The organism is Bradyrhizobium sp. BR 10261, from assembly GCF_019455395.1.
Lineage (GTDB): Bacteria > Pseudomonadota > Alphaproteobacteria > Rhizobiales > Xanthobacteraceae > Bradyrhizobium > Bradyrhizobium manausense.
On record NZ_JACOFQ010000003.1, the window covers coordinates 1 to 56,736 of the forward strand.

Genomic DNA, 56,736 nt, shown 5'->3' on the forward strand with positions numbered 1-56,736 from the left:
GAAAGTGTAACCCATGTGTCCGGTACATTTTGTCACCTATGTCTCGGGCCGCTCACAGCTCGCCTCTGTGTCTGATTGCTCGAATCCATCGCAAAACCATCGAAGAATTCCGCGATTTTTCGCTAATGCTTCGCGCAGCCGTGGTTTTTCCGCCAATGCACTGTTCTCCTCCGCGTCATATCGACCGGCAGGGAGATGAGCCGCTGAAATCGTCATTCGGGCGTCTCCCGCTGCGCAGCGCCTTCACCGATGATGGAGAACGGTCCCCAGAACGCCGGATAGGCATTCTCCGGGTTTGCCGTATCGCCGAGATAGGCCAGCATGGCGCGGCGCAGGGCCTCGGCACGACCGATACCGGGTTCTGACTTGATGACGTCGAAGGTCGCGGTCGTGAGCCGGGTCGCGGCATCGGAAGCGACCGCCCAGTGCGACACCAACAGGGCGCGCGCTCCGGCATAGAAGAAGGCGCGCGCCAGCCCAGACAGGGCCTCGGCACCGGGCCTGTCACCCGCCACGGTGTTGCAGGCCGACAGCACCACCCAATCTGCGTTCAGCTTGAGCTGGGCCACCTCGCTCGCGGTCAGCAGTCCGTCATCGAGATCGCTCGCCCGTTGCGGAATGCTCAGCGCCAGCGACGGTTCGGCCACGCCCTTGATGTCGCCGGCAACGAGACCGTGGGTCGCGAAATAGACGATCCGATAGTCGGCGAGAGGCAGCCGTTTCACGTTGGCCTCGCTCGCGTCGGCTTCAAGATGAAGGTCGCTCGCGGCCGCACCGACCTTCCGGGCAATCGCGCGAAGCTCGGTGGCAGTCTCTGGCAGGGGCGGCAGTGCCTTGCCGAGCATGGCGCGATCGACGCCTGCGCCCTGCCAATAGTCGGTGTAGGCGCGCGTGTGTGCCGCTGTCCGCGGGGCGGCCGCTGGGACGCCGGCCGGGGCGGCACCCGCGCCGCGCGCGTCCGGCATGCCGAACACCGGATCGCCGAAGCCGATCATCGGCTGCGCCGCCGGCCGCTGGCGCGCATAGGCGCGCAATGCCTTCAGGCTCGCGACCGACGGCAGGACGCTGACGGCTTGCCGCTTGATCAGCCAGGCGGCGTCGCGATAGCCCGCGATGTCGGTGGGATTCGGCGCAGCGGGTTGCTGCGTCAGCAGCAGATGAAACGGCAGGGCAGTGAGCGCGCCGGTCGGTACCACCAGCAAATGGCGCTTGTCCTTGATCAAGTCGTCGACAGGGTCGAGCAGGGCGACGTAGAGGTCGCGCGCCAGGCCGAGGTCGAACATTCCCGCCGCGCCGGCGCTGCGCGCCGCCACCCATTCGCCGACATCGAGGCCGCGGCGGAAGGCCTTGACCTTGCCGGCCAAGGCGTCGGCGCCGAGCGCGATGTCGTGCCAGGCAAAGCCGTCGCGCGTCACCGCAAAGACGCGGCTCTCCTTGTCATCAGGCAGAAAGAAGACCAGCGCTTCGTCGCTGCCGAGCAGGTTCTGGACTGCCTTCACCTCCAGCGGCTGCGGCCTTGTGAGTGCGGCAAACTCCGGAAACTCCCGCGTCAACCTTCTGTCGCTCTCGGTGAGCCGTGTCTCGGCCTCGCCGCTCGCCCGGCGCAAGGCATCGATCGCCTTGCGATCGCGATCGCCCTCGGGCTTCGACAAGGCCTCGACGAGCTTGCGGTCAGCGTCGCGCCACGAGCCAGCGAGGTCCTGGTTCTCGCGCACCAGGGCGGAAAGTGCTCCGCCGCCGGAGGCGAAGCGCGCTGCAAACTGCTGCACGGCAACCGCCGCGGACGACTGGTCGGCCCACTGCGCGATCTCGAAGGCTTCGCGGGCGAGCGTCGGTTCGGGCGCGATCTGTTGACGCGCGGCAAGGGCAAGATTGGCGACGTGGCGGCGAAAGAACAGTGCGCGCTGCGCGACGAGGCCGCCGGATCGCTGCTTCTGCCGGGCGCCGTCGGCCTCTCGGGCGGCATGGGCCAGCACCGCGGCGGTGGCTTTGCGTGAATAGGTGAGGGCGTTGGCACCGTCGCCAGCCTCGGCATATTCGCGCGCAAGATTGTGAAGGGCGTTGGCGGTGTCGGGGTGGTTCGCGCCAAGGGCCTTCTCGTAGATCGCCAGCGCGCGCGCAGTGAGTTCCTCGGCATCGGCGTACTTGCCGCGCGCCTCGAATTCGAGAGCGAGATTGTTGAGGATGTGCGCGACGTCGGGATGATCCTTACCCAGCGCCCGCTCCTGGATCGCCAGCGCACGCCGGTACAGTGCCTCCGCCTCGTCGCTGCGGTTCTCGCCGCCGTACAGCACGGCCAGATTGTCGAGGGTGTCGGCAAGATCGGGGTGGTTCGGCCCCAGCATCTTTTCCTTGATCGCCAGCGCCCGCTTGTAGAGCGCTTCAGCCTCGGCCGTGCGGCCCTGGTCCTCGGCGGTCGAGGCAAGGTTGTGCAGGATGTTGGCCACGATCGGATGAACGGGGCCGGTGGCCTTCTCCTGGATCGCCAGCGCCCGCCGGAACAGACCTTCGGCGTCGCCATAGCGCGCCTGGTCTTGATAGAGAAGAGCCAGATTGACAAGCGCCGCCGCGACCTGGGTGTGGTTCGGGCCGAGCGCTTTTTCCGTGATCGCCAGCCCGCGCTTCAACATCGGCTCCGCTTCGCCAAAGCGCCCCTGGCGTTGATATACGACGGCCAGGTTGTTCAACGTCGCGGCGAGGTCCGGATGTTCAGGTCCGAGCGCCTGTTCGCGGATCGCCAATGCGCGCTTGAACAGCGCCTCGGCCTCGCCGTAACGCGCTTCGTAGAGGTACACGGCGGCCATGTCGTCGAGCGCCGTCGCGACCAGCGGATGATTTGGCCCGAGCACCTTTTCCAGGATCGCGGCAGCGCGCTTGTAGGCCGCTTCGGCGTCGTCGTAGCGGCCCTGGTTCTGGTAGGTCACGGCCACCTTGAGCAGAATAAGGGCATAGTTCGGATGCTCGGTCCCGAATCGGGCCTTTACGGCCGCCTCGAGCTTCTGCCATTCGACGAGTGCGTCTTCATATTTGCCCGCGGCCAGCAACGCATTGAAGTGCTTCTGCACCGTTTCGATATCGGCGCGCTGTGCCGCCGCCGGCGCCACCGCAAGCACCGCGACAGTTGCGAGCCCGGCCGCCAGCGCTGCGGCTTTCCGTCGCCATTCGAGGATCATCTCACGCCTCCTGATCCGCACCGCGATTGCATCGAGGTTGTGCTGTGCCCGAACGAACAAGGCTGGTCGATGACGCGCTTTGCTTCGTCCAGATCCAAGAAGGTTGGTGTTCTGTCAGCGCCAAAGGGTTCGACGTGCCGCGCGCAAAGATGACCGCGCCGACATTTTGAGCACGTGGCGGGTTCGGAATACCGGTTTGTGAGAGTACGCTTCCTGGTATGCTCTACCGCTGCTCGGTGGCGATGCGCAAACCCAGAGCAATCAGGACCGCTCCGGTCGCGCCCTGCACAAGGCGACGCACGGTGGGGCGTTGAAGTGCACTCCGCACCTTGTGAACGGCCGCGGCATAAAATGCGAGCCAGAGAAAGGTCATGACTGCAAAGACAATTCCAAGAGCGAGCAGTGTCGCAAAGGTCGAACCGCCCATCGGTGCAAACTGGGGAAGCAGGCTGGTGAAGAAAACGGCCATCTTGGGATTGCCGAGATCGCTGATGAGGCCCTGCCTGAAAGCCGTCCAGGGGCTTACGCGGCCATGCGGGTGGTTTTCCACCGCCATCCTCGAATCTTGCTCCGGCGGCCGAAGGGCTTCGTACAACGCGACGAGACCCAGATAGATAAGATAGGCGGCCCCCAAATATTTGATCGTGAGAAACAGTGGCGCCGAGGCCACCAGGAGAGCAGCAAGGCCGACGCTGGTTGCCAGCGCCCAGACTGTCTGTCCAACTGCTATGCCAGCCGCCGTGCAAATCCCGCCAGTCCGCCCGGCCAAAAGGGTGCTGCGGATTGTCGTCGCCGTATCGGGCCCCGGCGTGACGATGACGATGATCGACGTTCCGATGAATGCAAGAAAAGTTAGCATGCTCCGCTGCTCCGCCACATTGCCGGCGACTATAATACACACTGCCGAGGTCTTTGGCTCGGCTCGGCGTACCCGATGACGATCATGAGGGTAGATGTGCTCGCCGGCTATACGTTGTGGCAGGCGAGTGCTCTGTCGTCCACGGACCGAAGTTCGGGAACGTCGACCAGGCAGCGTTGGCTGGCCAGCGGACAACGTGGCGCGTAGGCGCAGCCGCTTGGCCGCTTGAAGAGGCTTGGCGGCTCGCCCGTTTCGATGGCACCGAGAATTCGCCTGGATGGGTCCGGCTTCGGAATGGCCGCCACCAGCGATCGCGTATAGGGATGGCGCGGATCATCCAGAACTGTCCGCGTTGCGGCCTGCTCCACGATCCGGCCCATATACATTACGGCAACACGATTGCTGATTTGCCCGATGACGCCGAGGTCGTGGGAGATGAACAGCATCGACAGTCCGAGCTGCTCCCGCAGGTCCATCATCAGGTTGAGCACCTGGGCCTGCACCGACACGTCGAGGGCCGAGACCGGCTCGTCGGCAATCACGATGGATGGCGAGGGAAGAATTGTTCGCGCGATTCCGGCGCGTTGTCGCTGTCCGCCACTGAGTTCGTACGGATAGCGAGCGGCGAAGGACGGATCCAGGCCGACCGCCGTCAGCGCGGCGGCGATCGCGGCGCTGCGCTCGGCGCGACTGGTGAAGAAGCCGTTGATATCGCCAGCCTCCGCGACCGAGTCTCCGATCGCGCGCCGCGGGTTGAGCGATGCATAGGGATCCTGGAACACCATCCGGATATTCAGGCGCATGTCGCGAAGGCCGGCGCCCGTCACGTCCCTTCCCTTGAAGCGGATGCTGCCGCTGTCGGGCCGGACCAGCCCGACGATGGACCGGCCCACCGTGGTCTTGCCGCAGCCTGACTCGCCGACGATTCCGAGCACCTCGCCCTCTGCCAGCGACAGCGACACGCCATCCACAGCTCGCACCTGATATTTTCGGCCGGCGCGCCTGACCTTGAAGGAGACCTTCAGGTCCTTGATGTCGAGGACAGCGTTTCCGTTCATCACGGTCCCCCATCGTCCAAGGGGAAAGCGCAGAGCACTTCATGTCCTCGCGAAACTTCGGCGCGCGGTGGATCCGCCGTACGGCAGGGCTCGCGCACCGCCGGGCATCGTGAGGCAAAGACGCAGCCGACAGCAACCGTCCCGGGTGCCGGCGGCTGGCCCGCGATGGTTGGCAGGCGGCGCGCGCCGGAATTCCGCGACGGCATGCAATCCATCAGTCCGCGCGTGTAATGATGGCGCGGCCTGCCGAACAACGCCGCGACATCAGCGGTCTCCACGATCCGGCCCGCATACATGACCGAAACGCGATCCGCCAGCTGTGCGATCACCCCCATGTCGTGGGTGATGAACAACATCGCCATGTCCAGGCGGTTGCAGAGCTCGCGCAGCAGGCCGAGAACCTGCACCTGGATCGTGACATCCAGGGCCGTGGTCGGTTCATCGGCAATCAGAACCTGGGGCCTGCAGGCCAGCGCGATCGCGATCATGATCCGCTGGCGCTGGCCGCCGGACAATTGATGCGGATACGCGGACAGCTGCATTGCGGGATCCGGCATGCGGACCAGCTCGAGCAGCTCACGTGCCCGGGCGATCGCCGGAGCGTCGGACACGCGATCATGCACGCGCACGGCTTCGGCAATCTGATCGCCGATCCGACGAACCGGGTTCAGCGAGGTCATCGGCTCCTGAAAGATCATGGCCATGCGGCCGTGGCCCGCTTCGACGCGCTGCCAGGGTTGCAGCAGTGTCACGTCGCTGCCCTCCAACAGGACGCGGCCGGTGCGGATCCGCGGGCCGGGCTGCGGCAGCAATCCCATCACCGCGAGCGAGGTCATGCTCTTGCCGCAGCCGGATTCGCCGACGAGGCCGAGGATTTCGCCTTTGGCAAGTTCGAAGGACACACCGGCGACGATATCGACCGGCGCAGTCGCCGGCCCCAATGACACCGTAAGGTCGCGAACGGACAGCACGATCTAGCCCTTCTCGCCAAGGAGCTGACGGAACCGGGGATCGAGGCGATCGCGCAGGGCATCGCCGACCAGGTTGAGCGAAAACGCAGTCGCCACGATCATCATGCCCGGAAAGAACAGCAGCCACGGCGCGCGGGTGATGAAGGTGCGCGATTCCGCCAGCATGTTGCCCCAGCTCGGAATCTCCGGCGGCGCGCCGAGGCCGAGGAAATCCAGCGATGCCGCGCCAAGCTGCGCGAACGCGAAGACAAAGCTGGCCTGCACAAGAAGCGGTGAGACCAGGTTCGGCAAGATATGCTTGCCGATGAGCCAAGCCGTTCCGGCGCCCATGCTGCGGGACGCCTCGACATAGGTCTCCGTGCGCAAGCGCAGCGTCAGGCCGTAAACGATCCGCGTCGTCGTGGTCATGTAGCCGAGCCCGATCGCCAGAATGGCGTTCACCACGCTCGGACCGAGGACGACGATCAGCCCAAGCGCGAGCAGCAGGCTCGGAAATGCCATGAGCACGTCGACCATGCGCATCAGCACATGGCCGAGCCGGGGGAACAGGGCGGACAGCACGCCGATCGGCACGCCGGTCGCGAGCGCGAACATGACCACGCCCGAACCGATCAGCAGCGCCATGCGCGCCGACTGGATGGCGCGTGACAAGGTGTCCCGGCCGAATTGGTCGGTGCCGAACCAATGAAGCGCGTTCGGAGGTGTCAGGCGGATCGACGGATCGATGGCGTAGGGATCGTAAGGTGCGAGCCAGGGCGCGAAGGTCGCGGCGAGTACGGTCGCGAGCAGGATGCCGAGCCCCATCAGTGCGATCGGTCGCGCGATGAACGGCTTCAGCCAGAAGATTGCGCCGTCACGGCTCATTGCAGTTCGACCCTGGGGTCGAGCAGGCGATAGCTCAGATCGACGATCAGGTTGATCAGGAGATACACGACGACGATGACCAGAATGACGCCCTGGATCACCGGATAGTCCCGGCGGAGGATGGACTGAACGACGAGGCGGCCGATACCCGGCAGGGCAAACACGGTTTCTGTCACCACGGCTTCGGACAGCAGCGCCGCGAAAGTGAAGCCGAATGCCGAGACCACCGCCAGGAGCGCGTTGCGCAGAATGTGCCGGGTCACGACCTGCCAGGGACGGATGCCCTTTGCACGTGCCGTGCGCACGTAGTCCTCGCGGGAGACGTCGAGCATGCTGGCGCGCGTCAGCCGCAGAATCAACGCGGCATTCGGCGCCGCAAGCGCGAGACTCGGCAAGACGAGATAGCGGAGATTGACGATGCCGCCTTCGAAGACCGATGGATAACCGGAGCTCGGAAACCAGCCAAGCCACGCGGCAAAGATCAGGATCAAATAAAGCCCGACCCAGAACGTCGGAATCGAGGCCATCAGCATCGCCGCGCCTGATAGTGCCTGGTCGAGCCAGGTGCCGTGCCGGACCGCCGCGATCACGCCGATCGGCACGCCGATCAGCGTAACCCAGATCATCGTCATGGTGGCGAGCAAGGCGCTGGTCTCGGCACCATCGGCAATGACCGACAGCACCGGCGCCTGGAAGAAGATCGACCGCCCGAGATTGCCCTCTGTCACGTGCCCGATCCAGGTCAGATATTGCAGGACGATCGGTTGGTCGAGGCCGAGCTGGTGTCGCAGAGCGTCGATCTGATCCGGCGTCGCGGTGTCACCGAGCAGAACGTAGATGGGATCGCCCGGGACGATATGGATGAAGGCAAAGATGATGACGGACGCCGCCAGAAGCGTCACCGCCGTCGTTGCCGCGCGCTTGAGTGAGTAAGACCACATGCGATTGTGCGGCCGATCAGCGGCGGTGATGCGCGCTGGCGGCGCTGGACATTCCCGGTGGTCTCATCGCCTGTCCTTATTTCGTGGACACATTCCAGAATGCGGGACCATTCGGGTTCAGTCCCTTCAGCTTGGGAGACGCGATGTCATAGGTGTAGGCATCGCCCACTTTCATCACCGGCACCTGGTCGTAGATCAGCGCTTGGATCTTGTCCCATGTCGCCTTACGTGCGGCCGGATCGGTCGATCTGATCAGCTCGGCCCGCAGCGAGCTGATCTCGGGGCTGTCCCACCATCCGGGATAGCTCGCATTCAGGAAGGTCAGGAGCAGCGGATCGGGCGAGAAGGAATGGTGGGTGACAAAGATGTCCCACTGTTCCGGCTGGCCTCGCATCTTCAGAAGCGTCGCCCAATCGACGACCATCATCTGAACATTGATGCCGGCGTCTGCCAATTGGCGCGTGAAGACGGAGGCTTCATCATAGTGCGCTTGATAATTGGTCGAGACCAACAGACGGATCGGAGTCCCCGTGTAGTCCGCCTCCTTTGCGAGCTCCTTGGCTTTCTTGGGATCGTGGGGGCTGTAGCCGGACACGCCTTCTGCCGAGTACCAGGGCGTGCCCTTGGGAAAGATCGATCCTTCGGCATTCCACAGTTCCTTGGAGCCGAAGGCGACGCGCAGGGCCTGCGACTTGTCCAGCGCGGTCTGGATGGCGCGGCGGAGCTTGTAATTGTCCTTCAGGATTCCCTGCTTCGAATTCATGAAGAACAGGCCGAAGATCGGCGCGTTGGTACGCTGCACCTGAACCGACGGGTCCTTGCTCAGGGATTCGTACAGGTCGCCGGAGATCATTTCCGCATAATCGTAGTCGCCGGCCTGTACGCCGCTGACGCGGGTGCCGACGTCCGGGACCGGAATGAACCGGATCTTGTCCAAGTTGGCGACGCGGGCGCCGGCGAAGCCGTCGCCCTTTTCCTTCACCGGCTTGTAGCCATCGAATTTCTCCACCTCGACATAGCGGTTGGGCCGCCACTCCACGAACTTGTAAGGCCCGGTGCCGATATAGTCCTTCTGCTCGATCGGCTTATTGCCTGCGTTGGCCGCTATCTCTTCTGGATAGATCGCAAGGCCACCATTGACGTCCGCAATGAGAGTCTTCCAGGCGCCGTTGGGCGCCGATAGCTTCAACGTGACCTCATACTTTCCAGTCGCCTCGACCGAACTGGCTGCGGCCATCAGGAGCTTGCCGCGCGCGCCGACACTGCCCCACCGCGTCATCGACGCGACCACATCCTTGGCGGTCATTTCCTTGCCGTTGTGGAAAGGGACGCCCTCGCGGAGCTTGATGACGATGGTCTTGCCGCCGTCTTCCTCGCGATCACTCTCGGCCAGCAGCGGGCGTGGCGTATAGGTCGAGTCCAGCGCATATAATGTTTCGAAGATGTGACGGCCGATGACGGAGGCGACGTCGGCTGTCGTCAGCATGACATCGAGTGGCGGCGGTTCGCCGATGGTGGCTTCGCGAAGCAGGGTGGCCGCGCTGGCCTGCGCATTCAGAAACAGTGCAGTGGCAATCGCGACGGCGCCACGCATCAAGACACTGAGGTCGCATCTCATGATCGCCCCTCCCAGCTTGTTTTCGCCGCCTGCCTCGACGTGCAGGGGATGCGCCCTTCCGGATTTGATCAGGCGGCGCGTTATCGTTTGTTTGAAAGTTACAGGCAGATTATGCTAAGTTTCAAGCGAAAAATTGCCAAGTATGGCCCACCCGCCAAGACCTGACCGGTCGACACTGAAGGTTTCTTACGGAGATCTCCGGGCCAAGGCGCAGGTTAATCCGACCTGAGGAAGGGCGCGCATGCCGCGTGCGAAGCGAATTCAAACGGCGAAAACCGCTGAGACAACCGTCTCGGCGCCATCGCGCCGCGACGCTTTCGTGGCCGGCGACATCGTCTCTGTCATCAGACAAAGTGCTCCTGATCTCAGTCCCTCGGAGCAGCGCGTTGCCATGGCGCTGCTGGCTGACGTCGAGTTTGCCATTCACGCGAGCAATGCGGAGCTGGCCCGCAGCGCTCGCGTCAGTGAACCGACGGTAACCAGATTCAGCCGCTCCGTTGGCTGTCGCGGCGTCCGCGACCTCAAGGTGAGGCTGGCCCAAGCGATGGCGGTTGGGCGGATTTACCTTGAACTGCCTCCGCATGTCGGCACGGATCTGGCGCGCCCTGCGCTCTGGCGGTCGGTGTTCCAGGAAATTCGTCGCGCAATTGCCGCCGCTGAAGAGGGGCTCCAGAGAGAGGACGTCGAGAGGGCTGCCGAAGCCATCTCCCGCTGTTCGAAACTTGCAGCGTTCGGCGTGGGCGGCGGCTCGACCCTTGCGGCGATGGAGGTTCAAAATCGCTTCTTTCGTCTTGGGATCGCCGTCTCGCACAGCTCCGACCCGAGCTTGATGCGCATGATCGCCGCAACCTTCGGCCGGGACGATGTCGTGGTCGCCATCTCGACCACCGGTATGGCGAAGGAGGTGATCGAGGCAGCCGGTATCGCCAAGCAATACGGCGCCCTCATTGTCGCGATCACCAAGCCGAACAGCAGGTTGGCCTCGATCGCCGATATCGCGCTTGGCGTGCACGTGCCCGAAGCGCCCGATGCGCTCAAGCCGACTGCGTCGCGCTATGCCCTTCTTGCGGCCATCGATCTGCTCGCTGCATCGACGGCCTATTGCAAGCCGCTCGAAGCCCAGACACGGATGCGTCGGATCAAATACGAGCTGCTGAAGGGCGCCGACGGGAATTCAAATGGGCCGCTCGGGGACTGAACCGCCGCGGTCGTTAATCCAAATTGACTCGAATTTTAGCCAATTCACCAACAACCATTAGGGTTACTTCCTCGATCTCTAAGCGAATTATTGTCCGCTTTACCACCCGCCTCTAACAGAGAGACGGCGGACAACGCACATGCCTCATACAGGCCCAATAAGTGCGGCCCGCGTCCCACGCGGAGGTGGTACGATGCGCAACGAGACGATCGCTATTCACGCCGGCTACGAGCCCGAAGCCACCACGCATGCGGTCGCCGTGCCGATCTACCAGACCGCAGCCTACGCCTTCGACAGCGCCGATCACGGCGCCGCGCTGTTCAATCTCGAGGCCGAAGGTTTTCGTTACAGCCGCATCGCCAATCCGACCAGCGCCGTGCTGGAGCAGCGCATCGCCCAGCTCGAAGGCGGCGTCGGCGCGCTTGCGGTGGCAACCGGCCAGGCTGCGCTGCATTTCGCTTTCGTCAACGTCGCCGATCACGGCGGCAACATCGTCTCCGTGCCGCAGCTCTATGGCACCACCCACACGCTGCTGTCACACATCCTGCCGCGGCAGGGCATCACCGGCCGCTTCGCCGAGAGTGATGCGCCCGAGGCGATCGCAAGGCTGATCGACGAGAACACCCGCGCCGTGTTTGCCGAGACCATCGGCAATCCCGCCGGCAATGTCTGCGACATCGAGGCCCTCGCAAAAATCGCGCATGCTCATGGCGTGCCGTTGATCGTCGACAACACCGTCGCAACGCCGATCCTGCTCAAGCCGTTCGACTACGGTGCCGACATCGCCGTGCATTCGCTGACTAAGTTCCTGGGCGGCCACGGCACCACGCTGGGCGGCGCCATCGTCGATTCAGGAAATTTCCCCTGGGCCGAGCATGCCGACCGCTTCCCGGCCTACAACAGGCCGGATGCCTCCTATCACGGCCTCGTCTATGCCGAGCGCTTCGGCAAGACCGCCTATATCGAGCGCGCGCGCAGCGTCTATCAGCGCACCATGGGTTCGGTGCTGTCGCCGTTCAACGCCTTCCTGCTTTTGCAGGGCATCGAGACCGTTGCGCTGCGGATGGAGCGCCATTGCGAGAACGCGCGCAAGGTCGCCGAATTCTTGCGCAACGATCCGCGCGTCGCCTGGGTCAATTACACCGGCTTCCCGGATAGCCCCTATTATCCGCTGGTCCAGAAATATCTCGACGGCAACGCTTCCTCCCTGTTCACCTTCGGCATCAAGGGCGGCATGGAGGCCGGCAAGGCCTTCTATGACGCGCTGAAGCTGATCACGCGTCTCGTCAATATCGGCGACGCCAAGTCGCTGGCCTGCCATCCAGCCTCGACCACGCACCGCCAGATGTCGGCGGAGCAACAGCGCGCTGCCGGCGTGCTGCCCGAGACCATCCGTCTCTCGATCGGCATCGAGCACGCCTCTGACATCATCGAGGACATCGATCAGGCCTTGGAAAAGGCCTGTCCGGCCGCGCGTCTTCAGGCCGCGGAGTAAGCAATCGGGCCGATGAGCATCTTGATCGCCAGGGATCAAGGGATCGCAAGCCCGGCGCTGGTTCCGGCCGAGGGCGACCTCGCGCGCGATCATGCGGGTGCTGCGCTCACCATCGGGCTGATCAACAACATGCCGGATGCGGCGCTGAAGGCGACCGAGCGGCAGTTCATGAAGCTGCTGCAGGCCGCCGCGGGGCCGCGCCGCATCCGCTTCCATTGCTTCTCGCTGCCGTCGGTGAAGCGTTCGCCGGAAGCGACGTGGCATGTCGAGAGCGAATATTCCGATCTGGTGGATCTCAAGCACCAGAAATTCGATGGCCTGATCGTGACAGGGGCCGAACCCATCGCTCCCGACCTCGACCAGGAACCGTATTGGCGCGATCTCACCGAGCTGATCGACTGGGCCATGGTCAATACGCGCTCGACGATCTGGTCCTGCCTCGCCGCCCATGCCGCGGTGCTGCATCTTGATCGCATTGAACGGCAGCGGCTGCCGTCGAAATGCCATGGCATCTTCGACTGCGAGGCCGTGACCGACGACCCGCTGACCCGCGATGCGCCGGCGCCGCTCAAGGTCTCGCATTCGCGTCTGAACGAGGTGACCGAGCGGGATCTCGCACAGGCCGGCTATCAGGTGCTGACCCGGTCGGCCCAAGCTGGCGTCGACGTTTTCGTCAGGCAATATGCCAGCCGCTTCGTGTTCTTCCAGGGCCATCCCGAGTATGACGCGCTGTCGCTGCAGCGCGAATATCTGCGCGACATCGGTCGTTATCTCGCGCGCGAACGGGAGGTCTATCCCGCCCTCCCGGTGAGCTATTTCGACGCGGCGACCGAAGAGAAACTCGCGCGCTTCCAGAAGCGCGCGAAGCATCAGCGTCATCCGGCGCTGACCAACGAGTTGCCCGCGCTGAGCTTGCGGACAGATATCGCGGCCGGTAGCGCCGCGGCGGCGTTATTTCGCAATTGGTTGCGATATCTCGGCGCGGAGGCGGATGCTCCACTGCCCGCGCGTTAACCTCGGAGCCTCCGGTTCCGCGTTAGGATTACCCAAGCGTTAAACTTGCGTCACACCCCGCGCAGATGTTTCAGTGCAGAAATACAGAGTCACAGGGAATGCACTCGTGCTGTCGAGCCTCAACGGACGCTTGAGCAATCGGCTGGCCCGGCATTTCCGCGCCACGCCGCATCGCTTGCCGACGCGAGCACCGATGGTGAGCTTCACCTTCGATGACGCGCCCGATAGCGCCGCAGGCGAGGGCGCTGCGCTGCTGGAAGCGCATGGCGGCCGCGGCACGTTCTATATCGCAGGCAGCCTGATCGACCGGCCCGGAGACCATTGGCATGGACTGTCGAACGATGCGATCGTCCGGCTGCATCGTGCCGGCCACGAGATCGGCTGCCACACCTTTTCACACTTGCGCGCGGTGGACCTCGACGAGCGCGCGATGACGCGCGAGATCGAGCGCAACCGCAGCCATTTCCGCGGCATCGATTCCTCGATCCGGCTCGAGAATTTCGCCTATCCGTATGGCCTCGCCTCGGTCTGGCGCAAGCCGCAGCTCGCCAGGATCTTCCGCTCGGCGCGGGGCATCCTTCCCGGCGTCAACAGCGATGTGATCGATCTCCAGCTCCTGCGCGCTTCGCCCCTGGTCAATTGCGAGATCGATAGGGATGGTGTGGACCGTTACTTCGACGACGCCGTTGCGAGCGGTGGCTGGTTGATCTTCTACGGCCACGACGTCGTCGATGCGCCGAGCCCCTATGGCTGCACGCCGGCCCTGCTGCACCACGCGCTGGAGGCGGCCGAGAAGCGCAGCATGCCGATCGTGACGGTCGCCGAGGCCTTGCGGCGAATCGGGGCGTAGCAGGGAAACACGGCGCCTTGCGCCCAAATCGTCTTGCAACGTCCCCGCCGTCATGCGACTTGCGTCGTGACGAATCTCTCAAAACCCCGACGCGCCCATGTCCGTCCCTTCCACCGCTCCACTGCCAGCGTCGGCCGATGGCCGCGATGCGCTGTCGGTGCTGCATTCGGTGTTCGGCCTGCCGGGCTTTCGCGGCGCGCAGGGCGAGATCATCCGTCATGTGACTGACGGCGGCAATTGCCTGGTGCTGATGCCCACCGGCGGCGGCAAGTCGTTGTGCTATCAATTGCCGTCGCTGTTGCGCGAAGGCTGCGGCATCGTGGTCTCGCCGCTGATCGCGCTGATGCGCGACCAGGTCGCGGGCCTGATCGAGGCCGGCGTCAATGCCGCCGCGCTGAACTCGTCGCTGTCGTTCCAGGAGGCCTCCGAGATCGAGCGCCGCCTGATCGCCGGCGATCTCGACCTGCTCTATGTCGCGCCGGAACGGCTGGTCACGCCGCGCTGCCTGTCGATGCTGGCGCAGGCCAAGGTGGCGCTGTTTGCGATCGACGAAGCGCATTGCGTCTCGCAATGGGGCCACGATTTCCGGCCTGAATATGTCGGCCTCTCCGTCATCGCCGAGCGCTTTCCCGATGTGCCGCGCATCGCACTGACAGCGACTGCGGATGAGCTGACGCGGAAAGAGATCGTCCAGCGCCTCCAGCTGACCGACAGCCCGCAATTCGTCTCCAGCTTCGACCGGCCCAACATCCGCTACGAGATCGTCGACAAGCGCAACGCGGTGTCGCAGCTCAAGGATTTCATCCGGGAACGCCATGCCGGCGACGCCGGCGTGGTCTATTGCTTGTCGCGCAACCGTGTCGAGGAGGTCGCAGCTGCGCTGGATGACGCAGGCATTGCGGCGCTGCCTTATCACGCCGGGCTCGACAGCCAAGTGCGCTCGCGCAACCAGGACCGGTTCCTCAACGAGGACGGCATCGTCATCGTCGCGACCATCGCCTTCGGCATGGGCATCGACAAGCCCGATGTGCGCTTCGTCGCCCATCTCGATCTGCCGAAGAGCATCGAGGCCTACTACCAGGAGACCGGGCGCGCCGGTCGTGACGGCAAGCCGTCCGCCGCGTGGATGGCCTATGGGCTTTCCGACATCGTGCAGCAGCGCCGCATGATCGACGAGTCCAGCGGCTCGGACGAGTTCAAGCGCGTGTCGATCGGCAAGCTGGACGCGCTGGTCGGCCTCGCCGAGACCGCGCAGTGCCGGCGCAGGCGGCTGCTCGCCTATTTCGGCGAGACGGTGATGGCCGAGAATTGCGGCAATTGCGACAATTGCCTGACGCCGCCCAAGATGCGCGATGGCAAGGTGCTGGCGCAAAAGCTGCTGTCCTGCGTCTATCGCACCGGGCAACGATTCGGCGCTATGCATCTGATCGACGTGCTGATCGGGCGTCTGACCGACAAGGTGACGCAGTTCGGCCACGACAAATTGTCGGTGTTCGGCATCGGGCGCGAGCTCAACGAGAAGCAGTGGCGCACCGTGCTGCGGCAGCTGGTGGCGATGGGCCATTTGCAGGCCGACAGCGAGGCGTTCGGCGCGCTGAAACTGACCGACTCGGCGCGGGGCGTGCTGCGTGGGGAGACCGAGGTGTGGCTGCGAGAGGAGGCGCCTGGCACGCGCGTCCGCGCCAGCCGCGCAAAGTCCCGCCGCGGCGACCTTGCGCCGGCTGCCGGCGCGCCACAAGGCGATGTCGATCCCGAATTGCGCGCGCGGCTGCGGTCCTGGCGCTCGGATGTGGCGCGCGAGCGCGGCGTGCCCGCCTATGTCGTGCTGCACGATGCCACCATCGACGGCATCGTGCGGGCCTGGCCGACCACGCTCGACGAGCTGCGCGATGTCCCCGGCATCGGCGACAAGAAGCTCGAGCATTACGGCGAGGAGCTGTTGCAGATCGTCAGGACGCGGTAGGCGCGCCCCGATCTCCCCACATCGTCATCCGGGACAAGAGCGCCCAAAGCGCGCGCCACGTGGCATGCTGGTTGCCCCAGCGCGCTTCAACAAATGACGGCTGGGTAACGGGTCCTGGCTTTCGCCAGGACGACGTTGGTGAGGATGCGCGAGTAGAGCCTCTCAGCCGTTCCGGAACGCGTATCCGTAGCCGTTCAACGCAGGCGCGCCGCCGAGATGGGCATAGAGCACCTTCGCGCCCTTCTCGAAATAGCCCTTCTTGGTCAGGTCGATCAGGCCCTGCATCGATTTGCCTTCATAGACAGGGTCGGTGATCATCGCTTCTAACCGCGCGGTGAGGCGGATCGCTTCCTTGGTCTCCTCCGACGGCACGCCATAGGCGGGATAGGCGTAGTCCTCGATCAGAACGACGTCGTCCGCAACGATGTCCTTGCCGAGCTCGACGAGTTTTGCGGTGTTCTGCGCGATCGAGAGTACCTGCGCCTTGGTTTGATCAGGGGTGAACGATCCATCGATGCCGATCACCTTTCGCGCGCGGCCGTCGGCGGCGAAGCCCACCAGCATGCCGGCATGGGTCGAACCGGTGACGGTGCAGACGATGATGTAGTCGAACTTGAAGCCGAGCTCCTTCTCCTGTTTGCGCACCTCTTCGGCGAAGCCGACATAGCCGAGCCCGCCGAATTTGTGCACGGAGGCGCCGGCCGGAATCGCGTAGGGCTTGCCGCCGGCGGCCTTCACTTCCTCGACCGCCTGCTCCCAGCTCTTGCGGATGCCGATGTCGAAGCCGTCGTCGACCAGGCGCACGTCGGCGCCCATGATGCGCGAGAGCATGATGTTGCCGACGCGGTCATAGACGGCGTCCTCGTGCGGCACCCAGGCTTCCTGCACCAGCCGGCACTTCATGCCGATCTTGGCCGCGACGGCTGCGATCATGCGTGTGTGGTTGGACTGCACGCCGCCGATCGAGACCAGCGTGTCGGCATTGGAGGCGATCGCATCGGGAATGATGTATTCGAGCTTGCGCAGCTTGTTGCCGCCATAGGCAAGGCCCGAATTGCAGTCCTCGCGCTTGGCGTAGATCTCGACATTGCCGCCGAGATGTTTCGACAGCCGCTCGAGCTTCTCGATGGGGGTCGGGCCGAAGGTGAGCGGATAGCGCGCGAATTTGTCCAGATTCATGGGATCCTCCCTGATGGCGTTATGGCTGGGATGTGACTAGCACTGCGCCGAAAAAAGGTGCTTTCGAATATTGCGCCGCCAATGCGCGTAATCTTGCTAAAGATACGCTAAAGGCTAAGATTTCTTCCGAGAATGACCCCTAATCCGGAAGTTCCTTCCATGTCCGCGCGGCTCGATCGTATCGACCTCAAGATGTTGAGATTGCTGCAGAATAACGGCCGGCTCAGCAACGCCGAGCTGGCCGAAACTGTCGCGATCAGCCCCGCCACCTGCCATCGCCGCACCCAGCGCCTGTTCGAGGACGGCTTTATCGCCACGGTTCGCGCCATGGTGGCGCCGAAGAAGGTGGCCAAGGGCACGCTGGTGATGGTCGGCGTGGTGCTCGACCGCTCGACCCCGGAGAGCTTTGCGACGTTCGAGCAGGCGATTGCCAAGCTGAAATTCGTGCTCGACTGCCACCTCGTCGCCGGCGATTTCGACTACTTCCTCAAGATCCGCGTCGGCGACATGGAGGATTTCAACCGCATCCATGGCGAGCAGCTGATCGCGCTGCCGGGCGTCCGCCAGACCCGCACCTTCTTCGTGATGAAAGAGGTCGTCGACAACGCGCCGCTGGAGTTCTGAGCGGTGTCGAACGATCACGGACGACTCCTGCTCTGAGCCGGGCGCGGACCACCGAGTCGCCCCACACCACTTGCAAAATCGCACGGTCGTCACGGCAACTTCACTTGCCATGTGAGCGCACGCGGGCGACGGTCGCCGCTTCTCAACGAGGAGATCCGCCGTGCGCCTTCCCATTCTCGATCCGAAAGAGCTGAGCGACGAGCAGAAGCCGCTCTATGCCGACATGCAAGCGGGCATCAAGGACCACTTCAAAGGCTTTGTGAACATGCGCGACGACGGCGCGCTGCTCGGTCCCTGGAATCCCTGGATCCGCGAGCCGCGCTTCGGCAAGCCGGTGTGGGAGCTGGTCAAGGCGATCGCGTCGAACCCGCTGCTGCCCGCGCCGGTGCGTGAGGTCGCGATCCTCGTCACCGGCTCGCATTTCCGCTCCGGCTACGAGCTCTATGCCCATGTGCTGGTCGCCGAACAGCGCGGTCTCTCCGACGAAAAGCTCGCGACCATCGTCGCCGGGCAGCGGCCGGTCGATCTCACCAAGCAGGAAGCGGTCGCCTACGACATGGCGTCCGCGCTCGTCAGCGGCGGCGTTCTGCCGGAGCTGACCTGGCGCGCCGCCGTGAAGGAGTTCGGCGAGCACGGCGCCGCCGAGCTCTCCTACCTCGTCGGGGTCTATTGCATGGTCTCGGTGACGCTGAACACGTTCGACGTGCCGGTGCCGGAATAATCCGGAGTCATAGAGGCTGATTGCGCACGGCGTAAAGAGGCGTGCGCAGCGTCAGCTGATAGGACGGCTTCGGCATCCATGCGATCTGCGCGGTGATGCCGAACAGTCGGTTGTCGTTGTCGTCCATGTGGTCGAGGTCGAGCCGCAGGATCGGCTGGGTGAAGGGCTCCGCCAGGGTCCGGCGCGCAAGCTGCGCGCCGCCGAATGACTGCACGCCGAGGCGGCCCGTGAATTTCCAGTTGCTCGGCCATTGGTAATAGCCGCCGGCATAAAGGATCGTGTTCGGTTTGATCCGGGCGAGCTGGCTGGCGATGTCGGTGTGGGTGTATTGCAGGCCGGCAAGCCAGCCCCGCGTCTCGTCCTCGTCCAGTGCGTAGTCGAATTCCAGCACGTGGTTGAACGAATTCGTCATGCCCTGTTCGTTCGGCACCGACTGCGTCAGGGTGGATTGCAGTGTGATGGTCGGGATCTTGCCGCCGTTCTGCTGATGGAGATCGGCCTGCACGCCGATATTCCAGCTGGTGATGTCGAAGGACGACCAGCCGCCACCGATATCCGTCGACGAGCCTGATACACCGCCATAGAGCGACACGCGATCGCTGACATCCACGGTCAGCGGCAGGTCGACAGCGATCGATCTTGCGGCCGGCAAGCCGCTCGGCAAGGTCACGCCGCGCTGCGCCGCCAGCGCCTCGAATGCGGCCGAGAGTGAGCTGTTGCCGAAGCCGAGCCCGAACGTCCCCGCCGGGATCGTCGCATAAGTGGTGCGGAGATCGAGATAGATATTCGGGACGGCAGGCTTTGCCGGCGTGTCCTCCTCATCAGCGGCGCAGGCGGCGCCTGCCGAGGCCGTCAGACAAAGCAGTCCCATCGCGATCGTGCGCCAGGCGAGACGATCAATTGGGTTGCGATGAGACACGTGACAATCCGGCGCGTGGCACTCTGGACACGGAATTGCTCGCTAGATGGAACGTGATCGTTCGTGGGGTCAAGGTCTATCCGTGGGCCATGGACGATGCGGATGTACGCGGTTACCCTGCCGTGATCGCACCGACACACTCGCCCGCCAGACTGCCAACAGGGCAATTGAAGGACGCCAGCCATGAATCCGTCACGCCGCATCCTGCTCACTGGTCTGGCCGGGCTTGCCGTGGCTCCGACGGCTGTCGCCGCTGCGCCGGTGCCGGCTGCTGGTAACGCGACCGTTGCCGAGGAGCGCTTCGCGCGCATGATTGCCGCAGCCCATGCGTCCGACGTCACCGGCGTGGAGCAGGCCGAACGCTATGCGGATGCGCATTGGCCGGAGTATGTCGCTGCGGCGCGGGCCGTGCTCGACGCCCGCGCGTGATTGGAGCGCTTATTTCTCCACCGCGCGCCGCACCTGCTCGCCGATCTGCGACAGCACCAGCTGCGCTTGCGGCAGGATCATGCCCATGGCATGGAAATTGTGGACCATGCCGTCATGGCAGACGTGCTCGACCGCGACGCCGGCGGCGAGCAGCTTGCGCGCATAGGCATTGCCCTCGTCGCGCATCGGGTCGAATTCAGCGGTGTGGATGATTGCAGTCGGCAGGCCCGCGAGCCGCGTCGCGCGCAGCGGCGAGATACGGGGATCGGCAGCATCCAGGCCCTCGGGCAGATAGTCGGACAGGTCAGCCTCGATGGTGGCGCGGTCGATCAGGTGTCCCTCCGCGAAGGCCTCGCGCGAAGGTGATACCTCCTCGAAATCCAGCACCGGGCAGATCAGGCATTGTGCGGCGATGGAGAGGCCGACGCTCTGCGCCGCCTCCTGGCAGACGATCGCTGCGAGCGTGGCACCAGCAGAATCGCCGCCGACAACCAGCCGTTCGGCATCGATGCCGAGTGTTTCAGCTTCGCGCGCAACCCATTCAGTGGCCGCGACCGCGTCGTCGACGGCGGCGGGATATTTGTGCTCGGGCGCGAGACGGTAGTCGACCGACACGAGACGGCAGCCGGTCGCATGCGCCAGCGCCGCCGCGATCCGGTCATGCGTCGCGATGCTGCCGGCGACGAGCCCGCCGCCATGAAAGAAAACGAAGCCCGGCGCGCGGGAGCCGGCAGACGCCGGCGAATAGAGTCGATAGGGCAGCTCTCCGCCGGGGCCGGGCAGGACGCCGTCGGAGGCGGTCACATCAGGCGCCTCGGCGCGCGCAAATTGCATCAGCTTGGCCAGCGATTGCCGCCGCGCCTCGACGCTCGGCCGGCTCCGCGCCTGCGGCGCAGCTGCGGCCATCATGGTCAACAGGCGCTTCGCGAGTGGATCGAGCGGCATGGGAAACTCCGTGACATCCAGGCATTATAGCCGGTTTGGTGGCGATGTTGTCTCAACCTCCGTCCGGGGCAAGAGTTGATGCTTCGCCGCAGCAAATCGTTTAGAAATTGGGACAATAGTGCCCGGATATTTTTCGAGGGAGGCCTGTCATGGCCGAGATCAAGAAGCCGATCGACTATTCGCCGAGCTGGACCTTCTTCGAAGGCAAATGGCACGACGGCAATGTGCCGATCATGGGGCCGCGTACCCATGGCGCCTGGCTCGGCTCGGTGGTGTTCGACGGGGCGCGTGCGTTCGAGGGCGTTGCGCCCGATCTCGACCGTCACATTGCCCGCGCCAATCAATCCGCGATCAATTTCGGCCTGAAGCCGGTGGTCGATGCCGACACCTGGCTGGCGCTCGCCAATGACGGCATCGCCCGGTTCGCGCCGAATGCCGAGCTGTATATCCGTCCGATGTATTGGGCGCAGAATGGCGTCGGGGGCGGCGTGCTGTTCGACCCCGAGACCACCAATTGGTGCCTGTGCATCTACGAGGCGCCGATGCCGAAACCGACAGGCAGCGCGATCACGCTGTCGCCGTTCCGCAGGCCCACCGCCGAATGCGCGCCGGTCGATGCGAAAGCGGCCTGCCTCTATCCGAACAATTCGCGTGCCCTTGCCGAAGCCGCATCGCGCGGCTTCCAGAACGCGCTGATGCTCGACCTGCTGGGCAACGTCGCCGAGTTCGGCAATTCCAACGTGTTCATGGCCAAGGACGGTGTCGTCTTCACGCCGGCGCCGAACGGCACCTTCCTCAACGGAATCACGCGCCAGCGCGTGATCAGCCTGCTCCGCGCCGACGGCACCACCGTGGTCGAGACGACGCTACGTTATCAGGACTTTCTCGCCGCCGACGAGATTTTCTCGACCGGCAATTTTGCCAAGGTCGCACCCGTGATTCGCATCGACGAGCGGGAGCTGCAGCCGGGTCCGTTCTACACCAAGGCGCGCAAGCTGTATTGGGACTTTGCCCATGCGGTGAAGCTGGCGGCATAGGCGCGCCCGCCAAGGACTCCGCCGTCATCGCCCGCGAAGGCGGGCGATCCAGTATTCCAGAGGCGCCAATGATTCCTCGATGGGCTGCGGCGTACTGGATGCCCCGGTCAAGCCGGGGCATGACACCTGTTTCTAACCGCCTCTCCTGAACCGGCTGAACTGAAACGCCTGTGTCGAATGCCACGGCGTCGGATGCATCTCGCTGCGCGTCTCGACCAGCTCGAACGCGGGCCCGAGCTCGCTTGAAAGGCTGGCGCTGTCATGCCGCTGCACCGGCAGGCCGCTGCATTTCTCCGGGCCGTCAGGCGCGAACGTCGCGATGATCACCTGTCCGCCTGCCGCAACCGCCGATCGCAGGCGCTCGACATAGGCAGCGCGGTCGGCCGGATCGGTCAGGAAGTGAAACGCCGCGCGATCGTGCCAGATATCCCAGGTCCTCGCCGGCTGCCACATCGTGACATCAGCCACGATCCAGTCGACCGCCGAGGCGGCCGCACCGATTCGCTTCTTCGCCGCATCAAGCGCATTTGCGGAAAGATCCAGCACCGCGATGTCGCGATATCCGTCTTGCAGCAGCGCATCGACCAGCCGCGACGCGCCGCCGCCGACGTCGATGATGGCAGCGTTTTGATCGAGACTGGCCGCGCGGATCATCTCGAGCGAGATCGCCGGGCTGGCCTGAAACCAGCTGACCTCGGTCTCGCCCTTGGTGGCGTAGATGTTCTGCCAGTGCGTGGTGCGGTCGGACATGGTGGCTCCGGCCTTGGCCGGCATGGCGGCGCGCTGCTGGCGATGCCGCTATTCATTTGCAGTACGCGCGCCCGCGGCTCGCGGACGCGCCAGTGCGAACGAGAGACTACTCGTCCTTCTTCGACATCCGCTCGAGGCGTTCCTGCATGTCCTTCATCTGCTGGCGCAGGTCGTCGATGTTGGTGTCCTTGGCGGGCTCGGCATTCGCATCGGGCTCCGGTTCCGGAGTGGCCGAGCGCGCAGGCGTCGCAAACGGCTTGAACATCGAGAAAGTCTGCTGGAACAGCTCCATGTTGCGGCGGACCTGCTCTTCCAGCGGCGCGAAGGGCGTGCCGGACAGCGTGTTGGCGATCTGCTTGCGGAACTTCTCCTGCTCCTGGGTCAGCGTCGCGATCGACTGCTCCAGATATTTCGGCACCACCATCTGCATGCTGTCGCCATAGAAGCGGATCAACTGACGCAGGAAGGTGGTCGGCAAGAGGTTCTGGCCGGCCTTGTTCTCCTGCTCGAAGATGATCTGGGCGAGCACGGAGCGGGTGATGTCGTCGCCGGTCTTGGCGTCGTAGACTAGGAAATCTTCGCCATCCTTGACCATGGCGGCGAGATCCTCGAGCGTCACATAGGTGCTCGTTCCGGTGTTATAGAGCCGACGGTTCGCGTATTTCTTGATCGTGGTGGGTTGGTCTGATTTCGCCATGGGCTCTCACTTGCAAGCGCGGAGAACGGGAACCTTGCGGCCATGCCGCAGGGCGGGACGAGTACGCAACGCAACAAAGTAAGCATTTTCAACGGGGGCACGCCACCGTTTTGTGCGGCACGGTTAATTGCGCAGCAAAAACTTGCTTGCGAAAGCACCAAGAACGCTATTTTGAATGCGGTGCGGCATTGACATGCCTCAACGACGTTAACAGGATGCCGGATGAGACTGACGGGCCTTTTCCTGCGCCCGCCCGCCCCCTCGACACAGAACCTCAAGCCCCAGGAGATGCCCATGTCAGACGATGTCGTCATCGTCAGCGCCGCCCGCACCCCGGTCGGAAGCTTCAACGGAGCCTTCGCGACCCTTCCCGCACACGACCTCGGCGCCGTCGCCATCAAGGCGGCGCTGGAGCGCGGTGGCATCGAGCCCGGCCGGGTCTCGGAAGTCATCATGGGCCAGATCCTGACCGCTGCCCAAGGCCAGAACCCCGCCCGCCAAGCCTCGATCATGGCCGGCATCCCCGTCGAGAGCCCGGCCTGGGGCGTGAACCAGCTTTGCGGCTCGGGCCTGCGTACCGTCGCGCTCGGCTACCAGGCGCTCCTCAACGGCGATTCCGAGATCGTCGTCGCCGGCGGCCAGGAGTCCATGAGCATGGCTCCGCATGCTCAGCACCTGCGTGGCGGCGTCAAGATGGGCGGCCTCGAACTGGTCGACACCATGATCAAGGACGGCCTGTGGGACGCCTTCAACGGCTACCACATGGGTAACACCGCCGAGAACGTCGCGCGGCAGTGGCAGATCACCCGCGCCCAGCAGGACGAGTTCGCTGTCGCCTCGCAGCAGAAGGCTGAAGCTGCGCAGAAGGCCGGCAGGTTCAACGACGAGATCGTTCCTGTCACCATCAAGACCCGCAAGGGTGACGTGGTCGTCAGCGCCGACGAATATCCGCGCCATGGTGCCACGCTCGATGCGATGGCCAAGCTCAAGCCAGCCTTCGAGAAGGATGGCACGGTCACCGCTGGCTCCGCCTCCGGCATCAATGACGGCGCCGCCGCCGTGGTGCTGATGACTGCCAAGCAGGCCGCCAAGGAAGGCAAGAAGCCGCTCGCGCGCATCGTGTCGTGGGCGCAGGCCGGCGTCGATCCGAAGATCATGGGCTCGGGCCCGATCCCGGCCTCGCGCGCCGCGCTGAAGAAGGCCGGCTGGAGCGTCGGCGATCTCGACCTGATCGAGGCCAACGAGGCCTTTGCGGCACAGGCTTGCGCCGTCAACAAGGACCTTGGCTGGGACACTTCCAAGGTCAACGTCAACGGCGGTGCGATCGCGATCGGTCACCCGGTCGGTGCGTCCGGCGCGCGCGTGCTGGTGACCCTGCTGCACGAAATGCAGAAGCGTGATTCGAAGAAGGGCCTTGCCACCCTGTGCATCGGCGGTGGCATGGGCATCGCAATGTGTCTCGCGCGCGACTGAAACTGACACTTGACTGACGGGTGCGCTGCACACGCAGGTAGAGTGCGATGCACGCGATTAAAAAGGCGGCGGTTGCAAATCAAATATTCTTCGCAACCGCGCCAGCCTCGACTAAATACAAACGCCCGGCTCAACGCCGGGCGTTTTGTTCTTGATGTCCGTCAAACCAACCGCATAATCCATCGCTAAAAACCATCGCTCAGAAACGTCCGAAGAGTCCAAGGGAAGGAATACGATATGGCAAGAGTTGCATTGGTGACGGGTGGTACGCGGGGCATTGGAGCTGCGATCAGCAAGGCGTTGAAGGCGGCCGGCTACAAGGTCGCGGCGAGCTACGCCGGCAACGACGCGGCGGCGGAGAAGTTCAAGGCCGAGACCGGTATTGCCGTCTACAAATGGGACGTCAGCAGCTTCGATGCCTGCGCCGAGGGCGTAAAGAAGGTCGAGGCCGATCTCGGGCCGGTCGAGGTGCTCGTCAACAATGCCGGCATCACGCGCGACACCGCCTTCCACAAGATGACGCTCGAGCAGTGGAACGCCGTCATCAACACCAATCTCGGCTCGCTGTTCAACATGACGCGGCAGGTGATCGAGGGCATGCGTTCGCGCAAGTTCGGCCGCATCATCTCGATCTCGTCAATCAACGGCCAGAAGGGTCAGTTCGGCCAGGTCAACTATTCCGCAGCGAAGGCCGGCGACATCGGCTTCACCAAGGCGCTCGCGCTCGAGAACGCCAAGGGCGGCATCACCGTGAATGCGATCTGCCCCGGCTACATCAACACCGAGATGGTGCAGGCCGTGCCGAAGGACGTTCTGGAGAAGAACGTGATTCCGCAGATTCCGGTCAACCGGCTCGGCGAACCGGAGGAGATCGCCCGCGCCGTCGTGTTCCTCGCGGCCGACGAAGCCGGCTTCATCACCGGCTCGACGCTGTCCATCAATGGCGGCCAGTATCAGGCCTGATAGGAACATCAAGCCTGTAGCGTTGGGCGCGACAAGGCGATAGTGAAGACGCAAATGCCCGGCCTCGCGCCGGGCATAAGCGTCCTCAGAGCCTTTGATCGATGACCCCGCGTACTGCCACACTGATCGGATTGACCGCGATCCTGATGTGGTCGCTGCTGTCAGTGATGACGGTGGCGACCGGCAAGATTCCGGCCTTTCAGCTCGCCGCCATGACGTTCGCGATCGGCGGCCTCGTTGGGCTGCTCACCTGGATCGGCCGCGGTGATGCTGCAAAGAGTCTGCGGCAGCCAGTGGTGGTGTGGGTCGTCGGCGTCGGCGGCCTGTTCGGCTATCACGCACTGTATTTCCTCGCGCTGCGCTTTGCCCCGCCCGCCGAAGCGGGCCTTCTCAATTACATGTGGCCGCTGCTGATCGTGCTGTTCTCGTCCTTCCTGCCGGGCGAGCGGCTTGCCGTGCATCACATCGTCGGTGCGGTGCTCGGCCTCGTCGGCACGGTGCTGCTGTTTGCCGGCAATACGTCAGGCTTCGCGCCGGGTGCGGTACCGGGATTGATCGCGGCCTTCATCGCCGCCTTCGTCTGGGCGGCCTATTCGGTGCTGTCTCGGCGATTGAAGGCAGTGCCGACCGATGCTGTCGCCGGCTTCTGCCTCGCCACATCGCTGCTCGCCGCGCTGATGCATAGTCTGCTCGAGACCACGGTATGGCCGGAGACCATTTTGCAATGGCTCGCCGTGATCGGGCTCGGCATCGGCCCGGTCGGTGCTGCCTTCTACGCCTGGGACGTCGGCATGAAGTGGGGTGACATCCGCGTGCTTGGCGCCGCGTCCTACGCGACGCCGCTGCTCTCGACCGGCTTCCTCATTGCAGCCGGCTTTGCCAAAGCCAGCGCCAACATCGCGGTCGCCGCCATCCTGATCGCCGGCGGCGGCCTGATCGCCGCGAAGGACATGGTGCTGCGAAAGCGATGATCGTCATTCCGGGGCGCGCGAAGCGCGAGCCCGGAATCCATCTATCCGCGTCGATGATGGTGAAACGGATTCTCAGATGCGCAATTGCGCATCATAGCTCGCCGCTGCGCGGCGTCCCGGAATGACAGTTGGGCGACGGCTCCCAGCCCTTCGGCGCGAGCTCGAACTTTGCGAACTCGAATGCCGGCGCCACGGTGCAGCCGACCAGCGTCCACTCGCCAGTGGTCTCCGCCATTTGCCAGGCGTGCGCCGGCACGATGGCCTGCGGCCGCTCGCCGCTGACGAGGTCGGTGCCGAGCCGCACCTCGTGCTGGGAGCAGCCCTCATGGGCGATGCGCAGCATCAAGGGACTGCCGGCATAATAGTGCCAGGTCTCGACCGCATCGATCCGATGCCAGTGCGAGCGCTCGCCGCACGCCAGCAGGAAGTAGATCAGCGTCGAGCGTGACCGGCCGTTGGCGTCGGTGGTCTGGTCGCGAAAGGTCTCGCGGTAATGGCCGCCCTCGGGATGCGGGCGGAGTTCGAGGCGCGCGATGATCTCGGCTGCGGTCGGCATCGATCCCCGCCAGGTTTTATTGTTCAAGGCTTTGCGTCAGGACTTGTTCTTGCGCTCGCGCAGCTCGCCGAACACTGCGGCGGCATCCGCGCCCTTCATGTGTAGCCTGGCTGCGACCGCCGGTTCGTCAGCGCGCAGGAACACGTTTGCTCGCTTCTCATCGCCAAGCAGTGAGGGAATCGTCGGCTTGTTCTCCGCCCGCAGCTTCGCAACCTCGGCCGCCCTTGCCTGCAGCGCCGCATTGTCGGGCTCCACGGTGAGTGCGAATTTGACGTTGGACGCCGTGTATTCGTGGCCGCAATAGAGCTTGAAGTCGTCGGGGAGCGCCCGCAGCTTCAAGAGCGAGTCCCACATCATCGGATAGTTGCCCTCGAACACCCGGCCGCAGCCGATCGAGAACAGCGTGTCGGCGGCGAACAGCGTCTTCTCGGTATCGAACACGTAGGAGATGTGATCGAGCGTGTGACCGGGCGTCTCCAGCACGCGCCCCAGCAACGAGCCGACCTTGACCACGTCGGCATTGGCAACGCGCAAATCGACATTGGCGATCTTCGTCGTCTTGTCATGCGGCGCGACGACGCGGCAATTGTATTTCTGCTTGAGCTCGGCGACCCCGCCGACATGATCGCCATGATGATGGGTGATCAGGATGTCGGTGAGCTGCCAGCCCTCACGCTCCAGCGCCTTGATGATGGGGCCGGCTTCGGGGGCGTCGATCGACGCGGTTGCCTTGGTTTCCACATCGTGGATCAGATAACCGAAATTGTCGTTTAAACAGGTGAAAGTACGAATTTCGGCGGCCATGACATCTCCATCGCGCTCAGCCCCGCCAGACAAATATGGCGTTAACGTTGCGCAGGCAATGCAATATTGGGCGCGCAGCCGCGCCCCAGCGCATGTTACATTGCCCTCATGACCATCGACGTCGTCGACCTCAGAGAATTCTATTCCCGCCGTCTCGGCATCGTGGCGCGGCAGATGATCAATCGCGGCATCAGGGAACGCTGGCCGGGCGCCGAGGGCCAGCGCGTGCTCGGCATCGGCTACCCGACGCCCTATCTCGGATTGTTCCGCGAGGACGCGGAGCGCTGTATTGCCTTCATGCCGGCAGCGCAGGGCGTGCTCAAATGGCCGACCGGGCGGCCCGCGCTGGCCGCGCTGGTCGATGAGTTCTCGCTGCCGCTTCCCGACGCTGTTGTGGACCGCATCCTGCTGATCCATGCGCTGGAGATGTCGGACGATCCGGCCGCGCTGCTGCGCGAGGTGTGGCGGGTGCTGTCGCCCTCAGGGCGTGTCATCGCGGTGATTCCGAACAGGCGCGGCGTCTGGACGCGGAGCGACAACACGCCGTTCGGCCACGGCCGTCCCTATTCGCGCTCGCAGATCACGGACCTGTTGCGCCAGACCTGGTTCACGCCGACCGGCTGGGGCGAGGCGCTGTTCATGCCGCCTTATGCCGGTCGCTGGGTGCTGAAGTCAGCGCAGATGTGGGAGCGGGCTGGAGCGGCGCTGTCGCTGCCCTTCGCCGGCGTCCACATCGTCGAAGCGACCAAGCAGGTCTATCGCGCGATCCCCGCCAAGCGCGAACGGGCGAGGCTGATTCCCTCGCTGGCGAAACCGGTGCTGGTGCCGTCCTCGACCACGGTGAGGCGGGGCTGAAAACAAATCGTCCCGGCGGCGAGGCCGGGACGACTGCAATCCATCAAGATCGGAAGGGTGGCTTACTCGCCAGGGGCGAGATCGTCGCTTGTCGCGGCCGGAGCGGCCTCGCGCTCGGGACGCGGGCCGCCATGCGGCCGGCGGCGTCGCCGCGGATAACGCTCACCCCCGCCGCCAGTGCCACCTTCGAAGCCGCCGGGCGCACCGTTGGTCTGCGGCTGCGCGCCGGTGATGAAGGACGGCAGGCGATCGACGCTGCCGGCATCGGCGACGACAGGTTGCGGCTGGTTCTGCGGCTGCGGCTGCTGATGATATTGCGGCTGCGGACGATGGTCGCGCTCGCGATGCTCGCGCGGTTGCTGATCGCGCTGATAGGGCTGCTGGTTGTCGCGCTGCTGGTAATCACGCTGGTGATCGCGCTGGCCGTCGCGGTCGCGCATGAAGGGCTGTTGCTGCGGCGGCTGCGGAACGAAACCCGGCTCCTGGCCGAAGGCCGAGAAATTATCGCCGTCGTCCTCGCCGTCATCGCTGCTGGTGCTGATGGGCTCCTCGCCGCGCGGTTGCTGGTTCTGGCGGAACTGCTCCTGGGCCGCCGCGATCAGGCGGAAATAGTGCTCGGCATGCTGGTAGTAGTTTTCGGCGGCAACCGGGTCGCCCGAGGAGCGGGCGTCGCGCGCCAGCTGAAGATATTTTTCGGCGATGTGGGAGGCAGTGCCGCGGATCTTGATGTCGGGGCCGTTCGATTCGTAGACCCGGGTCATCGGGTTCTGGCCGCGTCGGTTGTTGTTATTGTTGTTGTTGCGGTTGCGCATCCGCTGCTTGTTCTGACCGTTTCTCATGTCCTGCCTTTAATTCCAGCCCTAGAGGTTGCACGCATTACTGATTGCTAGGAGTGACCTGATGACAAGGGTTCACAGGCCTCATGCGCACCGCGCGCAAGTGCGGTTTGAACCCTGCCAATGTTCGTCGGCCGTCGCGTTCAACAAAGACGCGTTCCCCACCCGCCAGCATCCATTGCCAGCGAACCCATTCATATCGCCTGCCGAAACAAGCCCAGCTTTGTTGCGTAAGTCTTCAAGCGCAATATCAGGCTTTCGTTCACGTTGCGGTCGGAGAGCAGCGCAGCTCTACTGGCCATCGCGCTCAACAGGACCTGCGGCTTGGAACCTATAATCAGTAAAGCTCTCGCCCGAGAGCCCGGCTTTCGCCCGTAGGTCTACGGGGCCGGCACCGATGTGTTGACCGGAACGTAGTCGTTCCCACGGGATATTCCAAGAGGTTTTTCGAGCCCAATCCGGCTTTTATGGGGGCATTTTTCGGGCCGAGACGGCCCTGGGAATGCCCGCCAGGTCAGCCTTGGGGGGCCGGTCGATCGATAACGCGGCAGCTGCCATTAAGGTTTCAATCATCGGCGCCTGTCCCTGGCCGGCCTCGACGATCAGCGCCCCGCCGGGGGTGAGCAGGCCGGCTGCCTGGGGTATCATGGCACGGTAGGCATCGTATCCGTCATTGCCGCCATCGAGCGCCAGGTGCGGATCGTACTCGCGGACCTCGATGCCCAATTTCGGAATCTCCCCTGCAGGAATATAGGGCGGGTTGGACACGATCAGGTCGAACGGGCCGCGAAGGGCCGCCGCATACGAGCAGGCGACGAAGCCGGCGCGGTGGGCGAGGCCGAGGGCGGCGGCATTGACCCTGGCGGTATCAAGCGCGGTCAGGCTGAGATCGGTGCCGACACCAAAGGCTTCGGGAATCTCGTGCAGCAGCGCAAGCAGGATCGCGCCCGATCCGGTGCCGATATCGGCGATAACAGGCGGATGAGAGCGACCGAGCTCGCGAAAATGCTCGAGTGCACGCTCGACCACCGTCTCGGTATCGGGTCGGGGGACCAGGGTTGCTTCCGACAAACGAAACGGCAGACCCCAGAATTCCCTGATGCCGAGAATGCGGGCGACCGGCTCATGTGCGAGCCTTCGCTGCGCGTACCCTTCGAGCCGCGCAGCCTCCTCTGGCGTGAGCGGTCGCGCCGCCTCCGTGATCAGGCCGGTCAGATCGAGCCCCAGTGCAGCGCCAACAAGCAGGCGCGCATCGAGGGACGGCTCCTCGACGCCGGCCGATTGCAGCAGCGCCGACAGCGCACGTCGCGCGCTCTCGATGCTCTGTCCGGGATCAAAGCCTGTCGCCAAGGGGAACCATCCTGCCTGGCATCGTGGATAGATCGGCTGCCTTGCCAGCGTCAACGGAAACGAGCGCGCTTGATCACCGCGCAGCGCAGGAGGGACATCCATGGCGGCCTATGACGATCAGAATGTCGTCCAGCGTCGAATAGGCCGTCGGATAGCTGTGCATCCGTGACCTCGGCCGGTTGGTCCGGCTGCGGCCGCTTGCTACTTTAGGCTAAGCCTCCGGCGACGGCGGGCGGCATTGTCGAGGCAGGCATGGCTCAAGCCAAGAGGGCGCAGCGGTCGAAGGTGGTGGCATCGGCGAGGCGCAGTACGATGCGTGACTCCGATTACGCAGCGCTGGCGCAGTTTCGCTACCAGATCCGAAGCTTTCTGGCATTCAGCGAGGCGGCCGCCGCCGTACAGGGATTGACGCCGACGCAACATCAGGCGCTGCTCGGCATCAAGGGCTTTGTCCGCCCGGGCCCGGCAACCGTTGGCGACGTCGCGAAATTTCTGCTGATCCGGCATCACTCCGCTGTCGAGCTGATCAATCGCCTCGAAAAGCGGGGCCTTGTCGCTCGCCTCGCCGATCCGGAGGATGCCAGGCGCGTGCATCTCAAGCTGACGAAAAAAGGCGAGCAGAAGCTCCAGGCGCTCTCGCGCAAGAACCTCGAGGAGCTCCGCCGCGCCGCGAGCCCGGCGCTGAGCCGTCTGTTGAAAACCTTCGGAGCGCCCGGCGAGGCCTGAACGCCCCGCGGCCTGTCAGGCCGCTGCGCCCTGTGCGGCGAGCTGCGCGGCCTGGTGCTCCGTGGTCAGCGCATCGGTGAGTTCGCCGAGCGCTTCGCCTGATATCACCTGCGGCAGCTTGTAGAGCGTCAGATTGATGCGGTGGTCGGTGACGCGACCTTGCGGGAAATTATAGGTGCGGATGCGCTCGGAGCGGTCGCCGGAGCCGACCTTCTCCTTACGCTCGGCCGAGCGTGCGGCATCGACGCGCTGCCGCTCGGCATCGTAGATGCGCGAGCGCAGGATGTTCATCGCCGAGGCGCGGTTCTTGTGCTGCGAGCGGCTGTCCTGCATCATCACCACGATCCCGGTCGGGATATGGGTGATGCGGATCGCCGATTCCGTCTTGTTGACGTGCTGGCCGCCGGCGCCTTGCGCGCGCATGGTCTCGATGCGCAGATCCTCGTTCCTGATCTCGACGTCGACATCCTCGACCTCGGGCATCACCGCGACGGTGGCCGCCGAGGTGTGGATGCGCCCCTGCGTCTCGGTGTCGGGCACGCGCTGCACCCGGTGCACGCCGGATTCGAATTTCAGCTTCGAGAACGCGCCGCGGCCCTGCACCTCCGCGATGATTTCCTTGTAGCCGCCGACAGTGCCTTCGCTCGCCGAGATCACCTCGACCTTCCAACCCTGCAAGGCAGCGAAGCGTTCGTACATCCGGAACAGATCGCCGGCGAACAGCGAGGCCTCGTCGCCGCCGGTGCCGGCGCGGATTTCCAGCACGACGTTGCGGTCGTCCATGGCGTCCTTGGGCAGCAGCGCGATGCGGATCTTCTGGACGAGCTCCTCGATCTTCGGATTGAGCTCGTCGCGCTCGGCTTCGGCCATGCTGCGCATCTCGGCATCGGTCGCCGGATCGGCGATCAGCGCCTCGGTGTCGGCGAGCTCCTTGACGGCAGAGCGATACGTCTTCACCGCCTCGATCAGCGGGGTGATCTCGGCGAGCTCGCGCGTGACCTGGACGTAGCGCTCGGAGGAGAGCTGTCCGAGCGACTCGGCCTCGAGGGACGCGTGATGCGCGAGCAGGAGGTCCAATTTGGCTTCGGGGAGTGACGACATGGTTCAGTCTCGAATAGCGGAGGGAAGCGAGGCGGCGACGGCGAGCGGCAGGTCCGCTACAACGCCAGGCCCTCGGCCTCGGCAAATTCCGTCAGCTTCTGCCGGATCGAAACGCTGCCGCTAGGTGCATCCAGCAGGGGTCCAAGCATCGCTGCAGCCTTGTTGACGTCGAGGTCGATCACCATCGCCTTGACCGGGCCGAGCGCGGTCGCCGACAGCGACAGCGAGCGGTAGCCCATCGCCAGCAGCGCCAGCGCGCCGATCGGCTTCGAGGCCATCTCGCCGCAGAGCGACAGCGATTTCTTCGCGGCCAGCGTTTTTTGCGCGATGTCGCGCAGCGCGCGCAGGATCGGCGTCGACATGGTGTCGAAGCGCTCGGAGACCTTGGCATTGCCGCGGTCGACCGCGAACAGGAACTGGAACAGATCGTTGGAGCCGACCGAGATGAAGTCGACCTTCTTCAGGAGTTCGTCGAGCTGGTAGAGCAGGGCGGGCACCTCGACCATGGTGCCGATGTCGATGCGCTCCGGCAGGGTGTGGCCATGCTGGCGCAAATAAGTCAGCTCGCGCTCGACCAGCGCCTTCGCCGAATCGAATTCGGCGACCTCCGTGATCATCGGGAACATGATCCGCAGTGCGCGGCCGCCGCCGGCCCGGAGCAACGCGCGGATCTGGCCGCGTAAGAGGCCGGGACGGTCCAGTCCGAGCCGGATCGCGCGCCAGCCGAGCGCGGGATTCTCCTCGATCACCGTCTCCATGTAGGGCAGCGCCTTGTCGCCGCCGATGTCGAGGGTGCGGAAGGTGACGGGCTTGGGGCCCGCGGCGTCCAGCACGGCGCGGTAGAGCGCGAGCTGGTCGCTGGTGCGCGGCAGGCTCTGTCCCACCATGAATTGCAGCTCGGTGCGGAACAGGCCGATGCCGGCGCTGCCGGTGTCGTCGATATGCGGCAGGTCGATGGCAAGGCCCGCATTGATCAGGAGCTCGACCTTCTCGCCGTCCTTGGTGACGCAGGGCCGGTCGCGCAGCGCCAGATATTGTGCCTGGCGGCGGGCGCGGAAGCGCACCCGTTCGGCATAGGCTGCTTCGATCTCCTGCGACGGGCGCACATAGATCGCGCCCGAGGTGCCGTCGACGATGATGGCATCGCCTGGATCGGCAATGCCGGGCGCATTCGGCACTTCGCCGACCGCGGGAATGCCGAGCGCGCGGGCCACGATCGAGACGTGGGAGTTGGCGGTGCCTTCCTCCAGCACGATGCCGCGCAGGCGCTTGCGGTCGTAATCGAGCAGTGCCGCCGGGCCCATCGCACGCGCGATGACGATGGCATTGTCGGGCAATTGTTCGCGTGAAGGCGCGTGGTCCTGGCCGACCAGCTGCCGCATCAGGCGGTAGCCGAGGTCTTCCAGGTCATGCAGGCGATCGCGCAGGTATGGATCGGTGGAGCGCAGCATGCGGGCTCGGGTGTCGGATTGGACGCGCTCGACGGCGGCTTCCGCGGTGAGGCCGGTGGCGACCGCCTCGTGCAGCTTGTGCGACCAGCCCTGATCGTTGGCGAACATGCGGTAGGCTTCGAGCACGTCGCGGTGCTCGCCGCCCTCGGCGACATCGCCGCGCTCCAGCATGCGGTCGAGATCCGAGCGCAGCTTGGCCAGCGCGGTGTCGAGCCGCTTGATTTCCTTCGGCAGGTCCTCGGCAATGTAGTCCTTGATGACGACGCGCGGCTCGTGCAGCACCACATGGCCGAGCGCAATTCCTTCCGAGAGGATCGCACCGGCCTTCTGCGTCGAATGGCGCGCGGCCGGCTCCAGGCCCGGCTGGGCCAGCGCGGACAATTCGCCTGACGCGATCAGCTCCGCCAGCACCATGGCGGTGGTCTGCAGCGCCTCGAGCTCCTCCTCGACATAGGTGCGCTTGGCGCGGTTCTGCACCACCAGCACGCCGAGCGTGTTGCCAGCGCGCAGGATCGGCACGCCGAGGAAGGAGTGATAGATCTCTTCGCCGGTCTCGGGGCGGAACGAGAAGGCCGGATGGCTCTGCGCGTCGTTCAGATTGAGCGGCGTCGCCTCGCTGGCGACAAGGCCGACCAGGCCCTCATGGGCGCTGAGGACGGTGTGGTGCACGGCCTCGCGGTTGAGGCCTTCGGTGGCGTAGAGCTCGAGGGTGTTGTCAACTCGCAGCACATAGACCGAGCACACCTCGGCCACCATGTTGGCGGCAATCAGCACCACGATCTTGTCCAGCCGCTCCTGGGCCGAGACCTGCTCCGCCATGGTTTCGCGGAGCCGTCTCAATAAGACGCGGGGACCTCCCGACGCGCTCCGCATGAACCGTCAATCTCCTCCGTCTGCCCGGTCCGGCGATATTGGCCGGCGGCTGGCCTAAAATTCCAGAAAAACAATCAAATTGTTTGTCCGGCGCAGGCGCAAACGCAAATCTTCCTGAGATTTTGTGCTTGCGTCGAATCAGCGCCGCCTGAACTGGGACACAGTCTGCGGCAGCCCACCCTGTCCGCCGTATAGCGAATTGAGGCTTGTTTTGCCAAGCAAAACGCCTGCCAAACGCGAAGGTGTGTACACCCCAGCGTTTGCTGCGACCGCTAAGAGAAAATTAGCCTTGGCATGGTCCGGAAAGTGCGAAGCAGTTTTCCGGCAAGACCATGCGACGGTCGCGCTTCAGGCCTGATCGAGGCCGTAGAGCGTGTGCAGCGTGCGCACCGCAAGCTCGGTATAGGCGGTGTCGATCAAAACCGAGAATTTGATCTCGGAGGTTGTAATGGCCCGGATGTTGATATTCCGTCCTGCGAGGGCCGAAAACGCCTGGGCCGCGACGCCGGCATGGCTGCGCATGCCGCTGCCGATCACCGAGATCTTGGCGACGTCGGTCGCAGTATCCAGCCGTGCATACCCGATCTTGGCCTTGGCGGCGGTGATCGTCTCCTTGGCCCTGACGTGGTCGGCGGCCGGCACCGTGAAGGTGAGGTCGGTGGTCTTGCCGTCTTCAGACACGTTCTGGACGATCATGTCGACGTTGATATTGGCATCCGCGAGCGGGCCGAAGATCGATGCGGCAACGCCAGGCTTGTCCTCGATCTGGCGCACCGAGATCTGGGCCTCGTCCTTCGAAAAGGCGATACCGGTGACGACGTGGTTTTCCATGATCTCCTCCTCGCCGCAGATCAGGGTGCCGGGCGGCTGGTTGGCATGCGGGTCGATATCCTCGGGCTTGTCGAAGCTGGAGCGGACGAAGATCGGCATGTTGTGGACCATGCCGAGTTCCACCGAGCGCACCTGGAGCACCTTGGCGCCCTGGGAGGCCAGTTCCAGCATGTCTTCGAATGCGATCTTGTCGAGCCGCTTGGCCTTCGGCACGATGCGCGGGTCGGTGGTGTAGACGCCATCGACGTCGGTGTAGATGTCGCAGCGATCGGCCTTGACGGCGGCGGCAATCGCCACGGCCGAGGTATCGGAGCCGCCACGGCCAAGGGTGGTGATACGGCCCGTCCTGGGATCGATGCCCTGGAAGCCGGCGATGACAGCGACCTCTTTCCGCTCCTGGAAGCGCTTGATGATCTCGCTGCCGTCGATGTCCTCGATCCGGGCCGAGGCATGAGCATCGCTCGTCTTGATCGGGATCTGCCAGCCCTGCCAGGAGCGGGCCTGGATGCCCATGCTCTGGAGCACGATGGCCAGCAGGCCCGAGGTGACCTGTTCGCCGGAGGCGACGACGGCGTCGTATTCGCGCGCGTCGTGCATCGGCGAGGCCTCGGTGCACCAGGCCACCAGCTCGTTGGTCTTGCCCGACATCGCCGAGACGACCACAGCCACTTCATGGCCTGCGTCGACCTCACGCTTCACATGGCGTGCGACGTTGCGGATACGTTCGATGTTGGCGACGGACGTGCCGCCGAATTTCATCACGAGACGGCTCATGACGACGCGTGCATTCCCTCTTGAGGATCAGTATGGTGACCCGCGCCGGACGGATGCCCAGGGGGATACCGACCGCGCGTATACAGAGGGGCGGGTCCGGGGGCAAGCGGGTTCCTGCACCGGCCAGTCCAGGCAATGGGTTATCAGAGGTCATGGCGCGCTATATTGACGAAATCCTGCAGCCCGGCGAGCGGGTGCTGTATTCGACCAATGCGCACTGGATCTTCTACTTCCCGGCCATTCTGGCCTGGATCGTGGCGATCGCCCTATTCGTGGTCTCTCGCCGGACCGACATCTACGGCGTGATGATCATCTGTTTGTTCGGCTCCGGCCTGGTGGCGCTGGCCGCCCTGTTCTGGACGGTGAAAGGCTGGTTCCACCGCTTCACCACCGAGACCGACGTCACCAATCTCAGGGTTGTGCATAAGACCGGGTTCATCAAGCGTCGCACCTTTGAAATGGCGCTGGATAAGGTCGAGAGTGTCGATGTCGACCAGACGATTCTTGGACGAATTCTCAACTATGGCGACGTGACCATTCGCGGCGTCGGCGAAGGGATCGAAACGATCAAGACCATCGCCGATCCGCTTGCCTTCCGTAGTTCGATCACCACGCGTTAGGACCGCGCGTAACCATGAGCATGCAGCAAGATAGTTCCGCAACTGCCACCATGCCGCCGGGCTCGACCGTCGACGCCGCCGAGATCGCGAAATTCTCAAAGCTGTCAGCCGAGTGGTGGGACCCCAAAGGCAAGATGGCGCCGCTGCACCGGATCAATCCGCTGCGGCTCGGCTATATCCGCGACGCCGCCTGCCGCAAGTTCGAGCGCAATGTGCGCAGCCTCAACAGCCTCGGTGGCCTGCGTGTGCTCGACATCGGCTGCGGCGCCGGCCTGTTGTGCGAGCCGCTGTCGCGCCTGGGCGCACAGGTCATCGGCGTCGACCCGTCGGCCAGCAACATTGCGGCCGCGAAGCTGCATGCCGGTAAGAGCCATCTGTCGATCGATTACCGCTGCACCACGGTGGAGGAGATTGATCCGCGCGAGCGCTTCGACATCGTGCTGGCGATGGAGGTGATCGAGCACGTCGTCGACGTCGGCGTTTTTCTCAAGCGCTGCGCCTCGATGCTGAAGCCGAACGGCCTGATGGTGGTGTCCACGCTCAACCGCAATTGGAAGAGCTTTGCGCTCGCCATCGTCGGCGCCGAATACGTGTTGCGCTGGCTGCCGCCCGGCACCCACGAATGGAACAAGTTCGTCACCCCTGACGAGCTGACCAAACATCTCCTCGACAACCGCCTCGTCATCACCGAGCAGACCGGCGTGGTCTACTCCCCCTTCGCCGACAAATGGACGCTCTCGTCCGACATGGACGTGAACTACATGGTGGTGGCTGAAGCGATGATGTGAGGGGGGCTGCTAGTCGTGGCCTAGCTGCTTCCACAAACACTGAGTTTGTGGCGCGAGCATCGCTCCCATGACGTTCGTGTGGTTGACCCATCGAATAGCTGACGGCACGGTGGCCGCAATCCTTTACCTGCATTAGCCACCCGTCCCATGTTCACCGTCACCAGTCTCTGGATTCCCTTCACCGTCATCGCTGCGCTCGGCCAGGTCGCGCGCAATGCGATGCAGCGGTCGCTGACGAAGCCGCTGGGGACATGGGGCGCGACCAATATCCGCTTCCTGTTCGGCTTCCCGTTTTCGCTGCTGTTTCTGGGGCTGGTGCTGGTCGCAACCGGCGATCACATCGGCATGCCGCCATCGATGTTCTGGCCGTGGCTGCTGCTGGGCGCGCTCAGCCAGATCGTCGCGACCGGTTTGATGCTGCTGGCCATGAACGACCGCTCCTTCGTGGTGACGACGGCCTACCTCAAGACCGAAGCGATCCAGACCGCGATCTTCGGCTTCGTCTTCCTCGGCGATCACCTGACCGGGCTGAAAGTGGTGGCGATCGTGATCGCCACCGTGGGCGTCGTCATCACTGCGCTGCGCCCCGGCGGCGAGAAGAGTTTTGCCGAGTTGAGGCCGACCATGACCGGGCTCGTTGCAGCGGCGGCGTTCGCGCTGTCTGCGGTCGGTTTCCGCGGCGCGATCATCAACGTTCCCGGCGTCTCCTTCGTGACCGCGGCCTCGTTCACGCTGGTGCTTGGCCTGTTCGTGCAGACGTCGATCCTGACAGTCTATTTGCTCTGGCGCGCGCCCAACGTGTTGCGGGGAATTCTCGGACTATGGCGGCCGTCCATGATGGCCGGCTTCACGGGCGCCTTCGCTTCGCAGTTCTGGTTCCTGGCGTTCGCGCTGACGGCCGCAGCCAATGTCCGCACCCTCGCGTTGATCGAGGTGCTGTTTGCGCAAGGCGTGGCGTATTACTCGTTCAAGCAGCCGATCGCGCCGCGCGAGGTTTTTGGTATCGTGCTGATCGTGGTGGGCGTGGCGCTGCTGGTCGGATTTTGACTTTCCCGGCCGCCGTCAAGCCCGGCCATGACGAGAAGCGAGACTATTAATTCCGGTCTTCCGGCAGGATCGGTAGCGGCGAGACCTCGATGCCCTCGTCGATCAGCGACTTCGCTTCATCAGGCGAAGCCTCGCCGTAGATCGGGCGATGTTCCTTGTCGCCGTAATGCATTGCGCGGGCTTCGTTGGCGAAGCGGTCGCCGACATTATCGGCGTTCGTCACGATGTGGTCGCGCAGCTCCTTCAGCTTGGCGCGCAGCTCGCGCTCCTGCGCCAGCATCAGCGAGGTCGGACCTGACGACGCAGCCTCTGGAGCGGCGGTTGTTGTCGGCTCCGCCGGCGGCGTTGCGCGCCCCTTCTTGCCGACGATGCGCGGCGCCATGATCGCCTTGTCGACCTTGGCCGAGCCGCAGATCGGACAGGTCACCAGCTTGCGCTTGACCTGCTGGTCATAGGCCGACGAGCTCTGGAACCAGCTCTCGAACTCGTGGTTGCGGTCGCAACGGAGCGCGTAGCGGATCATGCCGATCCTCGCACCAGGTGCAGATGATCCGGCCCGGCCTTGGGATCGGAGACGCCGAAGCGGCGACCGTGCTGGAGCGACGGGATGGCGCGGCGCGCGGTCTCGACCTTGGCCGGATCGATCTTGGCCATGATGATGCCGGGCTCGACATCGCCCTCGGCGAGGATCTCGCCCCAGGGATCGATGATCAGCGAATGGCCATAGGTCTCGCGCTTGTTCTCATGGGTGCCTGCCTGGGCCGCCGCGAAGATGAAGCAGCCGGTCTCGATCGCGCGCGCACGCAGCAGGATGTGCCAGTGCGCCTCGCCGGTCTTGCGGGTGAAGGCGGAGGGAACGGTGATGAAATGAGCGCCGCTCTCGGCCAATGCGCGATAGAGCGCGGGGAAGCGCACGTCGTAGCAGATCGTCAAGCCGACACGGCCCCAGGGCAGGTCGGAGATCACGGCGGTCTCGCCCGGCTGGTAATTGGCGGATTCGCGATAGCTCTCGCCGTCCGGCAGCTCGATGTCGAACATGTGGATCTTGTCGTAGCTCGCGAGCACATTGCCCTCGGGCCCGATCAGGAACGAGCGGTTGACCGCCTTTTCCGGCGAGAAGCGCAGCGCCAGCGAGCCGACATGAATATGGATCTTCAGCTCGGCCGCCAATGCGCGATAGGCCTTGAGCGAGGTATCGTCCTCCTCGCTCTGCAGATGTTCGAACAGCGCCTTGCGGTTCAGCTGCATCATGTTGCTGACTTCGGGCGTCTGCACGTAGTCGGCGCCCTTGGCGGCGGCCTCCCGGATGAGTCTCGTCGCCTGCGCCAGGCTCGGCCCCGGCATCAGGCCGGTGCGCATCTGCACCATGGCGGCGGTGAAGGTCCTGTCCTCACTCATGAGACCGCCTTGACGCTTTCAAGCAGGCCGTCGAGCTTGCCTTCGCGGTCGAGCGCGTAGAGGTCGTCGCAGCCGCCAATATGAGTTCCGCCGATCCAGATCTGCGGGAAGGTCGAGCCCGCGCCGGCGCGGTCGTACATCTCCTCACGCCAGGACGGATTCTTGGCGACGTCGAATTCGGTGAAGCTCGCCTTCTTGCGGGTCAGAAGCGACCTGGCGGCGGAACAATAGCCGCATCCCGGCCGGGTGTAGATCTCGACAGCAGCGGTCATGGTATCAAGCGCTCTCATGTCATGAATTTATTGAATTATATGGGGGTTTACCTGGTCTCGACAACCCGGGCAAAGACCAGCACGTCGACCTGGGCCGCCTTGGCGCGCAGCAGAGCGCGGGCGCAGGCATCCAGTGTCGCGCCCGATGTCAGGACATCGTCGACAAGGACGATGCGCCGGCCCTGGACCTCGGACTGACGGTCGGGGGATACCTGGAAGGCGCCCTGCACATTGGTGGCGCGCTGCGCCCGCGACAGGCCGATCTGCTGCTCGGTGGCGCGCACCCGGCGCAGCACCTCGGCTCTCACCCTCACACCGCTCTGGCGTGCGATGATCTGTGCCAGCGCGCCTGATTGGTTGTAGCGGCGGCGCCAGGCCCGCCGCCAATGCAGGGGCACCGGCACCAGCATGTCAGCGCCGTTGAGCAACTCGCCGCCCGCGCGCGCCATCCAGCGGCCCATGGCCGGCGCGAGATCGGTACGGTCCTGGTATTTCAGCGCATGCACCAGCGTGCGCGCGACATCGTCATAGCGCACCGCCGCGCGTGCCCGCATGTAAGCCGGCGGGCTCGCGATCGCCTCCATCGACAGCATGTCAGGGCCGGGATCGTAGACGAAGGGAATGCCGAGCCGCGGGCAATAGGGCCGTTCAATGAACGACAGCCGCGACCAGCACGCCGCGCACACACCCTCGCCATCGACTGGCTCGCGACAGGACACGCAGAGCGTCGGCAGCGCAATGTCGAGCGCGAGCTTTGCCGCCCGTGTCAGCACATAGCGGCCAGCCGTCCACGCGGCACGCAAAGGCGCGGCAATGGAACGGGATGGGGCGGCATCAGCTTCCATGACAGGAGGCTAGCGTTCCACGGCAATCCGCTCAAGCCACGCTCCCGTGCCCGGACGCGCAGCAGCGCTGCTGCGCGTCCGGGGCACGAGAGAGGAGCGGGGCACGAGAGAGGAGATTGCAATGGCCTGCATGATCGGCGTAACCAGCGGCATGGCTCAGACCCCACAGACCCCGCCCGCCTTGTTCGATCGCGCCCTGCTTCATGCGCGGCAGCGGCGTGCGCTGGCGCAGGGTCCCGAGAGCTTCCTGCTCGACCGGGTCGCCGAGGACATGTCCGACCGGCTTGCGGCAGTGATGCGCGAGTTTCACGCCCCGGCCGATCTCTGGACGCCTGGTGCGGGGCTCACAGGGCTGCGCGGAGGGTTGCTGTCCATGCAACGGATCGCGCTCGACGCAGCGGGCTCCGAGAAATTGCCCGTGGTGCCCGAAAGCCTCGATCTCGTCGTCTCGGCACTGGCGCTGCAATTCGTCAACGATCTCCCCGGCGTGCTCGCGCAGGTTCGCCGCGCGCTGAAGCCGGACGGGCTGCTGCTCGCCGCGATGATCGGCGGCGATAGCCTGACCGAGCTGCGGCAGGCCTTTGCCGCGGCGGAGGCCGAATGCGAAGGCGGGGTCTCCCCGCGCGTGGCGCCGTTCGCCGATTTGCGCGACATCGGCGCGCTGTTGCAGCGAGCGGGCTTTGCGCTGCCGGTCACCGACGTCGATCGTGTCGTGGTGCGTTATGGCGACGCGTTCACGTTGATGCAGGATCTTCGCCGCATGGGCGCGGCCAATGTGCTGATCGAACGGCGACGCACGCCGAGCCGGCGCGCGACGCTGCTGCGCATGGCCGAAATCTATGCCGAGCGCTTTGCCGATGCAGACGGCCGTATCCGTGCGACCTTCGACATCATCTGGCTGTCCGGCTGGGCGCCACATGCGAGCCAGCAGCAGCCGCTGAAGCCGGGTTCGGCGAAAGCGAGCCTGGCGGAGGCGGTGAAGAAGGCGGGGAAAGAGTGATTCGTGCCCCGGACGCGCTGCAGCGCTCTTGCGCTGCTGCGCAGAGCCGGGACCCAGTCTGCCGCTAGCATGGGCCCCGGCTCTGCAGCGCACCTCTGAAGAAGCGCTGCGCTGCGTCCGGGGCAAGCAGGCCTCACATCAGCAAATCGATCAAATGCGGGATCAGCGGAATGTCCGCCGGCGGCATCGGGTAGTCGCGCAGCTTGTTGGCGCGGACCCAGGCCAGGTTTTGCCCCTCACGCGGCGTGACGATGCCTTCCCAGCGCCGGCAGATATAGAGCGGCATCAGCAGATGAAATGTCTCATAGCCATGGCTCGCAAAAGTCAGCGGCGCCAGGCACGGCTCGGCGACGGTGATGCCGAGCTCCTCGTGGAGCTCGCGGATCAGGCTTTGCTCGGGCCGCTCGCCCGGCTCGAGCTTGCCGCCAGGAAATTCCCACAAGCCCGCAAGCGTCTTGCCTTCCGGGCGTTGCGCGATCAGGACGCGCTTGTCGGCGTCGACGAGCGCGCAGGCCACCACCAGTGTCAGCTTCAGCTCGGCCATGATCACTAAGACCGGTAATCGCCGTTGATCGCGACATATTCCTTGGTCAGGTCGCAGGTCAGCACGCGATCGCGGCCCTTGCCGAGGCCGAGCGAGACCCGGATCGCGATCTCCGGCGCCTTCATCGCCTCCGACACCTGCGCTTCGTCGTAGGAGGGATCGCGCGCGCCGCTCTTGGCGACCCGGATGCCATTGAAGGAGATCGACAGCTTGTCACGATCGGCTGGCTCGCCGGCCTTGCCGACCGCCATCACCACGCGGCCCCAATTGGCGTCCTCGCCGGCGATCGCGGTCTTCACCAGCGGCGAGTTGGCGATCGACATCGCGATCTTGCGGGCGGAAGCCTTGGTCTTGGCGCCCTCGACGGTGATCTCGACCAGTTTTCGCGCGCCCTCGCCATCGCGAGCGACCTGCTCGGAGAGGTCAGCGAGGATCTGGTTGAACGCTTTCACGAAAGCCTTCAGGCGCGGATCGCTGGCGCGGCTGATTTTTGGCGCGCCGTGTTCGGCGGCCGCACCCGTCGCGAAAGCCAGCAGCGTGTCCGAGGTCGAGGTGTCGCCGTCAATCGTCACCGCGTTGAAGGTGTCCTCGACGCCGGCCTTGAGCAGCGCCTGCAGCGCGGCGGGCGCGATCGGCGCGTCGGTGAAGATGAAGGACAGCATGGTCGCCATATCGGGGGCGATCATGCCGGCGCCCTTGGCCATGCCGTTGATGGTGACCTTGGCCTTGCCGAGCTTCACGGTCGCGGTCGCGACCTTGGGGAAGGTGTCGGTGGTCATGATCGCTTTCGCTGCGGCGAGGTAGTCGCCTGGCTCGGCTGATACGGCCAGGCGGCCCAGCACGCCGTCGAATTTGGTCGCGTCCAGCGGCTCGCCGATCACGCCGGTCGAAGCCAGGAAAATCTCGCTCTCGCTGCAGCCGACGGCCTTGGCAGCGATCTTCGCGGTCAGCGCGGTGGAGGCCCGGCCAGTCTTGCCGGTGAAGGCGTTGGCATTGCCGGAATTGACGACCAGTGCGCGCGCCTTGCCGCCCTTCAGCTTGGCACGGCACCATTCCACCGGCGCGGATGGGCATTTCGACTTGGTGAAGACGCCGGCGACGGCCGTGCCCTTGTCCATGATGGCGAGCAGCACGTCGGTGCGGTTCTTGTAGCGGATGCCGGCCTCGGCCGTCGCAAGACGGACGCCCGCGATCACGGGCATATCGGGGACACTCTTGGGGGCGAGGGGAGAGACGGAGGAGGACATCGCGGACGGCCTTGGTGAGGTCTGGATATGCAGATGCCCGGCCCCTCTTTGCGGGGGCCGGGCATCAGGTAGGCTTAGATACTCTCCGCGTCACCGAAGTGACAGCAAATTCTTACTTCTTGGCCGGAGGGGCCATCTTGCTGTCGGCCGGCTTGGCATCCTTGGACGCGTCGGCCGCCGGCTGGTCCAGCCGCTCGACCTTGGCTTCCGTGCGCAGCTTGGCGACGTAATCGGCCTGGGCCTTGCGGGTGACGTACTGCTCGATCTGGGGCTTGACCTGGTCGAACTCGGGCGCCTTGCGGTTGCGCTTTTCCTCGACCTTGATGATGTGCCATCCGAACTGCGACTTGACGGGGTCGGAGATCTTGCCCGGCTCGAGCGTGAAGGCCACGGCCGAGAACTCCGGCACCATCTGTTCCTTGGTGAAGAAGCCGAGGTCGCCGCCGTCGGCAGAGCCCGGGTCCTTGGACTTCTTCTTGGCGAGGTCGGCGAAATCGGCGCCCTTGTCGAGCTCCGCCTTCACCGCCTTGGCCTCGTCCTCGGTCTCGACCAGGATGTGGCGGGCGCGCACTTCCTGCTCGCCGGTGATCTGCTTGGAGGCCTCCTCATAGACCTTCTTCATGGCGTCGTCGGTGCTCGCCGCCTTGCCTTCCTGGGCGAGCAGGCTGTCCATCAGCAGGCGGTTGCGGGCGAACGCCATGCGCTTCTTGAATTCCTCACCGTCGGCGACCTTCTTGTCCTCGGCGGCCTTGGCCACGATCTTCATGTCGATCAGGAACGACAGGACGTTTTCGTCCTTGGTCGCCGGATCCATCTGGGCGAGGCTCGGTCCGAGCTCTTCCTCGGCCATGGTGACGTCGCTCTTCTTGATTTCAGCGCCATTGACCTTGGCCAGAACCGGATCGTCGGCCGCCCGGAGCGGGCCCGCGAACGCCAGGGTCAGCGCCAAGCAGGCTGCCAAGCCGAGGCTGCCAGCCAGGGCGGACGCTTGGCGGAAACGCAGGCCGGTGGTTACCGGGAACGAGGTGGTCATGGAAAATCCTTTTGTTGAAGCAGGGGGCTGCTCGAGCGGGGCGGACACTCGCCCAATTCAGGGGGGCTTGGCAACGCGAAAAGTCTGTCAAAATGATGAATTAGCCGCAATGCGCCTGCCGTTGACAAGGCCCTGACCGGGCCATATCTCTGCGCGGTCGCGACCATGGCGATGGCTTTTATTTTGCTGCGTTTTTGGCCGTTGAACCCAGACTAGCCCAATTCCCACCCATATGGCGGATGACCCCCCGCAGTCCGGGCTCTGGCGCCATAAGGCGTCACGGTGAGTTGATAGCCCGGAGGGTGACAACTTCTTAGGCCAACGCGGTTAAATCGCGAACACAGGAACTAGGCATGATCGGCGCGCTCGCCCGCAAGTTTTTCGGTTCCGCCAACGACCGGCGGGTGAAGGGATATCAGTCCCGCGTCAACGCGATCAACGCGCTGGAGCCCGAGCTCATCAAGCTCTCCGACGAGCAGCTCAAGGCCCGCACCGCCGAGTTCAGGCAGCAGCTCGCCGAGGGCAAGACGCTGGACGACCTGCTGGTGCCCGCCTTCGCCACGGTACGCGAGGCTGCCAAGCGCACGCTCGGCCAGCGCCATTTCGACGTTCAGCTGATCGGCGGCATGGTGCTGCACGAGGGCGACATCGCCGAGATGAAGACCGGTGAAGGCAAGACGCTGGTGGCCACGCTCGCCGTCTACCTCAACGCGCTCGCCGGCAAGGGCGTCCACGTCGTCACCGTCAACGATTACCTCGCCCGCCGCGACTCCGGCTGGATGGGCCAGATCTATAGCTTCCTCGGCATGACCACGGGCGTGATCGTCCATGGCCTGGACGATGCGGAGCGCAAGGCCGCCTATGCCTGCGACATCACCTACGGCACCAACAACGAATACGGCTTCGACTATCTTCGCGACAACATGAAGTACCGGCTCGAGGACATGGTCCAGCGGCCGCACTTCTTCGCCATCGTCGACGAAGTCGACTCCATCCTGATCGACGAAGCGCGCACGCCGCTGATCATCTCCGGCCCGCTCGACGACCGCTCCGACTTCTACAACACCATCGACGGCTTCCTGCCGAAGCTCGACAAGACCGATTACGAGGTCGACGAGAAGCAGCGCACCGTGACGCTGACCGAAGGCGGCATGGAGAAGATCGAGACGCTGCTGCGCGATGCCGGCCAGCTCAAGGGCGAGTCGCTCTACGACGTCGAGAACGTCTCCGTCGTGCACCACATCAACCAGGCGCTGCGCGCCCACACGCTGTTCACCCGCGACAAGGACTACATCGTCCGCGACGGCGAGGTCGTGATCATCGACGAGTTCACCGGCCGCATGATGCCGGGCCGGCGCTATTCGGAAGGCCTGCACCAGGCGCTGGAAGCGAAAGAGCATGTCCAGGTTCAGCCCGAGAACCAGACCCTGGCCTCGATCACCTTCCAGAACTATTTCCGCATGTACGAGAAGCTCGCCGGCATGACCGGTACGGCCGCGACCGAAGCGGACGAGCTGTTCGACATCTACAAGCTCGAGGTCGTGGAGATCCCGACCAACCTCGCCATCGCGCGCCTCGACGAGGACGACGAGGTCTACCGGACCCAGAAGGAAAAATACCAGGCGATTCTCGCCGAGATCGAGCGGGCCAACGCAAGGCTGCAGCCGGTGCTGGTGGGTACAGCCTCGATCGAGAAGTCGGAAGTGCTGGCCGAATTCCTCAAGGCCAACGGCTACAAGCAGATCGACTTCGGCAAGGAGAACGCGCTCGACAAGCTCTATGCCGCCGCGCGCGCCGGCAAGCCGGCAAAGCTGTTCGCGGTGCTGAACGCGCGCTTCCACGAGCAGGAAGCCTATATCGTCGCCGAAGCCGGCGTGCCCGGCGCGATCACGATCGCGACCAACATGGCCGGCCGCGGTACCGACATCAAGCTCGGCGGCTCGCTCGAGATGCGTCTCCAGCAGGAGACCGCCGGCATCGAGGACGAGGCCGAGAAGGCGAAGAAGGTCGAGCAGATCAAGGCCGACATCGCCCATTTCCGCGACATCGTGCTGAAGGCCGAGGAGACCGTCGAGGTCGAGCCGGCCAAGGGTTCAAAGCCCGCCAAGACCGTGAAGAAGCCGGGCGGCCTCTACATCATCGGCTCCGAGCGTCACGAATCCCGCCGCATCGACAACCAGCTCCGCGGCCGTTCCGGCCGTCAGGGCGACCCCGGCCGCTCAAAGTTCTTCCTGTCGCTGGAAGACGATCTGATGCGCATCTTCGGCTCGGACCGCCTCGACAGCATGCTGCAGCGTCTCGGCCTGCAGGAGGGCGAGGCGATCATCCATCCCTGGATCAACAAGGCGCTGGAGAAGGCGCAGCAGAAGGTCGAGGCGCGGAACTTCGACATCCGCAAGAACCTGCTCAAGTTCGACAACGTCCAGAACGACCAGCGCAAGGTGATCTTCGACCAGCGCGTCGACCTGATGAAGGACGACAGCGTCGCCGAGACCGTCAGCGACATGCGTCACGCCTTCATCGAGGATCTCGTCGCCAAGCACGTGCCCGAGCATGCCTATGCCGAGCAGTGGGACGTCGCGGGCCTGAAGGACGAATTGAAGCGCGTGCTCGATCTCGACCTGCCGGTCGACGACTGGGCCAAGGAAGAGGGCATCGCCGACGAGGAACTGCTCAACCGCATCGAGACCAAGGCGGATGAGCACATGGCAGCCAAGGTGGGGCAATGGGGTCCCGACGTGATGCGTTACGTCGAGAAGACCATCCTGCTGCAGACGCTCGACCATCTCTGGCGCGAGCATCTGATCATGCTCGACCATCTGCGCCAGGTCATCGGCCTGCGCGGCTACGGCCAGCGCGATCCCTTGCAGGAATACAAGACCGAGGCCTTCAACCTCTTCCAGGAGATGAGCGCGCATCTGCGCGAGGCCGTCACGGCGCAGCTGATGCGGGTCGAGATCGTGCCGCCGGAGCAGGAACCCCCCGTGCTGCCCGCGATGGAAGCGCACAAGTTCGATCCGAGCACCGGCGAAGATGAAATGGCCCTCGCCAGCGTCACCCTCGCCCCGCAGCACACCGACGCCGCGCTGCGCGACCCGAACAATCCCGCCAGCTGGGGCAAGGTCGGCCGCAACGAGGATTGCCCGTGTGGCAGCGGCAAGAAGTTCAAGCACTGCCACGGCCGGTACGCGTAGCGACAGGGCGATACTGTCATGCCCCGCGAAGGCGGGGCATCCAGTACGCCGCGGCTTCTCGGCTCAATCACATCAGTCTCTGGAATACTGGATCGCCCGATTAAATCGGGCGATGACAGCTCAGTGTGTGGCGTTCAGATATTTCCGCGCTAGGCCGGGACGACGATCCTTGTTGGGAGGCGGCGTTGCAACTCACTCATCGTCGTCCTGGCGAAAGCCAGCGCCGCGGCTTCGTAGCCCGGATGGAGCGAAGCATAATCCGGGAATCCTTGTCGCGATGAGAGAAAGACCCGGATTGCGCTTCGCTGCATCCGGGCTACTGCTGTGCAGCGAGACGCGCGCGCCCGCTCAATTCGAGCTGTCGATCAAGCTCTCCAGCAGCCGCTTGAGCTCGCTCGTCGACTTGTCGCCGTAGCTCTCCAGGATGTGCTCTTCCTGGTCCACCGCGAGCGAGTTGAGCTTCTTGCACAGCACCTTGCCGCGATCGGAGATGAACATCAGCACCTTGCGGCGGTCGTTGGGGTCCTGCACGCGATAGACCAGCGTGTCGGAGACCATGCGGTCGATCATCTTGGTCAGCGTCGGATGGTTGAGCAGGACCGCGTCCGCAAGCTCGCCCATGGAGTGGCCATCGCCGTCAGACAGCACTTTCAGGATGCGCCATTGCTCGACTGGAACTCCTTCCTTGCTGAGGCGCAGTTCCAGCTGGCGGTTGATCTCCCGGTTGGCTTGCGCGAGCAGGTAGGCGAGGTGTTCGGTGATGGGAGCGTTCGATTTTGCCACGGCTGAAGACTTCGTCTTGACCCAATTGAGTGAATGTCTTGCAATCAATGCTGCATCTATATGCACTTCAATTGTTGAATATTCAATATTTTCAAAATAGGATGATTGCCCAACAAAAGGGCGGATGCCGCGGCCGCCTGCTCAACGGGCTTTCAGGTCTGGGACCGGACAGGAGTTGGCGTGCACGCGACGGTAAACTTCCCGGCTCACGGCGGTCCGGCGTTGCCGCCGTCCTTGCTGTTCAGGAATCTGTCGTCATCGGCGGCTGATGGTTCGCTGTCGCCGCGCGATCACATCCTCTTCAAGCGGCGCGGCGCCAACAAGCTGCGTGTCGGCGGCTTCATCTGCTGCACCGGATCGCCGGGGATCTGGGGCCCCTGCGCAATCAACTCTGCACAGCTCGCCGTTGCCGAAATCAACAAGCGCGGCGGTGTCCTCGGCCGCGAGATCGAGCTTTCCGTTTACGACGCCGGCGGTCCGCTGGACGAGGTGCTGAACCGCGCCGAGCAGGCCATCGCCTTCGACGAGCTCGATCTCATCGTCGGCCTGCACACCAGCGCGGTCCGCGTTGCCTTGCGCGACATCACCACGCGGCATCGCATCCCCTATATCTACACGCCGGTCTATGAGGGCGGCGAGCGCACGCCGGGCGTGATGGCGATCGGCGAGACGCCGCGCTGGCAGAGCCGGCCGTCGATTCACTGGCTTGCCGAGGTCAAGAAAGCAAAGCGCTGGTACCTGATCGGCAGCGATTACGTCTGGCCCTGGCAGTCACACCGCGCGGTGAAGAACTACATCAAGGAAACCGGCGGCCACGTCGTCGGCGAGGAGTTCGTTCCCTTGGGCGAGGACAATCACGAGCCGCATCTGGCGCGCATTCGCGCCGCGCGGCCGGACGTGGTCCTGATCTCGCTGATCGGCACCGATAGCAGCACCTTCAACCGCGCCTTCGGCGAATGCGGCCTGGGCGCCACCACGCTGCGGCTTGCGGGCGCCATGGACGATACTGTGTTGCTAGGCATCGGCGCCGACAACAGCGAGAACATGTTCTGCGCCTCCGGCTATTTCACCGGCACCGGCGCGCGCGCCAATGACGAGTTCCAGAGCCGCTATCGCGCGATGTTCGGGCCGAACGCGCCGCCGATCGGTTCGGTCGGACAGTCCGGCTACGAAGGCATGCGTTTCCTCGAAGCGGTTGCCAACAAGGCCGGCTCACTGGCGATGGGGCCGATGCTCAAAGCCGGCCGCAACATCGTCTACAGCGGCGCGCGGGGGACGGTCACCGTTCGCGACGGGCGCGCGCGGATGCCGATGCATCTCGCCGAGGCCGATGGCCTCGATTTCAAGCTGATCAAGCCGATCTGACCCGCGCCGGGCAATCCGCCGGGGAGGCTTCTGCAAAATAATACTTGAAAAGGAAAATATTTCCGTTTTGAATGTTCCGGCGGGGCCGGTGGTGCGCCGCGCCGGGGCGGCCACGCCCGTCTTCGTTTCAAGAAACTTCAGGAGAGCGCCGTGACAGTTGTCCTTCCCACGCCAGCCCAGCTTCGCAGCGTCGCCGAGCAGTGCGGCCTTTCGCTGACCGACGACGATGTCGCCTCGTTCCGCGGCCTGATGCAGGGCTCGATCGAGGCCTACAATCTCGTCGCCGCGATGCCCGACGAGCTGCCCGAGGTGAAATACCCGCGCACCCCGGGCTACCGGCCCTCTGCGGAGGAGAACCCTCGCAATGCCTGGTATCGCAAATCGACAGTAAAGGGTGCGGCGAGCGGCAAGCTCAAGGGCAAGACGGTGGCCCTGAAGGACAACATCATGCTGGCCGGCGTTCCCATGACCAACGGCTCATCGACCCTGGAAGGTTATGTGCCCGATTTCGATGCCACCATCGTCACGCGCATGCTGGATGCCGGCGCCGAGATCAAGGGCAAGGTGCATTGCGAGCATTTCTGCCTGTCCGGCGGCAGCCACACCGGCTCGTACGGGCCGGTGCACAATCCGCACAAGATGGGCTACTCGGCCGGCGGCTCGTCGTCCGGTTCGGGCGTTGTGGTTTCGCTCGGCGAGGTGGACATGGCGATCGGCGGCGATCAGGGCGGCTCGATCCGCATGCCGTCCTCGTTCTGCGGCGTCTACGGCATGAAGCCGACCTGGGGCCTCGTGCCCTACACCGGCATCATGCCGATCGAGATCTACGTCGATCATACCGGTCCGATGACGGCGAGCGTCGCCGACAATGCGCTGCTGCTCGAAGTGCTCGCCGGCGACGACGGCTACGATCCGCGCATCAAGGCGCCCAGAGTCGAGGAATACACCAAAGCGCTGGGCCAGGGCGTCAAGGGCATGAAGATCGGCATCCTCAAGGAGGGCTTTGAGCAGCCGGGCGCAGAGGCTGCGGTGAATGAAAGCGTTCGCGAGGCGACGAAGCGCTTCAAGGATCTTGGCGCCAGCGTCGAGACGGTGTCGATCCCGATGCATCTCCTCGGCGGGGCGATCTGGACGCCCATCGGCACAGAAGGTCTGACCCAGACCATGATGTTTGGCGATGGCTACGGGCTCAGCCGCGGCGATCTCTATTCGACTTCGCTGATGGATTTTCATCGCGGCTGGCGCCGACAGGCCGACTCGCTGTCCGAGACCACGAAACTGTTCATGATGCTCGGCACCTACATCAACAATAACTTTGGTCCTCGCTTCTACGGCAAGGCGCTGAACATCTCGCGGCGGCTGACCGCGGCCTATGACAAGGCATTCAGTGATTACGATCTGCTGCTGATGCCGACCACGCCGATGAAGGCGACCAAGCTGCCGGAGCCCAATGCCAGCCGCGAGGAGTACGTCGCCCGCGCGCTGGAGATGATCTCCAACACCGCGCCGTTCGACATCACGCATCATCCCGCGATGTCGCTGCCCTGCGGCATGGTCGACGGCCTGCCCGTCGGGCTGATGCTGGTCGGCCGCATGTTCGAGGAATCCACGATCTACCGCGCCGCGCATGCGTTCGAGCAGGTCGGCGACTGGAAGAAGATGTGAGCGAAGTGTTGATACAGACGGGCGGACCAGAGCGTTTTCGAGCGAAGTGGATGCCGGTTCGCGTGAAGAAAACGCGTCAAAACAAGAATCCATCGCATGGCTAACGCGTTCGTCGCGGCGTTCGAGATCCTGAGCTTTGGTGCGATCATCGTCCTGATCGTGCTGGGGCTCGGGATCATCGCGAGCATGATGGGCATCTTCAACTTCGCGCAGGGCGAGTTCGTCCTGCTCGGGGCCTACATCACCTATCTCGCCTATTCCAGAGGCCTGCCGATCTGGGCCGGCATGGTCGCCGCACCCTTCCTGGTCGGCGCGCTCGGCTTCGTGCTGGAGGCGCTGATCATCCGCCGCTTCTATGCCGCGCCGATCGTGGCCATGCTCGGCACCTACGCACTCGGCCTGATCATCCGCGAAGCCGTGCGCGGGCTGATCGGCGGCTTCTATCTTACCGTGCCCGAGCCGATCGGCGGCTCGATCGACATCGGCACCATGCACATCTCGGCCTGGCGCTTCACCATCATCGTCATCACGCTCCTGGTGATGGCCGGTTGCTATCTGCTGCTGTCGCGCACCAGCTTTGGCCTGCGCATGCGCGCCACGCTGGAGAACCCGTCGCTGGCCCGTGCGTCGGGCATTTCGACGCCGCTGATGTACGGCGCCACGTTTGCCTTCGGGGCGGCGCTGGCCGGCCTTGCCGGCGCGCTGATCGTGCCGGTGTTCAGCCTCTATGCCGATCTCGGCATCCGCTTCCTGATCCAGGGCTTTGTCGCCGTCATGGTCGGCGGTGTCGGCTCCTTCATTGGTCCGGTCGCCGGTGCCGGCGTCATCGGCACGCTCAGCGCCGCGCTGCCATGGATCATGGCGCCCGTGGTCGCCGATGTTCTCGTTTTCGTGCTCGCAATTGCCTTCATCAAATTCCGGCCGCAGGGCCTCATCGCTGGAAAAGGGGTTTAGTCAAATGTTCGATCGTCAACTCTCACGCCGCCGCTTCCTGTCCAATTTCGCTTTTGCCTCCGGCGCAGTCGCAACCGGGGTCGGCAGCTGGGTGATCCCGGCGCCCTGGGCCAACGCGGCCGAAGCCCCGATCAAGGTCGGCATCGCCACCGACCTCACCGGACCGATCGCCTATGCCGGCAATGCCGACGCCAATGTCGCCAAGATGGTGATCAAGGACATCAACACTGCAGGCGGTCTGCTCGGTCGTCCGCTCGAGCTCTATATCGAGGACACCGCGTCGAATGAATCGGTCGCCGTCGGCAACGTCCGAAAACTGATCCAGCGCGACAAGGTCGACATGGTGCTGGGCGGCATCACCTCGTCGATGCGCAACGCGATCAAGGACCCGATCGTGGCGCGCGGCAAGACGCTCTATATCTATCCGCAGCTCTACGAGGGCAAGGAGTGCACGCCCTATCTGTTCTGCACCGGCCCGACGCCGGCGCAGCAATGCGACGAGTTCATTCCCTGGCTGATCAAGAACGGCGGCAAGAAGTTCGCGCTCCCGAGCGCCAATTATGTCTGGCCGCACACGCTCAACGTCTACGCCCGCAAGGTGATCGAGCAGAACGGCGGCGAGGTCGTGTTCGAGGAATACTATCCGCTCGACCAGATCGACTTCTCCTCGACCGTCAACCGGATCATCTCCAACAAGGTCGACGTCGTCTTCAACACCGTCATCCCGCCTGGCGTCGGTCCGTTCTTCAAGCAGCTCTATGAAGCCGGCTTCCTCAAGAACGGCGGGCGTCTCGCCTGCGTCTACTATGACGAGAACACGCTCAACATCAATCAGGCGAGCGAGATCGAGGGCCTTGCGAGCTGCCTCGACTATTTCAAGGTGCTGACCAAGGAGAACCCGTTCGACGCCAAGATCCAGGCGGCCTACGAGAAGGACTTTCCAGGCAACTTCCTGTTCGCCGCCGGCAGCGCGGCGACCGGCACCTATCGCGGCCTCAAGCTGTGGGAAGCCGCAGTCAAGGAGGCCGGCAAGATCGACCGTGACTCGGTTGCCGCCGCGCTCGATCACGCCAAGATCGCCGAAGGTCCGGGCGGACCGGCCGAGATGGTGCCGGGCAAGCGGCACTGCAAGATGAAGATGTACACCGCGGTCGCCAAGGGCGGGAATTACGAGATCGTCGGTCGCAGCGACGGCCTCGTCGATCCCAAGGAATGCTAGACTGGAATGCGGAAGTCGATGAGCGCAGTGAAACAGGCGATCCCCGCCGAGATCGGCGGGGAGACGGACGTTGCCATGACTGAACGCATAGCGCCGGCCCGGGCTGTCGCTGGTCGAAAGGTCCTGCCGATCGTGGAGGGAGTGGTGCTGATCGCCGCGCTGCTCGCGCCGCTAGTGCTGCAGGATTATCTGACGGTGTTCGCGACGCGGGTGGTCGTCCTGGCGCTGTTCGCGCTGTCGTTCGATCTGGTCTGGGGCTATGCCGGCATCATGAGCTTCGGCCAGGCCTTGTTCTTCGGTTCAGCCGGCTATGGCGTCGCGCTGCTAGCGCGCGATCTCGATGTCACCAACATCTTCCTCGTGCTGCCGGCGGGCACGCTCATCGGCCTCACCTTCTCGCTGCTGCTCGGCGGCTTCCTGCTGCTGGGACGGCATCCCTCCAGCGTGATCTTCGTCTCGCTCGGCACGCTCACCGGCTCCTACGCCGCCGATCGTCTCGCGCGCGGCTGGTATTATCTCGGCGGCCAGAACGGCATTCCCTCGATCGCGCCGATGACGCTTGGCGGCTATGAGTTCTCGGAAGGCCCGGCGTTCTATTATCTCGTGCTCGGCATCCTCGTCGTGGTCTATCTGCTGTGCCGCTTCCTGGTGCGCTCGCAATTTGGCCTTGCGCTCGCGGGCCTGCGCGAGAACGAGCAGCGCATCGCCTTCTTCGGCTACAAGGCGCAGCATCTGAAGGCGATCATCTTCGCGATCGGCGGTGCCATCGCCGGCCTTGCCGGCAGCCTCTATGCCTTCCACGAAGGTTTTGTGTGGCCCAACATGGTCGGCGTCGTGGTCTCGACCCAGGTCGTGCTCTACGTGTTGTTCGGCGGCTCCGGCACGCTGATCGGCGCCGTCATCGGCACCGTCATCGTCGAGGGCGTCAGCTTCTGGCTGTCGGATAATTACCGCGACATCTGGCCGATCATTCTGGGCGTGTTGCTGCTGCTCGTCATCCTGTTCCGTCCGCTCGGCCTGATCAGTTTTGTCCTCGACGAGCGCGAGCGGGTCGGCAGCTTCGGTGCAAAAATCAGGGGGAAGCGAAATGCCGCTCCTTGAAGCCGCCGGCATCTCGAAAATCTTCGGCAAGCTCACCGCGCTCGACGGCGCCGCGCTCAGCGTCGGCGAGAACGAGTTTCATGGCCTGATCGGGCCGAACGGCTCCGGCAAGAGCACGCTGATGAAGTGCATCGCCGGCGCCGAAGTGCCGACGCAGGGCAAGGTGAGCTTCATCAACACCGACATCACCGCCTTCACGCCGACCGAGCGCGCCCGCGCCGGCATGAGCCTGAAATTCCAGATTACGTCGGTGCTGCCGTCGCTGACGCTGTATGACAACATCCTGCTCGCGCTCCAGGCGCAATCCTCGCTGCTCGATCTCGTGTTCTCGCGCACGCGCGGCGCGCTCCATGATCAGGTCATGACCATGCTGACGCAGTTCCGTCTCGCTGACCGCGCCTTCGATGCGGCGGCTGCGCTGTCGCACGGCCAGCAGCAATGGCTGGAGATCGCGATGGCGCTCGCGGGCAAACCCAGATTGCTCCTGCTCGACGAGCCCACCGGCGGCATGAGCCTGGAGGAGCGCCGCGTCACCGGCGAGCTGCTGCAGCCGATCAAGCAGCATTGCTCGCTCGTCATCGTCGAGCACGACCTCGATTTCATCCGCGACATCTGCGATCGTCTGACCGTGCTCGACCAGGGCAAGGTGCTGGCCTCGGGCACAGTGTCGGAGATCCAGGCCAACACATCCGTCCAGGAGATTTATCTGCGCCGTGCCTGAATTTTTGCACATCCAGCATCTCGACGCCGGCTATGGCCGCAGCCAGGTCCTGTTCGACGTCAACCTCGGCA

Annotated in this window: 53 protein-coding genes (1 of these 53 only partly in view); 26 read left to right on the forward strand and 27 right to left on the reverse strand. The window is 64.4% G+C overall.

What is annotated here, in order from left to right:
* Nucleotides 1–212: 212 nt before the first annotated feature.
* The 7 genes from HYH07_RS03830 to HYH07_RS03860 form a co-directional block, all read right to left on the reverse strand.
* On the reverse strand, nt 213–3,173 hold the full coding sequence (locus HYH07_RS03830; protein ID WP_220001227.1) for a CHAT domain-containing tetratricopeptide repeat protein: 2,961 nt from the start codon (nt 3,171–3,173) through the stop codon (nt 213–215).
* A gap of 223 nt (nt 3,174–3,396) precedes the next feature.
* Nucleotides 3,397–4,032, reverse strand: coding sequence for a LysE family translocator (locus HYH07_RS03835; protein ID WP_220001228.1), 636 nt, complete (start codon nt 4,030–4,032; stop codon nt 3,397–3,399).
* A gap of 107 nt (nt 4,033–4,139) precedes the next feature.
* Complete coding sequence (locus HYH07_RS03840) at nt 4,140–4,994, reverse strand: ABC transporter ATP-binding protein (RefSeq protein ID WP_312016633.1); 855 nt, start codon at nt 4,992–4,994, stop codon at nt 4,140–4,142.
* A gap of 95 nt (nt 4,995–5,089) precedes the next feature.
* On the reverse strand, nt 5,090–6,061 hold the full coding sequence (locus HYH07_RS03845) for an ABC transporter ATP-binding protein (protein ID WP_220001230.1): 972 nt from the start codon (nt 6,059–6,061) through the stop codon (nt 5,090–5,092).
* Nucleotides 6,062–6,064: 3 nt separating this feature from the next.
* Nucleotides 6,065–6,925: an ABC transporter permease gene (locus tag HYH07_RS03850; protein WP_220001231.1), complete on the reverse strand. Its 861-nt coding sequence runs from the start codon at nt 6,923–6,925 to the stop codon at nt 6,065–6,067.
* Nucleotides 6,922–7,866: an ABC transporter permease gene (locus HYH07_RS03855; protein WP_220001232.1), complete on the reverse strand. Its 945-nt coding sequence runs from the start codon at nt 7,864–7,866 to the stop codon at nt 6,922–6,924. Before HYH07_RS03855 ends, HYH07_RS03850 begins: the two co-directional genes overlap by 4 nt.
* Nucleotides 7,867–7,942: 76 nt before the next feature.
* On the reverse strand, nt 7,943–9,484 hold the full coding sequence (locus tag HYH07_RS03860; protein WP_220001233.1) for an ABC transporter substrate-binding protein: 1,542 nt from the start codon (nt 9,482–9,484) through the stop codon (nt 7,943–7,945).
* A gap of 319 nt (nt 9,485–9,803) precedes the next feature.
* Between HYH07_RS03860 and HYH07_RS03865 the strand changes: the two genes are divergently transcribed.
* From HYH07_RS03865 to recQ, 5 genes are all read left to right on the forward strand, one after another.
* On the forward strand, nt 9,804–10,682 hold the full coding sequence (locus HYH07_RS03865; RefSeq protein ID WP_312016634.1) for a MurR/RpiR family transcriptional regulator: 879 nt from the start codon (nt 9,804–9,806) through the stop codon (nt 10,680–10,682).
* Between the two features lie 193 nt (nt 10,683–10,875).
* Nucleotides 10,876–12,177, forward strand: coding sequence for an O-acetylhomoserine aminocarboxypropyltransferase/cysteine synthase family protein (locus HYH07_RS03870; protein ID WP_220001235.1), 1,302 nt, complete (start codon nt 10,876–10,878; stop codon nt 12,175–12,177).
* 12 nt (nt 12,178–12,189) lie between these two features.
* Complete coding sequence (locus HYH07_RS03875; RefSeq protein WP_220001236.1) at nt 12,190–13,191, forward strand: homoserine O-succinyltransferase; 1,002 nt, start codon at nt 12,190–12,192, stop codon at nt 13,189–13,191.
* Between the two features lie 106 nt (nt 13,192–13,297).
* Nucleotides 13,298–14,041, forward strand: coding sequence for a polysaccharide deacetylase family protein (locus HYH07_RS03880; RefSeq protein WP_220001496.1), 744 nt, complete (start codon nt 13,298–13,300; stop codon nt 14,039–14,041).
* A gap of 97 nt (nt 14,042–14,138) precedes the next feature.
* Nucleotides 14,139–16,004, forward strand: coding sequence for a DNA helicase RecQ (recQ, locus tag HYH07_RS03885; protein WP_220001237.1), 1,866 nt, complete (start codon nt 14,139–14,141; stop codon nt 16,002–16,004).
* Between the two features lie 162 nt (nt 16,005–16,166).
* On the opposite strand, the gene HYH07_RS03890 is transcribed toward recQ, so the two are convergent.
* Nucleotides 16,167–17,183 carry a 1-aminocyclopropane-1-carboxylate deaminase gene (locus HYH07_RS03890; RefSeq protein WP_220001238.1) on the reverse strand — a complete coding sequence of 339 codons (1,017 nt, stop codon included), beginning with the start codon at nt 17,181–17,183 and terminating at the stop codon, nt 16,167–16,169.
* A 159-nt stretch (nt 17,184–17,342) separates the two neighbouring features.
* On the opposite strand from HYH07_RS03890, the gene HYH07_RS03895 reads away from it, so the two are divergent.
* Together HYH07_RS03895 and HYH07_RS03900 are read left to right on the forward strand one after the other, a co-directional pair.
* Nucleotides 17,343–17,807, forward strand: coding sequence for an Lrp/AsnC family transcriptional regulator (locus HYH07_RS03895; RefSeq protein ID WP_057748152.1), 465 nt, complete (start codon nt 17,343–17,345; stop codon nt 17,805–17,807).
* 160 nt (nt 17,808–17,967) lie between these two features.
* A complete protein-coding gene (locus HYH07_RS03900; protein ID WP_220001239.1) occupies nt 17,968–18,528 on the forward strand; it encodes a carboxymuconolactone decarboxylase family protein in 561 nt (186 codons plus the stop codon).
* Between the two features lie 7 nt (nt 18,529–18,535).
* Here the strand turns inward: HYH07_RS03900 and HYH07_RS03905 are convergent, their stop codons facing one another.
* Nucleotides 18,536–19,399, reverse strand: a complete 864-nt coding sequence (locus HYH07_RS03905; RefSeq protein WP_220001497.1) for a hypothetical protein — start codon at nt 19,397–19,399, stop codon at nt 18,536–18,538.
* A gap of 231 nt (nt 19,400–19,630) precedes the next feature.
* On the opposite strand from HYH07_RS03905, the gene HYH07_RS03910 reads away from it, so the two are divergent.
* Nucleotides 19,631–19,876, forward strand: a complete 246-nt coding sequence (locus tag HYH07_RS03910) for a hypothetical protein (RefSeq protein WP_220001240.1) — start codon at nt 19,631–19,633, stop codon at nt 19,874–19,876.
* 9 nt (nt 19,877–19,885) lie between these two features.
* On the opposite strand, the gene HYH07_RS03915 is transcribed toward HYH07_RS03910, so the two are convergent.
* Complete coding sequence (locus HYH07_RS03915) at nt 19,886–20,821, reverse strand: alpha/beta hydrolase (RefSeq protein ID WP_220001241.1); 936 nt, start codon at nt 20,819–20,821, stop codon at nt 19,886–19,888.
* A 149-nt stretch (nt 20,822–20,970) separates the two neighbouring features.
* Between HYH07_RS03915 and HYH07_RS03920 the strand changes: the two genes are divergently transcribed.
* Nucleotides 20,971–21,858, forward strand: coding sequence for a branched-chain amino acid aminotransferase (locus tag HYH07_RS03920; RefSeq protein ID WP_220001242.1), 888 nt, complete (start codon nt 20,971–20,973; stop codon nt 21,856–21,858).
* Nucleotides 21,859–21,990: 132 nt separating this feature from the next.
* Here HYH07_RS03920 and HYH07_RS03925 read toward each other — a convergent pair whose 3' ends face one another.
* Nucleotides 21,991–22,608 carry a trans-aconitate 2-methyltransferase gene (locus tag HYH07_RS03925; protein WP_220001243.1) on the reverse strand — a complete coding sequence of 206 codons (618 nt, stop codon included), beginning with the start codon at nt 22,606–22,608 and terminating at the stop codon, nt 21,991–21,993.
* A gap of 106 nt (nt 22,609–22,714) precedes the next feature.
* Entirely contained in the window at nt 22,715–23,305 is a 591-nt protein-coding gene (gene phaR, locus HYH07_RS03930; protein WP_057747408.1) for a polyhydroxyalkanoate synthesis repressor PhaR, read from the reverse strand.
* A gap of 294 nt (nt 23,306–23,599) precedes the next feature.
* Between phaR and HYH07_RS03935 the strand changes: the two genes are divergently transcribed.
* From HYH07_RS03935 to HYH07_RS03945, 3 genes are all read left to right on the forward strand, one after another.
* Nucleotides 23,600–24,778 (forward strand): acetyl-CoA C-acetyltransferase, encoded by a 1,179-nt coding sequence (locus HYH07_RS03935; protein WP_220001244.1) that lies wholly within the window; start codon nt 23,600–23,602, stop codon nt 24,776–24,778.
* A 237-nt stretch (nt 24,779–25,015) separates the two neighbouring features.
* Entirely contained in the window at nt 25,016–25,741 is a 726-nt protein-coding gene (gene phbB / locus HYH07_RS03940) for an acetoacetyl-CoA reductase (protein ID WP_057747410.1), read from the forward strand.
* Nucleotides 25,742–25,842: 101 nt separating this feature from the next.
* A complete protein-coding gene (locus HYH07_RS03945) occupies nt 25,843–26,712 on the forward strand; it encodes a DMT family transporter (RefSeq protein WP_220001245.1) in 870 nt (289 codons plus the stop codon).
* Between the two features lie 91 nt (nt 26,713–26,803).
* Here the strand turns inward: HYH07_RS03945 and HYH07_RS03950 are convergent, their stop codons facing one another.
* Together HYH07_RS03950 and gloB are read right to left on the reverse strand one after the other, a co-directional pair.
* Complete coding sequence (locus HYH07_RS03950) at nt 26,804–27,268, reverse strand: cupin domain-containing protein (protein ID WP_220001246.1); 465 nt, start codon at nt 27,266–27,268, stop codon at nt 26,804–26,806.
* 36 nt (nt 27,269–27,304) lie between these two features.
* Entirely contained in the window at nt 27,305–28,072 is a 768-nt protein-coding gene (gloB, locus tag HYH07_RS03955; RefSeq protein ID WP_220001247.1) for a hydroxyacylglutathione hydrolase, read from the reverse strand.
* Nucleotides 28,073–28,180: 108 nt separating this feature from the next.
* Between gloB and HYH07_RS03960 the strand changes: the two genes are divergently transcribed.
* Nucleotides 28,181–28,927: a methyltransferase domain-containing protein gene (locus HYH07_RS03960; protein ID WP_220001248.1), complete on the forward strand. Its 747-nt coding sequence runs from the start codon at nt 28,181–28,183 to the stop codon at nt 28,925–28,927.
* Nucleotides 28,928–28,989: 62 nt separating this feature from the next.
* Here HYH07_RS03960 and HYH07_RS03965 read toward each other — a convergent pair whose 3' ends face one another.
* The gene (locus tag HYH07_RS03965; RefSeq protein WP_220001249.1) at nt 28,990–29,766 is read right to left on the reverse strand and encodes a DUF4167 domain-containing protein; all 777 of its coding nucleotides are present in this window, start codon (nt 29,764–29,766) and stop codon (nt 28,990–28,992) included.
* A gap of 462 nt (nt 29,767–30,228) precedes the next feature.
* Entirely contained in the window at nt 30,229–31,113 is an 885-nt protein-coding gene (gene prmC, locus HYH07_RS03970; protein ID WP_228749225.1) for a peptide chain release factor N(5)-glutamine methyltransferase, read from the reverse strand.
* A gap of 312 nt (nt 31,114–31,425) precedes the next feature.
* Here prmC and HYH07_RS03975 point away from each other — a divergent pair, with 312 nt between their 5' ends.
* Nucleotides 31,426–31,839, forward strand: coding sequence for a MarR family winged helix-turn-helix transcriptional regulator (locus tag HYH07_RS03975; protein ID WP_409363878.1), 414 nt, complete (start codon nt 31,426–31,428; stop codon nt 31,837–31,839).
* Between the two features lie 15 nt (nt 31,840–31,854).
* Here the strand turns inward: HYH07_RS03975 and prfA are convergent, their stop codons facing one another.
* The 3 genes from prfA to HYH07_RS03990 form a co-directional block, all read right to left on the reverse strand.
* Nucleotides 31,855–32,940, reverse strand: a complete 1,086-nt coding sequence (gene prfA / locus HYH07_RS03980) for a peptide chain release factor 1 (protein WP_220001252.1) — start codon at nt 32,938–32,940, stop codon at nt 31,855–31,857.
* Between the two features lie 56 nt (nt 32,941–32,996).
* Nucleotides 32,997–35,264: a phosphoenolpyruvate--protein phosphotransferase gene (ptsP, locus tag HYH07_RS03985; RefSeq protein ID WP_220001253.1), complete on the reverse strand. Its 2,268-nt coding sequence runs from the start codon at nt 35,262–35,264 to the stop codon at nt 32,997–32,999.
* Nucleotides 35,265–35,612: 348 nt separating this feature from the next.
* Nucleotides 35,613–36,869, reverse strand: a complete 1,257-nt coding sequence (locus HYH07_RS03990; RefSeq protein WP_220001254.1) for an aspartate kinase — start codon at nt 36,867–36,869, stop codon at nt 35,613–35,615.
* Between the two features lie 152 nt (nt 36,870–37,021).
* Between HYH07_RS03990 and HYH07_RS03995 the strand changes: the two genes are divergently transcribed.
* The 3 genes from HYH07_RS03995 to HYH07_RS04005 all read left to right on the forward strand — a co-directional run bounded on the left by HYH07_RS03995 (nt 37,022) and on the right by HYH07_RS04005 (nt 39,324).
* Nucleotides 37,022–37,489, forward strand: a complete 468-nt coding sequence (locus tag HYH07_RS03995) for a PH domain-containing protein (protein ID WP_057747421.1) — start codon at nt 37,022–37,024, stop codon at nt 37,487–37,489.
* A 14-nt stretch (nt 37,490–37,503) separates the two neighbouring features.
* The gene (gene ubiG / locus HYH07_RS04000; RefSeq protein ID WP_220001255.1) at nt 37,504–38,277 is read left to right on the forward strand and encodes a bifunctional 2-polyprenyl-6-hydroxyphenol methylase/3-demethylubiquinol 3-O-methyltransferase UbiG; all 774 of its coding nucleotides are present in this window, start codon (nt 37,504–37,506) and stop codon (nt 38,275–38,277) included.
* Nucleotides 38,278–38,424: 147 nt separating this feature from the next.
* Entirely contained in the window at nt 38,425–39,324 is a 900-nt protein-coding gene (locus tag HYH07_RS04005) for an EamA family transporter (RefSeq protein WP_220001256.1), read from the forward strand.
* 46 nt (nt 39,325–39,370) lie between these two features.
* Here HYH07_RS04005 and HYH07_RS04010 read toward each other — a convergent pair whose 3' ends face one another.
* Genes HYH07_RS04010 through HYH07_RS04025 form a run of 4 tightly spaced genes read right to left on the reverse strand, consistent with a single transcriptional unit; the run spans nt 39,371 to nt 41,839 of the window.
* On the reverse strand, nt 39,371–39,847 hold the full coding sequence (locus HYH07_RS04010) for a DUF1178 family protein (RefSeq protein WP_220001257.1): 477 nt from the start codon (nt 39,845–39,847) through the stop codon (nt 39,371–39,373).
* The gene (locus tag HYH07_RS04015; RefSeq protein ID WP_220001258.1) at nt 39,844–40,722 is read right to left on the reverse strand and encodes a carbon-nitrogen hydrolase family protein; all 879 of its coding nucleotides are present in this window, start codon (nt 40,720–40,722) and stop codon (nt 39,844–39,846) included. Before HYH07_RS04015 ends, HYH07_RS04010 begins: the two co-directional genes overlap by 4 nt.
* Nucleotides 40,719–40,994, reverse strand: coding sequence for a glutaredoxin 3 (grxC, locus tag HYH07_RS04020; protein WP_220001259.1), 276 nt, complete (start codon nt 40,992–40,994; stop codon nt 40,719–40,721). Before grxC ends, HYH07_RS04015 begins: the two co-directional genes overlap by 4 nt.
* A gap of 47 nt (nt 40,995–41,041) precedes the next feature.
* Nucleotides 41,042–41,839: a ComF family protein gene (locus HYH07_RS04025; protein ID WP_220001260.1), complete on the reverse strand. Its 798-nt coding sequence runs from the start codon at nt 41,837–41,839 to the stop codon at nt 41,042–41,044.
* A gap of 130 nt (nt 41,840–41,969) precedes the next feature.
* Between HYH07_RS04025 and HYH07_RS04030 the strand changes: the two genes are divergently transcribed.
* Nucleotides 41,970–42,839 carry a methyltransferase domain-containing protein gene (locus HYH07_RS04030; protein ID WP_220001498.1) on the forward strand — a complete coding sequence of 290 codons (870 nt, stop codon included), beginning with the start codon at nt 41,970–41,972 and terminating at the stop codon, nt 42,837–42,839.
* A 133-nt stretch (nt 42,840–42,972) separates the two neighbouring features.
* On the opposite strand, the gene HYH07_RS04035 is transcribed toward HYH07_RS04030, so the two are convergent.
* The 3 genes from HYH07_RS04035 to HYH07_RS04045 form a co-directional block, all read right to left on the reverse strand.
* Complete coding sequence (locus HYH07_RS04035) at nt 42,973–43,383, reverse strand: (deoxy)nucleoside triphosphate pyrophosphohydrolase (RefSeq protein WP_057747428.1); 411 nt, start codon at nt 43,381–43,383, stop codon at nt 42,973–42,975.
* A 5-nt stretch (nt 43,384–43,388) separates the two neighbouring features.
* The gene (gene argJ, locus HYH07_RS04040) at nt 43,389–44,630 is read right to left on the reverse strand and encodes a bifunctional glutamate N-acetyltransferase/amino-acid acetyltransferase ArgJ (protein WP_220001261.1); all 1,242 of its coding nucleotides are present in this window, start codon (nt 44,628–44,630) and stop codon (nt 43,389–43,391) included.
* Nucleotides 44,631–44,742: 112 nt separating this feature from the next.
* Complete coding sequence (locus tag HYH07_RS04045; protein WP_220001262.1) at nt 44,743–45,663, reverse strand: peptidylprolyl isomerase; 921 nt, start codon at nt 45,661–45,663, stop codon at nt 44,743–44,745.
* 353 nt (nt 45,664–46,016) lie between these two features.
* On the opposite strand from HYH07_RS04045, the gene secA reads away from it, so the two are divergent.
* Nucleotides 46,017–48,857 carry a preprotein translocase subunit SecA gene (gene secA, locus HYH07_RS04050; RefSeq protein WP_220001263.1) on the forward strand — a complete coding sequence of 947 codons (2,841 nt, stop codon included), beginning with the start codon at nt 46,017–46,019 and terminating at the stop codon, nt 48,855–48,857.
* Nucleotides 48,858–49,205: 348 nt separating this feature from the next.
* On the opposite strand, the gene HYH07_RS04055 is transcribed toward secA, so the two are convergent.
* Nucleotides 49,206–49,640, reverse strand: coding sequence for a MarR family winged helix-turn-helix transcriptional regulator (locus HYH07_RS04055; RefSeq protein ID WP_057747431.1), 435 nt, complete (start codon nt 49,638–49,640; stop codon nt 49,206–49,208).
* Between the two features lie 180 nt (nt 49,641–49,820).
* Between HYH07_RS04055 and HYH07_RS04060 the strand changes: the two genes are divergently transcribed.
* The 7 genes from HYH07_RS04060 to HYH07_RS04090 form a co-directional block, all read left to right on the forward strand.
* Entirely contained in the window at nt 49,821–51,005 is a 1,185-nt protein-coding gene (locus HYH07_RS04060) for a substrate-binding domain-containing protein (protein WP_220001264.1), read from the forward strand.
* A 150-nt stretch (nt 51,006–51,155) separates the two neighbouring features.
* On the forward strand, nt 51,156–52,670 hold the full coding sequence (locus HYH07_RS04065; protein WP_220001265.1) for an amidase: 1,515 nt from the start codon (nt 51,156–51,158) through the stop codon (nt 52,668–52,670).
* A 96-nt stretch (nt 52,671–52,766) separates the two neighbouring features.
* Nucleotides 52,767–53,624 carry a branched-chain amino acid ABC transporter permease gene (locus tag HYH07_RS04070; RefSeq protein WP_220001266.1) on the forward strand — a complete coding sequence of 286 codons (858 nt, stop codon included), beginning with the start codon at nt 52,767–52,769 and terminating at the stop codon, nt 53,622–53,624.
* Between the two features lie 4 nt (nt 53,625–53,628).
* Nucleotides 53,629–54,843, forward strand: coding sequence for a substrate-binding protein (locus HYH07_RS04075; RefSeq protein ID WP_220001267.1), 1,215 nt, complete (start codon nt 53,629–53,631; stop codon nt 54,841–54,843).
* 6 nt (nt 54,844–54,849) lie between these two features.
* Nucleotides 54,850–55,944, forward strand: coding sequence for a branched-chain amino acid ABC transporter permease (locus HYH07_RS04080; protein ID WP_220001268.1), 1,095 nt, complete (start codon nt 54,850–54,852; stop codon nt 55,942–55,944).
* Nucleotides 55,931–56,665: an ABC transporter ATP-binding protein gene (locus HYH07_RS04085; protein WP_220001269.1), complete on the forward strand. Its 735-nt coding sequence runs from the start codon at nt 55,931–55,933 to the stop codon at nt 56,663–56,665. Before HYH07_RS04080 ends, HYH07_RS04085 begins: the two co-directional genes overlap by 14 nt.
* Nucleotides 56,658–56,736, forward strand: partial view of an ABC transporter ATP-binding protein gene (locus HYH07_RS04090; protein WP_220001270.1) — the 5' end (the start) only. It continues 617 nt past the right edge of the window; the window shows 79 of its 696 coding nt (coding positions 1–79); it begins with the start codon at nt 56,658–56,660; its stop codon lies off the right edge, out of view. Before HYH07_RS04085 ends, HYH07_RS04090 begins: the two co-directional genes overlap by 8 nt.

Coding starts and splice junctions, on each gene's coding strand:
- HYH07_RS03830 (WP_220001227.1), bottom strand. CDS start 3,173: ATGATCCTCGAATGGCGACGGAAAGCCGCAGCGCTGGCGGCCGGGCTC.
- HYH07_RS03835 (WP_220001228.1), bottom strand. CDS start 4,032: ATGCTAACTTTTCTTGCATTCATCGGAACGTCGATCATCGTCATCGTC.
- HYH07_RS03850 (WP_220001231.1), bottom strand. CDS start 6,925: ATGAGCCGTGACGGCGCAATCTTCTGGCTGAAGCCGTTCATCGCGCGA.
- HYH07_RS03855 (WP_220001232.1), bottom strand. CDS start 7,866: ATGTGGTCTTACTCACTCAAGCGCGCGGCAACGACGGCGGTGACGCTT.
- HYH07_RS03860 (WP_220001233.1), bottom strand. CDS start 9,484: ATGAGATGCGACCTCAGTGTCTTGATGCGTGGCGCCGTCGCGATTGCC.
- HYH07_RS03870 (WP_220001235.1), top strand. CDS start 10,876: ATGCGCAACGAGACGATCGCTATTCACGCCGGCTACGAGCCCGAAGCC.
- HYH07_RS03875 (WP_220001236.1), top strand. CDS start 12,190: ATGAGCATCTTGATCGCCAGGGATCAAGGGATCGCAAGCCCGGCGCTG.
- recQ (WP_220001237.1), top strand. CDS start 14,139: ATGTCCGTCCCTTCCACCGCTCCACTGCCAGCGTCGGCCGATGGCCGC.
- HYH07_RS03890 (WP_220001238.1), bottom strand. CDS start 17,183: ATGAATCTGGACAAATTCGCGCGCTATCCGCTCACCTTCGGCCCGACC.
- HYH07_RS03895 (WP_057748152.1), top strand. CDS start 17,343: ATGTCCGCGCGGCTCGATCGTATCGACCTCAAGATGTTGAGATTGCTG.
- HYH07_RS03905 (WP_220001497.1), bottom strand. CDS start 19,399: ATGGGACTGCTTTGTCTGACGGCCTCGGCAGGCGCCGCCTGCGCCGCT.
- HYH07_RS03910 (WP_220001240.1), top strand. CDS start 19,631: ATGAATCCGTCACGCCGCATCCTGCTCACTGGTCTGGCCGGGCTTGCC.
- HYH07_RS03915 (WP_220001241.1), bottom strand. CDS start 20,821: ATGCCGCTCGATCCACTCGCGAAGCGCCTGTTGACCATGATGGCCGCA.
- HYH07_RS03920 (WP_220001242.1), top strand. CDS start 20,971: ATGGCCGAGATCAAGAAGCCGATCGACTATTCGCCGAGCTGGACCTTC.
- HYH07_RS03925 (WP_220001243.1), bottom strand. CDS start 22,608: ATGTCCGACCGCACCACGCACTGGCAGAACATCTACGCCACCAAGGGC.
- phaR (WP_057747408.1), bottom strand. CDS start 23,305: ATGGCGAAATCAGACCAACCCACCACGATCAAGAAATACGCGAACCGT.
- HYH07_RS03935 (WP_220001244.1), top strand. CDS start 23,600: ATGTCAGACGATGTCGTCATCGTCAGCGCCGCCCGCACCCCGGTCGGA.
- phbB (WP_057747410.1), top strand. CDS start 25,016: ATGGCAAGAGTTGCATTGGTGACGGGTGGTACGCGGGGCATTGGAGCT.
- HYH07_RS03945 (WP_220001245.1), top strand. CDS start 25,843: ATGACCCCGCGTACTGCCACACTGATCGGATTGACCGCGATCCTGATG.
- HYH07_RS03950 (WP_220001246.1), bottom strand. CDS start 27,268: ATGCCGACCGCAGCCGAGATCATCGCGCGCCTCGAACTCCGCCCGCAT.
- gloB (WP_220001247.1), bottom strand. CDS start 28,072: ATGGCCGCCGAAATTCGTACTTTCACCTGTTTAAACGACAATTTCGGT.
- HYH07_RS03960 (WP_220001248.1), top strand. CDS start 28,181: ATGACCATCGACGTCGTCGACCTCAGAGAATTCTATTCCCGCCGTCTC.
- HYH07_RS03965 (WP_220001249.1), bottom strand. CDS start 29,766: ATGAGAAACGGTCAGAACAAGCAGCGGATGCGCAACCGCAACAACAAC.
- HYH07_RS03975 (WP_409363878.1), top strand. CDS start 31,426: ATGCGTGACTCCGATTACGCAGCGCTGGCGCAGTTTCGCTACCAGATC.
- prfA (WP_220001252.1), bottom strand. CDS start 32,940: ATGTCGTCACTCCCCGAAGCCAAATTGGACCTCCTGCTCGCGCATCAC.
- ptsP (WP_220001253.1), bottom strand. CDS start 35,264: ATGCGGAGCGCGTCGGGAGGTCCCCGCGTCTTATTGAGACGGCTCCGC.
- HYH07_RS03990 (WP_220001254.1), bottom strand. CDS start 36,869: ATGAGCCGTCTCGTGATGAAATTCGGCGGCACGTCCGTCGCCAACATC.
- HYH07_RS03995 (WP_057747421.1), top strand. CDS start 37,022: ATGGCGCGCTATATTGACGAAATCCTGCAGCCCGGCGAGCGGGTGCTG.
- ubiG (WP_220001255.1), top strand. CDS start 37,504: ATGAGCATGCAGCAAGATAGTTCCGCAACTGCCACCATGCCGCCGGGC.
- HYH07_RS04005 (WP_220001256.1), top strand. CDS start 38,425: ATGTTCACCGTCACCAGTCTCTGGATTCCCTTCACCGTCATCGCTGCG.
- HYH07_RS04010 (WP_220001257.1), bottom strand. CDS start 39,847: ATGATCCGCTACGCGCTCCGTTGCGACCGCAACCACGAGTTCGAGAGC.
- HYH07_RS04015 (WP_220001258.1), bottom strand. CDS start 40,722: ATGAGTGAGGACAGGACCTTCACCGCCGCCATGGTGCAGATGCGCACC.
- grxC (WP_220001259.1), bottom strand. CDS start 40,994: ATGACCGCTGCTGTCGAGATCTACACCCGGCCGGGATGCGGCTATTGT.
- HYH07_RS04025 (WP_220001260.1), bottom strand. CDS start 41,839: ATGGAAGCTGATGCCGCCCCATCCCGTTCCATTGCCGCGCCTTTGCGT.
- HYH07_RS04030 (WP_220001498.1), top strand. CDS start 41,970: ATGATCGGCGTAACCAGCGGCATGGCTCAGACCCCACAGACCCCGCCC.
- HYH07_RS04035 (WP_057747428.1), bottom strand. CDS start 43,383: ATGGCCGAGCTGAAGCTGACACTGGTGGTGGCCTGCGCGCTCGTCGAC.
- argJ (WP_220001261.1), bottom strand. CDS start 44,630: ATGTCCTCCTCCGTCTCTCCCCTCGCCCCCAAGAGTGTCCCCGATATG.
- HYH07_RS04045 (WP_220001262.1), bottom strand. CDS start 45,663: ATGACCACCTCGTTCCCGGTAACCACCGGCCTGCGTTTCCGCCAAGCG.
- secA (WP_220001263.1), top strand. CDS start 46,017: ATGATCGGCGCGCTCGCCCGCAAGTTTTTCGGTTCCGCCAACGACCGG.
- HYH07_RS04070 (WP_220001266.1), top strand. CDS start 52,767: ATGGCTAACGCGTTCGTCGCGGCGTTCGAGATCCTGAGCTTTGGTGCG.
- HYH07_RS04075 (WP_220001267.1), top strand. CDS start 53,629: ATGTTCGATCGTCAACTCTCACGCCGCCGCTTCCTGTCCAATTTCGCT.
- HYH07_RS04080 (WP_220001268.1), top strand. CDS start 54,850: ATGCGGAAGTCGATGAGCGCAGTGAAACAGGCGATCCCCGCCGAGATC.
- HYH07_RS04085 (WP_220001269.1), top strand. CDS start 55,931: ATGCCGCTCCTTGAAGCCGCCGGCATCTCGAAAATCTTCGGCAAGCTC.